Genomic DNA, 57,671 nt, shown 5'->3' on the forward strand with positions numbered 1-57,671 from the left:
AAGATGGCACATGAGTTGGCGTCAAAACCCATATCTGAATGGATGTAACCAATTTCGCGTACCGTTTCACGAGTCAGCTCTTCGATATCCACCCACGCTGATGTTGTGATCTCACCACCGACCATTACCATGCCGGTTTTAACGTAAGTTTCACAAGCAACACGTGCTTTTGGATCTTGTTCCAAAATGGCATCTAGAACCGCATCAGAGATTTGGTCTGCGATTTTATCTGGATGACCTTCTGATACCGATTCAGAAGTAAACAAGTGCTTAGCCATGATAGCTCCAATTCTATAATCAAAAGAGTAGCGGGGGAGGCCGCTACTCTGCAAAATCGTTCAATATGTAGGCGTTTCTACATCTAGACGTCTATTCTAGTTTTGAATGCTCAAATTACAAGCTCTTTTTTATTCTATCTCATAGCCAAACGTTTGCCTGGTGAATGGTTTATTTCAGCCGTTATCCCCCAATCTGTTGCAAAACATTGCAAAAATGGGACAAATCGCCAGCAAAAGGTTTGCAGTGCCGAAAGGGCTTTGCGACAATATTGGCCATTCAATTTTCGGATACCTTTACTTCGCTTATCGCTTTAGGAGCTGACATGTCTTCTCGCAAACAACTGGCTAACGCAATCCGTGCACTGAGCATGGACGGTGTACAAAAAGCTAACTCTGGCCACCCGGGTGCCCCAATGGGTATGGCTGACATCGCTGAAGTACTTTGGCGCAGTCACTTGAACCACAACCCACAAAACCCAAAATGGTCAGACCGCGACCGTTTCGTGCTGTCGAACGGCCACGGCTCTATGCTGATTTACTCATTGCTGCACCTGAGCGGTTACGATCTGTCGATTGACGATCTGAAAAACTTCCGTCAACTGCACTCAAAAACCCCAGGCCACCCAGAATACGGTTACGCGCCGGGCATCGAAACCACCACAGGTCCACTGGGCCAAGGCATCACCAATGCTGTGGGTATGGCGATTGCTGAAAAAGCACTGGCAGCACAATTCAACAAACCGGGCCACGACATCGTTGACCACTTCACGTATGTGTTCATGGGTGACGGCTGTCTGATGGAAGGTATCTCACACGAAGCGTGTTCTCTGGCTGGCACACTGGGCCTTGGCAAACTGATCGCATTCTGGGATGACAACGGCATCTCGATCGACGGTCACGTAGAAGGCTGGTTCTCAGACGACACACCAAAACGCTTTGAAGCCTACGGTTGGCATGTGATTCCTGCAGTTGACGGTCACGATTCAGACGCCATCAACGCAGCGATTGAAGCAGCAAAAGCAGACCCGCGCCCAACGCTGATCTGTACCAAAACCATCATCGGTTTCGGCTCACCAAACAAAGCCGGTTCACACGATTGTCACGGTGCTCCTCTGGGTGCTGACGAAATCAAAGCCGCGCGTGAATTCCTGGGTTGGGAATACGCACCCTTTGAAATCCCAGCCGACATCTACGCAGAGTGGGATGCCAAAGAAGCTGGCGCAGCCAAAGAATCAGCATGGGATGAGAAATTTGCTGCTTACGCAGCTGCTTACCCAGCAGAAGCTGCAGAATACCAACGCCGCGTAGCCGGTGAACTGCCAGCCAACTGGGAAGAAGCCAGCAGCGCGATCATTGCTGAACTGCAAGCGAACCCAGCAAACATTGCGTCACGTAAAGCATCGCAAAATGCACTAGAAGCATTTGGTAAACTGCTGCCAGAATTCATGGGCGGCTCTGCCGACCTTGCACCGTCAAACCTGACCATGTGGTCTGGCTCGAAATCGCTGGAAGCAAGCGACTTCTCAGGCAACTACATCCACTACGGCGTACGTGAATTTGGTATGACCGCCATCATGAACGGTATCGCACTGCACGGCGGTTTCGTGCCTTACGGCGCGACCTTCCTGATGTTCATGGAATACGCGCGTAACGCGATGCGTATGGCTGCGCTGATGAAGATTCAAAACATCCAAGTCTACACGCACGACTCGATTGGTCTGGGTGAAGATGGCCCAACGCACCAACCGGTTGAACAAATCGCTTCTCTGCGCCTGACGCCAAACATGAACACATGGCGTCCATGTGACCAAGTTGAATCAGCCGTGGCTTGGAAACTGGCAATTGAACGTAAAGACGCGCCAACTGCGCTGATCTTCTCGCGTCAAAACCTTGCGCAGCAACCCCGTGATGCCGAGCAACTGGCGAACATCACCAAAGGTGGCTACATCCTGAAAGATTGCGCAGGCAAACCTGAGCTGATCCTGATTGCCACTGGCTCTGAAGTCGAGCTGGCGGTGGAAGCTGCTGCGCAACTGACTGCCGAAGGCAAGCAAGTGCGCGTGGTATCGATGCCATCGACCGATGCATTCGACAAACAAGACGCTGCGTACCGTGAATCCGTACTGCCAGCAGATGTGACTGCTCGTATCGCGATCGAAGCTGGCATTGCCGACTTCTGGTACAAGTACGTTGGCTTTGGTGGCCGCATCATCGGTATGACTACCTTTGGCGAATCTGCGCCGGCTGGCGAGCTGTTCAAACTGTTCGGTTTCACCACTGAAAACGTCGTGAACACTGCCAAAGAACTGCTGGCATAAGCTCAAGCATTTCGCACACCAAAAGCCCCGCTCATTGAGCGGGGCTTTTTTGATCTTGTGACCCTTTGATTTGGCGATGAAGGGTGGTTTTCGCGCGGTGACAGTGGTTATTCGGTGACATGAGCCGCGCGTGGTTATTGCCACTCGTCCGGGCGCGCAGCGCGCAGCGCATCAATAAACAGCCGTAACCGCAATGGATGGCGGCCAATCGGATAGAAGCAGTGAATGCTGGTGGGGTCGGAAGACCACTCTTCCAGACACGGCGCTAGGCTACCGGGATGGCTTCTTTCAAACCCTTTCGCCACCCAGGTGGGCAACAAGCCTATCCCGCGGCCCTTGGCGATTGCATCGATTTGCATCACCAGATTGTCACTTTGTAAGCGGCTTTCTAACGCGGGCAGCACGTAATGCCCATGCTCGGCATGATGCAGCGTTAAGGCGTCTTGACGAAAAGCAATCAAGTCGATCCAAGGATGATCGCTCAGCTCACTGGGATGCGTCGGATGCGAATGGTCACTCAAATATTGGGGCGACGCGTAGGCCGCATAGCGCCACAAACCAAGCTGTTCTCGGCGATAACCCGCTGGCGCAATATCGCCAATCCAGATAATCAGATCCGGATCGAGCGATCCATCCCCGTGTTGAAATTGGCTGTGCAGGCGCACTTTCAACTGCGGATGGGCTTGCATGAAGCTGTCTAACACGCGGCTTAACCAGCCTCGAGTCAGGTTGGGATGCACCACCAACGTCATCTCGCCGTTGACCTGAGTATTGAGCTCGTGGAGCGCTTCTTGGCTGCGATTGGCCAGTTCGATCAGTTGTTCGGAATAGGCGGCAAACACCTCACCCGCTTTGGTGAGCGTGAGGCGATTCCCTTGTCGGGCGACCAGCGCCTGACCGAGATCCTCTTCGAGTTGCGCCAAGCGGCGACTGAGGGTGGATTTGGGTTGCTCCAGCGATTTTGCTGCCGCAGTCAGGCTTTTATGTTGGCAGAGTGCATAAAACGCACGCACCGCACTGAGATCCTGCATGGATGACTTACCTTTGGATAAAAATTCGACGCCTTGTTCCAAAAACGGTCCCAACTATTCCATTTGTGAACCTTTTCTACGCCGACAATTTATGAATAATGCCTTCCTGAAATTAATAATTATTATCATTTAAAGGAGTGGTTCATGTCCAGAGTGAATCCATCTAAAGTTGCGTTGGCCGTGGCTTTTGGCTTGATGGTTTCTGCCCAGGTGAATGCAGAAGAACGTGTGAAAGCGGACGAAACAATCGTCGTCACGGCGGCGGGGTATGAGCAGGTCGTGACGAATGCGACGGCGAGTGTCACGGTGCTGACGCAAGAAGAGTTGTCGTCGCGCTACTATCGCGATGTGACGGATGCGTTGAGCACCGTTCCCGGTGTGGTGGTGACTGGCGGTGGCGACACCAAAGACATCAGCATTCGCGGTATGGGATCCAAATACACCTTGATTCTGGTCGACGGTAAGCGCCTGTCGTCTCGCCAAACTCGACCAAACAGCGATGGTGCAGGCATTGAATCGGCTTGGTTACCACCTCTGGAAGCGATTGAACGGATTGAAATTATTCGCGGCCCATGTCGACACTGTACGGTTCAGAAGCGATGGGCGGCGTGATCAACGTCATCACCAAGAAAGCGGGTCAACACTGGTCGGGCAAAGTGCAATTAAGCACGGTGATTCAGGAAGATCGCGCGTCTGGCGACGAGCAGAATGTGAACTTCTTTGCGTCAGGTCCACTGACCGACTCTCTTTCTCTGCAAGTGTATGGCCAGAATCAACATCGTGATGAAGACAACATCGAATACGGCTTTGAAGACAAAACCCTGCGCAGTATCGGTTCAAAGCTGATTTATCAATTGAGTGACAATCAAGAGATTGCGTTCAGTGCAGACATTACCCAGCAAAAACGCGAAGGCACGCCGGGCAAATCAGTGACCACCGGTGATGATGAAAGCTTGGGTGAATACAATCGCACGTCATTTGCACTGAGCCACAAAGGGAACTGGGGCAGCATTGGACGCTCTGATAGCTACATTCAGTATGAGCAAAGCGACAACGAATCGCGCGAAATGACGCTGACCAATACGCTGGCGAAATCGGTGTTGGTCACCCCGTTTGCCAACAACACGTTGAGCATCGGTATTCAAGGTGAAAAATCGGAACTGGAAGATTTGACGGGCAACACCGGCGGCAGCGTGACTGAGTTGGATAACTCGCAATTTGCGCTGTTTATGGAAGATGAATGGCGCGTGTTGGAGACGGTCGCGCTGACCTTTGGCGGTCGTTACGATTATAACCAAGATTACGGGTCGCACTTTAGTCCGCGGGTATATTCCGTATGGAGTATCAACGACGCATGGACCCTGAAAGGCGGTGTCTCCACTGGTTTTAAAGCGCCGGATCTGCGTCAAGCCAGTGATGACTGGGTTTCTGTCAGCCGTGGCGGTAACATTCACGGGAACTCGAATCTGGATCCAGAAACGTCCGTGAGTGAAGAGATCAACCTGATCTACAACGGTCAGCAAGGCCTGCAAGCATCGCTTGGTCTGTTCAACAACGATTTCAAAAACAAGATCTCGGCGGTGACATGTCCTGACAGCATCTGTAGTGAAGGCAATAACCAATGGGGCAGTGCGCCGCGTTACTACACCAACGTTGACAAAGCGGTAACGCGCGGCGTGGAAGCGTCGTTGGATCTGCCTCTGGGCGATGATTGGGATTGGAAGAGTAGCTACACCTACACCTATTCCAAACAAAAAACTGGCGATTACGCGGGCATGCCACTGGAACAGTTGCCAAAACACCTGTTCACGACCCAGTTAAACTGGCAAACCACCGAGCTGATGAGCAGCTGGGCGAAAGTGACGTACCATGGCAAAGAATCAGAGCCTGCGAGCACGCGTGATACGCTGACGGCACCGTCTTACACCTTTGTGGATGCGGGGATCACCTACGCGCTGACCAGCAACACCAGCGTCAAAGCGGCGATCTACAACCTGTTTGATGAAGACGTGACGTACGAAGACTACGGCTACGTGGAAGATGGCCGTCGTTACTGGGTCGGTCTGGACGTGGCGTTCTAATCTGCACTGACGACACTGTTGCTGGCCTTATCGGCTGATTCGAAGCCCTGACCGTTTGGTGAGGGCTTTTTTATTGGCCTCAGGTTACGTATCGTAGGGTGTAACCGAGGGGAGACACGAGAGAAATAGTTAGGAATTTTACGTGAATCAGGGGGCGTTTCTCGTTACCATCGTCAGGATAAACCATAAGGAAAAATGAACCCATGTTAAAAGTGGCGATCAACGGATTCGGACGCATTGGCCGGAATGTTCTTCGGGCCGTTTACGAGAGTGGCAAAAATCAGCACATCAAAGTGGTGGCCGTGAATGAGCTGGCCAAGCCAGAGGCGATGGCGCACCTGCTGCAATACGACAGCACCCACGGCCGATTTGGCAAGAAAATCAGTCATGATCAGGAGCACATTTACGTGCATCATGAGCATGGAGATTTAGACCGCATTCGTATTCTGCATCTGTCGGAGATCCCACTGCTGCCATGGCGTGACCTGGACGTCGACATCGTGCTCGATTGCACCGGCGTATTTGGCTCTCAAGCCGATGGCCTGCAGCATCTGGACGCCGGCGCGCGCAAAGTGCTGTTTTCGCATCCGGGGGCGGCTGATTTGGATAACACCATTATTTATGGCGTGAACCATGACACGCTCACGGCCGATCAGCACATCGTGTCGAATGGGTCGTGTACCACCAACTGCATCGTGCCGATCATCAAAGTGCTCGATGAGGCATTTGGTATCGACTCAGGCACCATCACCACCATTCATTCGTCGATGAATGACCAACAAGTGATCGACGCCTACCACACCGATTTACGTCGCACACGTGCAGCCAGCCAATCGATCATCCCTGTAGACACTAAGTTGCATAAAGGGATTGAAAGAATCTTTCCGAAATTTTCAAACAAATTTGAAGCCATTTCCGTGCGAGTTCCAACAGTAAACGTCACTGCGATGGATTTAAGTGTTACGATCAATACAAATGTGAAAGTTAATGACGTAAATCAAACCATAGTGAATGCATCTCAGTGTACATTGAGTGGCATTGTTGACTATACTGAAGCGCCGCTCGTTTCCATCGATTTTAATCACGATCCGCACAGCGCGATTGTGGATGGAAGCCAGACTCGAGTGAGTAACGGGCAGTTGGTAAAAATGCTCGTCTGGTGCGATAACGAGTGGGGATTTGCGAACCGTATGCTTGATACCGCGTTGGCAATGCAGGCAGCAAAGTAGTCGCCACCCGCTTGGGGAAAATATTTATTTTTTGCATTGAAATAAATATTCCAGTCCCCATATCTTAAGCAGTTTAAGAATTGACAGGCTCGGCCGGAGTGCCGAGTTGACGAAAACTTTTATTTTCTTTGAATATTTGAGAGGACAAACCATGTCTGTAATCAAGATGACTGACCTGGACCTGGCTGGTAAACGCGTATTTATCCGTGCAGACCTTAACGTGCCAGTAAAAGACGGCAAAGTGACTTCTGATGCTCGTATCATCGCATCACTGCCTACAATCAAGTACTGTCTGGAAGCGGGCGCGAAAGTTATGGTGACTTCACACCTAGGCCGCCCAACTGAAGGTGAATACGCAGAAGAGTTCTCTCTACAGCCTGTCGTGAACTACTTGAACGACGCGCTTGATTGCGAAGTGAAACTGGCGAAAGACTACCTAAACGGTCTGGAACTGAACGCTGGTGAACTGGTTGTTCTTGAAAACGTTCGCTTCAACAAAGGCGAAAAGAAAAACGAAGAAGAGCTATCTAAAAAATACGCTGCACTGTGTGACGTATTCGTTATGGATGCATTCGGTACTGCGCACCGCGCGCAAGCATCGACTCACGGTGTCGGCATGCACGCGCCAATCGCTTGTGCAGGTCCTCTACTGGCAAACGAACTTGAAGCACTGGGCAAAGCGATGGACAACCCAGCGCGTCCAATGGTTGCTATCGTTGGCGGTTCTAAAGTGTCAACCAAACTGACTGTGCTTGAGTCACTGTCTAAAATCGCTGACCAACTGGTTGTTGGCGGTGGTATTGCAAACACCTTTATCGCGGCTGCTGGCCACAACGTGGGCAAGTCTCTGTACGAAGCAGACCTTGTTGACACAGCGAAAAAACTGATGGAAGAGTGTGCGATTCCAGTTGCAACTGACGTTGCGTGTGCAAAAGCATTCGACGAAAACGCAGAAGCAGTGATCAAAGATGTGTCTGAAGTTCAAGACGACGACATGATCTTCGACTTGGGTCCAAACTCAACTGCAGCACTGGCTGAAATCCTGAAAGGCGCGAAAACCATTCTGTGGAACGGCCCAGTCGGTGTCTTCGAATTCAAGAACTTCGAAGCAGGTACCAAAGGTATCTCTGAAGCTATCGCAGCATCTGAAGGCTTCTCTGTTGCGGGTGGTGGTGACACATTGGCAGCGATCGACAAGTTCGGCATCAAAGCGGACGTGTCTTACATCTCTACTGGTGGCGGTGCGTTCCTTGAGTTTGTTGAAGGTAAAGTACTTCCAGCGGTTGAAATGCTAGAAGCACGCGCTAAAGCGTAATAAATCATCGAAGGCGGGGGATATCTCCCGCTTTCTTGTTTGCTGCATGGCCGATTTTATTCTGCTAGAATGTCGCCAGTTGTGAGCAAACGTTTGCAAGAATTAAAACTTACCGTTTTTATTTTTAAAACGACAGAAAATAGGATTACATCCATGTCTAAGATCTTCGACTTCGTAAAACCTGGTGTTATCTCTGGCGATGACGTACAAAAAGTATTTCAAGTAGCTAAAGAAAACAACTTCGCACTTCCTGCAGTGAACTGTGTAAACACAGATTCTGTTAACGCTGTACTTGAAGCAGCTGCGAAAGTTAAAGCTCCAGTTATCGTTCAGTTCTCTAACGGTGGCGCTGCTTTCTTCGCAGGTAAAGGCGTTAAACTTGAAGGTCAAGGTGCGCAAATCCTTGGTGCTGTAGCGGGTGCAAAATACGTACACGCAGTTGCTGAAACTTACGGTGTGCCAGTGATTCTGCACACTGACCACGCAGCGAAAAAACTACTGCCTTGGATCGACGGCCTACTAGACGCTGGTGAAAAACACTTCGCAGAAACTGGTAAACCGCTGTTCTCTTCTCACATGATCGACCTGTCAGAAGAGTCTCTAGAAGACAACATCGCAATCTCTTCTAAATACCTAGAGCGCATGGCTAAAATGAACATGACTCTGGAAATCGAACTGGGTTGTACTGGTGGTGAAGAAGACGGCGTAGACAACTCTGATATGGATACATCTGAGCTGTACACTTCACCAGAAGACGTTGCATACGCATACGAGAAACTGAACGCAATCAGCCCTCGTTTCACTATCGCAGCATCTTTCGGTAACGTACACGGTGTATACAAACCAGGTAACGTTGTGCTGACTCCAACTATCCTGCGTGATTCTCAAAAATACGTATCTGAGAAATTCGGCCTACCAGCGAACTCTCTGAACTTCGTATTCCACGGTGGTTCAGGTTCAACTGAAGCTGAAATCAAAGAATCTATCTCTTACGGTGTGATCAAAATGAACATCGACACTGATACACAGTGGGCAACTTGGGATGGTATCCGTCAATACGAAGCAGACAACCACGATTACCTACAAGGTCAAATCGGTAACCCAACTGGTACAGACGCACCGAACAAGAAATACTACGATCCACGCGTATGGCTACGTGCTGGTCAAGCGTCTATGGTTGCTCGTCTTGAGAAAGCCTTTGCTGACCTGAACGCGGTAGACGTACTGTAAGTCGTCTCTCACGATTAAGAAAGCCCGCTCATTGAGCGGGCTTTTTGTTTTGTGGCTGGATTAAATTTTAGCGAACCACTGGCAGAGAAGGTGATTATTGCTTAATCTGATACAGGCTTGTCCAAAATCGAGATAACCTTTTGTTTTGTCGGTCTTTGCTAAAACCTGACTTTGCAAATTACCAAGATTACGATAAATTGCCAAAATTCTGATGTCAGGGACGTTATCTATAAATGTGTTTGATTGTCAGTGGGTTACAAAAAAACATCGAAGAAAGATTATTCTAGAGGATACATACTATGGCTAGTGAATCGAGCGGCGTGGAAATGCCGATTGTTGACGGTCTGAGCCACGTAAACACTTGGCTATCAGATAACTCGGATCTATTGATTCAATACGGTGTCAATATTATCTCCGCACTACTGATTCTGTTTATCGGTAATCTCGTGGTGAAAGCAGTCGCGGGCAGTGTTTCGAAAGTCCTGAAGAAAAAAGACATGGATCCGGCAGTCGTCGAATTCGTTCATGGTCTGGTGCGTTACCTGCTATTTGTGATTGTTCTGATCGCGGCGTTGGGTCGTATCGGTGTCCAAACTGCGTCTGTGGTTGCTGTAATTGGTGCCGCGGGTTTAGCAGTTGGTTTGGCACTGCAAGGCTCACTGTCGAACTTTGCGGCGGGTGTTCTGATTGTTGCGTTCCGTCCATTTAAATCGGGTGACTACGTTGAAGTGGCCGGTGTGGCGGGTTCGGTGGATTCGATTCAAATCTTCCAAACTATTTTGAAAACACCAGACAACAAGATGATCGTTCTGCCCAACTCGGCTGTGATTGGTGGTGCGATTACCAACTACTCTCGCTACGACACGCGTCGTGTGGATTTCCTGATTGGTGTCTCTTACAAAGCGGATCTGAAAAAGACCAAACAAGTGCTGCGCGAAGTTGTTGAACGCGATCCTCGCGTGCTGAAAGAGCCAGCCGTGAACGTATCGGTACATGCTTTGGCTGACTCATCCGTGAACCTGATCGTGCGTCCTTGGGTGAACAGTGCCGATTACTGGGCTGTTTACTGGGATCTGACTCAAGCGATGAAAGAAGCGCTGGATGAAAACGGTATCGAGATTCCATTCCCACAAATGGATGTGCATCTCAACAAGCTCGACTAAGCTTGCAGCGAATCACGATAACGGAGGCGAAAGCCTCCGTTTTTTTATGCCAGCATGATGATTGGATTCGCGATGTTGGCGAGCAATTTATCCAGATCAGCGCCCGAAAAGCCGAGCGTGAGATGAGGATGGCCGGGGGTAAACAGCAGCTCTTGTTTGTGCAGCAGCGCTGGATCAACAATCACTGGAATGGCTTGGGGCAACACAAATGGGCCGACTGCGCCGGGAAGACAGCGGGTCACTTCGGTCATCTCCTCATCACTGCAAATCGACGGCCGTTTGCCGATTAACGCTTTGATGGCTTTGGCATCCAAACGTGCATCTTTTTCGGTAAACAGCAGGGCGTAGCCGCCGCCTTTAAGTTTCAGAAACAGGCTTTTGGTGTGCGTGCCGGTCCAGCCCAGCTCTCGAGCCACCTTTTCATCGGTGGCGAAGTCCAAAATCGGTTCATGTTGCCATTGTTGAAATGGCACTCCAGCTTGATGAAGCAACGCCACATTGGCTTGATACAAGGTTTCTAATGCCGACATCGGGACTCCTTAGTGCCATAACTGATACAGGTTGTTGGTCAGGGCGAGGGCAATCCCAAACATCATCAGCGCCACACCGATATCAATCGCTTGTTTCACTTTGGGTTTGGAGAGGGTTGGCGCTAATTTTGCCGCGCCAATCGACAACGAATAAAACCACACAAACGATGCCATGATGGTGCCGATGGCAAATGACAGGCGATCGTTGCCCTCAAACTGGCCACCAATCGAACCTAAAATCACCACCGTATCCAAATACAAATGCGGGTTTAACACTGTGACGGCCAGCGTGCCGAGAATCACCGCTCGGCGACCGCGTGCGGTTGTGGTGGTGGTGTTTTCGTCGCTCGGTTTGGCAAAAGCACTTTTCCACGATTGCAGGCCATAAAAGGTCAGAAACGCAATGCCGCCAAGGGTGACGAACGTCAGCAGCCATTCGCTTTGCGACAGAATGGCTCCTCCACCAAAAATACCCAGCGAAATAAAAAAGATGTCGAGGAAACTGCAAATGGTCGCGGTGGTCAGGTGATGATTCCGTTTGATGCCTTGATTGAGTACATACGCATTTTGCGCGCCAATCGGAATGATCATGGTGGCACCGAATCCAAAGCCCTGAAGCAAGATCCACAAGTTCATAGTTATATTCCAAAAGTGATTAAATAGTTATCTGAGAGCAAAAATAAGGGATAGTTAAAAATAAATAAAACTAATAATATTAATAAGTCATTAGGATTACTTATGGTGAAAGCATGCGTGGATTAGATTACCGTTGGATAGAAGCGTTGGACGAAATTATCGCCCAAGGCAGCTTTGAAAAAGCGGCGGAAACGCTGTGCATCTCGCAGTCCGCGGTGTCTCAGCGAATTAAGCAATTGGAGAAATGGTTGGCACAACCGGTGTTGGTGCGTCAGTCTCCGCCCAAAGTCACTCCGGCAGGGCAAAAGCTCTTGGGCCTGTATCGCCAAGTGTGCGTGCTGGAGCAAGACATTCTGCCGCAATTAAATAATGATGGCGCAGACAAGGCGGTGTCGGTGTCGATTGCGACCAACGCCGACAGCCTCGCTACTTGGCTGTTGCCGGCGTTGTCCCCCTTGATCACGCCCGGCAAAGTGGAAATCAATCTGCTGGTGGATGATGAGCACCGCACGATTGAGAAACTCAAAAACGGTGAAGTGGTGGGGGCGATTAGTCAGTCCGCAAAAACCATTCCGGGGTGTCAGGCGGTGTTGCTGGGTAACATGCCGTACTTGGCGGTGTGCTCGCCGCAATTTTATCAGCGTTATTTTGCACATGGCGTGACTGGCGCGGCGCTGGATGTGGCGCCTTCGGTGGCGTTTGATCAACAGGATTTTATCAATGAACGTTTTGTCCATGCCTGTTTGGGGCACGACATGCAAAGTGAGATCAAACATTCGGTCGGCAGTTCGGAAGCGTGTGTCAAAGCGGCGCTGCATGGCTTTGGGTTTGCGTTGATCCCCAAAGTGCAGATTCGAGAGGAGTTACAGCAAGGGCTGTTGGTGGACATGTTGCCGGAGTATTTCGTCGATCAAAAGCTCTATTGGCACCATTGGCAACTGGAAAGCGGCCTACTGAAAACCATCTCGGAGTCGATTGTCAGTTATGCCCGACACGCGTTACCGCAATAGATGACACCCCTGTGGGGAGCGCTTGCGAGCAAAGTCAAAGTTGTGTGATTTTCACCGCCATACGCTTCGAACGCGCATTATTTCACCTATGATAGAGCCAATGATTTTGACCGGATCGTCATGCAGACGACCGGATTTTGGCTAGGTCACCTAGCGTAAACCGATAAGGTAAACGGCATGAAATTGATCCCTCAGCTTGCGATTGTGGCGTGCTTATTTGGCGCAGCCAGCGTTCAGGCGCAAGACCCTAACTTTCCGCATTTGGTGACCACTGGGTACGGTGAAGTCGTCGCAAAACCAGACATGGCGCAGTTCTCTGTGAAAGTGACGGAAACCACCATGAATGCCGAGCAAGCTAAGGCTGCGGTCGACAAAGTGGTTACGGCATTTACCGCGCAGCTGAAAGCGACGGGCGTCAATGCGCAGCACATCTCCAGCTCCAACCTCTATTTGGCACCGCAATACCATTACCCGAAATCCGGCCAACCGGAACTGGTCGGCTACCGCGCGTCACGCAGTGTAACGGTGGAAGTGGATGATGTGGCCAACCTGAACCAGTATTTGGATGTGGCACTGGCCAACGGCATCAATCAGGTTGATAACGTGCAGCTGAAAGTGCGTGATGAAGCGAAATACCAACAGCAAGCCCGCATGGCGGCGATTGAAGACGCGAAACTGAAAGCGCGCTCGATTGCCAAAGGGTTCAAACGCAACTTGGGCGGCGTGTGGCGAATTGATTACAACACCATGAATCCGCAGCCCGTGATGATGCGTGCGATGAGCATGAATGAAAAAGTCAGCGCGAGCGATACTTATCAGGATGCCACGTTGGTGATTCGCGATCGCGTAGATGTGATTTATAAACTGGCAGAATAAACACCCCATCATGCGGTAAATAGCCAGGATCATGCTCGATTCTGGCTGTTTTATTTCGACACAATCAAAACCGAGTCTGCGGTCGCTTTTTTATTCAGTGCGCATGAAATGGTGATATAGTACCCACCTTCTTTTTCGCAGGGATGATAGTGCAGGGTCATGAGGTTTTCGAGAGTCGTCATATTTCTTCTCATCGCCTGTACGTTGATCACCACCGCGATTACCGCGTATTACGTGCAACGCTATCAGCAGCTCAAGCAGAGCAACATCACCGAAACCGCGCGCGAAGCGCTCAATCAGCTCACCTACAGTGAGCGTGAGTTCTCCCGGATTCAAGAACAGCTATTTTCGGTCGTTGACCTGTTAGGTCATAGCCAAAGTACGTACGACTTCGCTCAGGCGCCAACCCCACAGCATCAATCTCGTTTGGCGGGCGTGTTTATGTCGGTCGCCAAGAGCCAGAAATGGTACGACCATATTCGCTTCATGGATGTGCAAGGGCAGGTGTTGATTCGCGTCGATTACTCGGCGGCTGCGCATCAGGCCAAAGCGGTTGAGACTGAGGAGCACTACCAACAGAGCGCATTACTGCGCTACGCGCAATCATTGGGGGATGACCAAGTGGGCGCTTGGAGTGGGACACGCCGTGTGAAGCGGGGCGAGACGATGGAGACGATTCCTTCCGTCTGTGTGGTGACGCCCATCAATATGGCTGGCCAGCGGGTCGGGTATGTGATGATTGATGTGGACATTCTCAATCTGTCGAATCGTCTCAGCTACGCGCTGGATGCTACCCTGCGGCCAAAACTGATTTCGAATACAGGTGTCTACCTGACGCCGGAAACGCCGTTCATGCACAACCAAGACAGCGCCTATTCACCGCATCACTTTGCGCGTGAATACCCGTTCTCGTGGGCGCAGATGCTGCAGCAGGCACGCGGCTACCGCCAAGAGGCCGACCATCTGTTGGTGTTCACCACCATGGCGTTTGCTGACAAGCAACAACTGCATTTGGTGATCAAACTGACCCAAGCCCAACTCACGCATCGCGTCGCGCGCGATCTGAACGATCTGGTGAAAGAGGGCGTGTTTGTCTTTTTGATCGTGCTGATTTTTGCACTGCCGACCATTTCCATGGCGCTGCATTACCATCGACGGACGATTGAAAGCAAACTCGCGCGTGCGGCGCTCAGTGGCATGTCGGCGGTGATGATCTCTGATAAGTCGCACCAAGTGATCATGGTCAACGAAGAGTTTGAAACGATGACCGGGCTGAGCAGTCATTGGGTGCTGGGACGGAACGCGCTCAAAGTGCTGCTGAGTCACCACGGCATGGATCAGGTGCTCAACGTGCTTGAAAAAGTGTCGGAACAGCATAGCTGGGAAGGGGAAGTGGAGTTGGTCACCGAGGATCAGCAGATGCTCACGACCATTGTGCGCATTCAGGCCATTTTCGAAGCGGGTCGCGTGAGCTACTACATCACCTCGATTATTGATATCAGCGAGCGCAAAGCGTTGGAAAACCAACTGCGCGAGCTGAGTGAAAAAGATTCCCTGACACACCTTTGGAACCGCCGCAAGTTCGAACAAGAGCTGCAAACGCAGACGCAACTGGTCGAACGCTATGCCCACAATCATGACGCCTGCTTGGTGTTGATCGATATTGATTTTTTTAAACGCATCAATGATGAACAAGGGCACGATCAGGGCGATCGTGTGATCATTCAGGTCGCGCAGATCCTCACGCACCAGCTACGCAGCACCGATTTTATTGCGCGTATTGGTGGCGAAGAGTTTGCGGTGATCATGCCCCACACTGCCATTGACGAAGCGCACCGCGTGGTGGATCGTTTGCGTGCTGCCGTGGCTATCGACCAAAGTCTAACCGTGACCATTAGTGCGGGTGTAACCGACCTGACGTTCGACAGCAATCGCTCGTATAAATGTGCTGACATTGCACTGTATGAGTCGAAAACATTGGGCCGAAACCGCGTATCGGTCTGCCATAGCAGTGATGATGTCGCCTAGTGTCACACTTTTCTGACAATGCGACTAAAGTCTAATTTTTATTCCCGCTTGAGCTAAACTGATTAATAAGTAAACTGTCGATCTTTTCATCGATGGTCGCCCAAATTTGAATGGAGCAGTCACTTTTTCCGCAGTGGGGCGGGGAAAGGGAACGGAAATCGCACACTCTGGGCAAGACGAGGCAGAGTATGGTTAATCATTTTCTAGTGAGGCTCACGATTGGCTTTTTGTTGGTGTTAGGATTTAAGCTCAGTGCGCTTTATTTCCTGCCGATGGTGTTATTGCTTAACACCCACCACAAAGAGTTTTTTGGTTGGTAAGAGACAGAAACAAAAAATCGGGGCCATGCCCCGATTTTTTTATGTGCTGAACCGACTGAATTACAGTACGTGTACAGACGTTGTGTTGGTTGTGCCAGATGCCACAAGTGCACCAGAAACCATCACCACGATGTCGCCTTTTTTACCTAGGCCAGATTCTAGTGCGATTTCTTTACCCAGACGGTAGAAATCATCAGTGCTGTCGATAGAATCCACAACCACTGGAGAAACACCTTTGCTCAGAACCAACTGTGCAGCAGTTTTCTTGTTGGTGGTAACCGCGATGATGTTTGCAGTTGGGAAGTACTTACGTACTGAACGTGCAGATTTACCCGCTTCAGTTGCAACGACGATCAGTGGCGCTGCTAGTTTCTCAGCAGTGTCCACTGCACCTTTACATACGGCTTCAGTGATGCGTAGGCGTGGGCTGTCCAGACGAGAACCCAGTTCCGCTTTCAGCGCTGAATCTGTACGGTTTGCGATTTGCGCCATGATGGTTACTGCTTCAACAGGGTATTTACCTTTCGCAGTTTCACCAGACAGCATGACTGCATCAGTACCGTCCATGATCGCGTTCGCAACGTCGCCCGCTTCTGCGCGAGTTGGACGTGGGTTTTTGATCATTGAATCTAGCATTTGCGTTGCAGTGATAACCACTTTACGTGCGCGGTTACATTTTTCGATCATCATTTTTTGCGCGAAGATAACTTCTTCTGCTGGGATTTCTACACCCAGGTCGCCACGTGCAACCATGATGCCGTCAGACAATTCTAGGATTTCGTCGAAGTTGTCTACGCCTTCTTGGTTTTCAATTTTAGAGATGATTTGGATGTTTTCGCCGCCGTTTGCAGCCAGAACTTCACGAATCTCTTTCACGTCAGAACCTTTACGGATGAAAGAAGCCGCAACGAAGTCAACGCCTTGCTCACAACCAAATTTCAGGTCGTTTTTGTCTTTTTCAGACAGTGCTGGCAGGTTCACAGATACGCCTGGTAGGTTCACACCTTTGTTTTCGCCCAGTGCGCCGTTGTTCAGCACTTTACATTTTACTTCTGAATCAGTTTTCGCAGTCACTTCCATTTCGATCAGACCATCGTCAACCAGAATGGTGTTGCCTACGTTCAGGTCTTGTGCGAAACCAGCGTAAGTCACAGCAACGATGTTTTTGTTGCCAACAACTGAAGTGTCAGTGGTGAATGTGAATTCTTGACCAGCTACTAGATCAACGTCATCGCCGTTTTCCAGTTTGATTGTACGGATTTCTGGACCTTTGGTGTCCAGCAGGATAGCCAGTTGCTTACCTGTGTTTTCCATGACCTGACGGAAGTTCGCAATACGAGTACCGTGCTCTACGTAGTCACCGTGAGAGAAGTTCAGGCGCATCACGTTCATGCCTGCGTTAACCAGTTCAGTTAGCTTCTCTACAGATTCAGTTTTAGGGCCAATCGTACAAACGATTTTGGTCTTTTTCATGGAAGGGTCTCTCCGGTAATAGAAATTAAGAAATAGAAGTTTGGTGCATCGCCCCAAAGTGATCTCGGTGGTGGCAACATGTCGTCTTCAATTGCCAAGTGTAGTTCACGAGTTTCGCTCACTCCAAAGCTGAAAGTCTTTCAACAAGTTTAGTCATTTTATGACCATTTGTTGGGGTTAAAATTTCAGAAATCCGCGACTTAGTCAGGGTAAACGGCCAAAGTTACAAAAATATCACGCCGTATTCTGTAATTTTTTTTCTTTTAGGGTGCGAATTCTACCACTGAACGGCGTCAATATCACTGTTTAAGATTTGTCTTAGGACAAGGTTTTAGCGCGAAATATTAATTTTTTGGATCAAAATAAATGGACATAAATGTTTCGTTTTGATTATACTTCGTTTCGATTCGAAACTTGATAAAAAATAAACCATGTCGAAACGAAATACACAGCTCAGACGCCACGCCATTGCCAACCTCGTGAATGAGCAAGGTGAAGTCAGCGTTGAAGCGCTCTCCAGCCAGTTTGAAACCTCCGAAGTGACCATTAGAAAGGATCTCGCCTCGTTAGAAAGTAACGGTCTGCTGCTCAGACGTTATGGCGGCGCCATTGCGCTTCCCAAAGAGGTAGTCGCCGATGAAATGAACCCAAAAGTTTCGGTTCGAAAGTTAGCGCTTGCCAAAGCCGCGGCGAAATTAATTCGCGACCACAATCGCATTGTGATCGACAGCGGCAGCACCACCGGCGCGTTGATAGAGCAACTGAACGACAAACGTGGCTTGGTGGTGATGACCAACGCCTTGCATGTTGCCAACGCACTCAACGAGTTAGAAAGTGAACCGACGCTGCTGATGACTGGCGGAACGTGGGATACGAATTCTGAATCCTTTCAAGGCAAAGTCGCAGAATCGGTACTGCGCTCGTATGATTTTGACCAACTGTTTATTGGTGCCGATGGCATTGATTTGGAGCGCGGCACGACCACGTTCAACGAGTTGGTTGGCCTGAGCAAGGTGATGGCGGAAGTCTCGCGTGAAGTGATCGTCATGGTGGAATCCGACAAAGTGGGGCGCAGAATCCCCAATCTCGAATTGTCCTGGGACACGATTGATGTGCTGGTGACCGATAAAGAATTGCCCGACGCTGACGTGGCACAAATTGAATCTCATCAGGTGCGTGTGATTCGCGCCTGAGCACAACGAATACCCTCCTTCTCTGACGGGCCTTTTGCTTGCTGCCCCGGCTGGAATGCCACAGAGAAGCTGAAACAAAAAATAGTTACGGAGTTAATACCATGTGTGGAATTGTTGGTGCAGTAGCACAACGTGATGTCGCTGAAATCTTGGTCGAAGGCCTACGCCGTCTGGAATACCGCGGTTACGACTCAGCGGGTCTGGCGGTGGTTGACAGTGAATGTCAGCTCACGCGCGTTCGCCGTTTGGGCAAAGTGCAAGAGCTGGCGGATGCTGTCGATGCGCAGCACGTTGCGGGCGGCACGGGGATTGCGCACACGCGCTGGGCGACACACGGTGAGCCGTCTGAAGTCAACGCTCACCCACACATGTCGGGCGACATTGCCGTGGTTCACAACGGCATCATTGAGAACTACGAAGTGCTGCGCGAACAGTTGCGTGAGCGCGGTTACGTGTTTACCTCACAAACCGATACTGAAGTGATCGCGCACTTGGTGGAATGGGAACGTCGCACGGCAAGTTCACTACTCGAAGCGGTGCAAAAAACCGTGAAACAGCTCGAAGGCGCGTATGGCACCGTGGTGGTGGATTGCAAAGATCCGTCTCGTCTCGTGGTGGCGCGCTCGGGTAGCCCGATCGTGATTGGTTTTGGCGTGGGGGAAAACTTCCTGGCGTCAGATCAACTTGCCCTGCTGAGCGTAACGCGCCGTTTTATGTACCTGGAAGAAGGGGACGTGGCCGAAGTGACGCGCCGCGAAGTGAACGTATTCAACACGTTAGGTGAAGCCGTGACGCGTGACATCGTCGAATCGAATGCCGAACACGATGCGGGTGACAAAGGCCAGTTCCGCCACTTCATGCAAAAAGAGATTTTTGAGCAGCCGAAAGCGCTGATTAACACCATGGAAGGTCGCCTGACCAAAGATTCTGTGGTGACTGAGAGTATTGGCGTGCATGCAGCAGACATTCTGAACAATGTGGAACACGTCCAAATCGTCGCGTGCGGCACGTCTTACAACGCGGGGATGACGGCGCGCTACTGGTTTGAAGCGCTGGCCGGCGTGAGCTGCGATGTCGAAATTGCATCGGAATTCCGTTACCGCAAATTTGTGACGCGTCCAAACAGCTTGCTGATCACCCTGTCGCAATCTGGCGAAACGGCCGATACATTGGCGGCATTGCGTCTGGCGAAAGAAAAAGGTTACATGGCCGCGATGACCATCTGTAACGTGGCTGGCTCTTCATTGGTGCGTGAATCCGACTTCGCATTCATGACGCGCGCGGGGACTGAAATCGGCGTGGCATCGACCAAGGCGTTCACCACGCAACTGGCCGCACTGCTGATGTTGGTGACGGCGCTGGGCAAACAGAAACACGTGATCGACAAAGCGCAGGAAAAAGAGATCGTTGAAGCGCTGCATGCGTTGCCACAACAAATTGAAGCGGCGCTGGCATGTGAGAAAGAGATCGAAACCATTGCCGAAGACTTTGCCGACAAGCAACACACGCTGTTCCTCGGTCGCGGCGAATACTTCCCGATTGCGCTGGAAGCGTCGCTCAAACTAAAAGAGATTTCGTACATTCACGCAGAAGCGTATGCGGCGGGTGAGCTGAAACACGGCCCGTTGGCGCTCATTGATGCCGACATGCCAGTGGTGGTGGTGGCGCCAAGCAATGAATTGTTGGAAAAACTCAAATCCAACATTGAAGAAGTGCGCGCTCGTGGCGGCCTGCTGTATGTGTTTGCCGATCAAGCGGCTGGCTTTGAAGCCGATGCCACAATGAAGATTGTTACCATGCCGCACGTCAGCGACATCACGGCGCCAATCTACTACACCATTCCGATGCAGTTGCTGTCATACCATGTGGCTCTGATCAAAGGCACGGACGTTGACCAACCGCGCAACTTGGCTAAAGCGGTGACGGTTGAATAACGGGAAAGTGTGTTGACATGAAAAGGGCTGCCATGGGCAGCCCTTTTTGCTGATGGGGTGGCGTTGAGAGACGCTTGCGTTGACGCTGACCGACTCGCACATGTTCTTCAGATGACGACGATGGCTTCAAGTGAGCGCCGTAAGGTCCGGTGACTGGGCGTGATGATCAAGGTAGTGCTGCGCTTCGTCGCTGCCCATATATCGGGCGAGCGTACGCTGTGGCACGTGACGTAAATCGACCACAATTAACCCATCGAGCGCGTCGTTAAAATCGGGGTCGATGTTGAAGCTGACCAGTTTGCCATTGAGGCCAAGGTATTGGCGCAATAGCACCGGAATCCCTTTGCCTTCGTCAATGCGCGCAATCACGCGCGATAGCAGTTGCAGGTCGGCGAGCGACGTCAGCAAGCTGGCATTCCACAGGTTTTGGCCGACTGGGAGCGGATTGGTTGCTTCCACCAGTTCGGCCTGTGCTTGGTCGTAATAATGCAGCGTCATGGTGTCGGCCAGCAGGCGACGCGCTTGGTCGCTGTAGTCGCTGCTGATACTCACCGGGCCAAACAGGTGCGTGTAGTCCGGATGACGTTGTACATAAGTGGCGATGCCTTTCCACAGCAGCAGCAGGGGCGCCATGCTTTTTTGGTACGCCTCATCAATCACCGAGCGCCCCATCTCAATCGCTTTGCCCATGTTATGCAAAAAGCGCGGGTCGTATTGAAACAGAGTGCTGGAGTACAGGCCATCAAGGCCGCGACTTGCCAGCAGTTCATCAACCAACCCTAAGCGATACGCGCCGACCAGCACCTCTTGGTCACGATCCCAGATAAACAGGTGCAGATAGTCGCGGTCGAACTCATCAATATCCAGAGATAAACCAGTGCCTTCGCCGACTTGGCGAAAGTTGCGTTCTCGCACGCGGCCAATTTCATGCAGAATGGCGGGAATGTTCTCGGCTCGCGTGCAGTAGACATCCAATTCGTTGTGACGCAGCAGGTGATCCGAAAATGACAGGCGCGTGATGTCTTGGCGCAGATCGTCTAGCGGCAGGCGCGCCTCAATCGGCACCAACGAGCTGTCTTGCGCGGTTTTGTTACGCGTAATGGTGACAGGGTTGTGCAGCAAATAGGTGTTTAGGCGCAGGTAGTTGACCAGTTGCTGATCGCACAGATCGTTTACTTCTTTGTAGTGAATGGTTTCGCCGATCGCGATGTCGATACAGTGCTGTTTTTTATTCAGCAGTTCGCGCCCCAGCATCAGCGTGCGCAGCAGCGGGTGAATTTTCCCGGCCATGTAGAAGCGTTTGGAATTTTGACCATCAATATACACTGGCACCGATTTGGCCTTGTGTTTTTTGATCAAGCGGCTGACCGACTGGCTCCACTCTTTGTCTTCTAAACGGCGCTGTTTGCTGTCGACCCATTGCGACACTTCGCCCGCGGGGAACATCAGCAATAAACCGCCTTGTTCCAGATGTTTATGCGCCTGACGCAGCGCCAGCAAATTGGCTTTGTGCGCTTTACTTGTTTCAAATACATCGACGCCGATAAACAGTTCATCGAGCTCGGGGACGGTTTTGAGATAGTGATTGGCGAGGATTTTGATGTCGGTGCGTCGAGTCAGCAGCAGCTCAGCCAGAATCACCCCTTCCACGCAACCCAGCGGATGGTTTGCCACCACCACGGTCGCGCCTGTTTGCGGCACTTGGCCGAGTGCGCCTTTGACCACTTGGTAATCAATGCCCAACACTTCGAGCGTGAAACGCAGAAACTGCGCCGTATCGCACCCAGCTGGGCGCTGAGCGTAAAATTTATCCAGTTGGTGTAAACCGGTCGCCCATTCGGCGATGTGTTCACCCAGGCCAAACGGGGTTTTGCGCGGCAATTTAAAAGGGCTGGTGGAAAGCATAACGTCCTCACGATCCGTGTTTTATCGTCATGCTAGAGCGCGAGTGTGTCAGAACCGCTGCGATTGGATGAGGCTTTGATGGCGTTTCGATTGCAATTTGGTGACGATGGGCAAAAGCGGCAGCAGGCTTGAGACGTTTGCTTCAGGCTGATATTTCGCGGCTGAATGAATGCTGGGTGAGGTGTGTCAGCGTTTGTGACGGTTTGTCAGCGCAGGGTTAAAAATGTTCACGCATGTTGTGCAATCGTTGACAAGATTTTACGCCAGATTTAGCATCCCGCTCGCTTATTGAGCACAGCGCGTTTTGCGCTGACTATCGTTTAATTTTTCGAGGAACAACAGAAACCTATGGACTCATCGAGTAGTCGAATATCACAGTATGGTCTTTTCGGTTTAACGAAAATGCCACGCGGTTTCTAGTTCACCAGCCTTCTGCTTATGCATGTGCCTGGTGATCATCACTGCTGGCAGATGCAGATTCTCTCATCCGTTTTCGAACATTCCAGTGTCCTGACCAAACCATCTCGGGTTTGGCAACGTTGTTTGCGCGCGTGTTATCGGGCGTGACGGCTTGCGTGCCGAGAAGAACTGTTGGGATCACGCAGCAAACTCGCACGTCATCTCGCGTGGGCGCTGCGGTGCGTTAAGGTTTCTTTGTCCTGAGCAAATCTCAGGAGAGAGCTATGACTGTTACACCCATCTTTGAGCGTCAGCACCGCGTGGTGCTGCGTATGTCCGGTTTTAACCGGGTTCGCGATCATCTCACCCAAGACTGCTTTTGCGTCGGGGACGATCTGAAAGTGCATCATGTCATTCACATGCTGCGCAGTTTGCACATCGTCGGTCAATTGATCGATGCCGTGATCGTCACCTCGGACGAGGGCACTTATTTGGGGCTGGTTCCGCTGTCGGCGTTGGCGGTTGCACAGCCGACATTGCCTATTGTTGCGCTGGCCCAAGGCGCGCAGCACTGGGTTTCCCCCTTTGCGCCCGCCTATCAGGCTGCGTTGCGTTTGCGCCAAAGCCCATGGTCCATGCTGCCGGTGCTGGATGACGAGCGCCGGGTTATTGGTGTGCTGGAAAGCCGCGCGGCTATCGGTATCATTCGCCAGCGTTTGCAACTCTCGCCCTATGAACTGGCAGGCAAAGTCCGTTCTCACTGGTTTCGTTTGACTCATTTTTGGCGCTAAGGCTAGGAGAACTCAGCATGATTCATGAAATGATGGCGCTGCTGCGCCATGCCGACAAAACGCAATTGAATCAATTTATTGCGCGTAATCCCAAGGCCGACTGTGCAGAAACATTGGTTCATCTGTTAGACACGCAGCATGTTTCGCAGGCCGAACTGAAAGACATTTTGCAGTTGCTGACGCCAGATTCCCGAGCCGAATTGTTCAGCTATCTGCCGCTGACCATGCAGGTGGATATCGCACAGCGTATGACGATGGCAGAATTGGCGGCCATGGCGCATCAAATGGCCCCTGATGAGCGGGTTGATCTGTTGGCGTTGTTGCCACAAGACATTCAGCAGCAGGTGCTGCGCTTGATGAACGCGGCGGATCGCGAAAACATCGAGATTCTGTCGGCCTATCCGCAAGGCACGATTGGCGCCGTGATGACCACAGATTTTGCCACCTTAACACGCGATCTGACCGTGGAAGAGGCGTTGGCTCACCTCAAACTGTGCGCGCATGAGAGTGAAACCATCTATCAAGCGTACGTGCTAGATGAGGAGCAAGGACTGCTAGGCATCATCTCTTTGCGAGAGTTGGTGATAGCCGAACCGAGCACCAAAGTGGCGACAATCATGACCAAGGTGATGATCTTTGTGCGCGCGCATGATGAAGAAGCGCTCGCAGCGCAGGCGATCAGTAAATACGATCTGTTGGCGTTGCCGGTATTGGACAACCGCAATCGGTTGGTGGGGATCGTGACGTACGACGACGCGATGGATGTGGCAGAAGCGCAGGCGGATCGCAGCTTTCATAAAACGGCGGCGGTGAATTTTACCGGCAGCCTTAAAGATGCCAGCATCGGCTTGATGTATCGCAAACGAGTGTTTTGGTTGGTGCTGCTGGTGTTTGGGAACCTCTTTTCCGGCGCGGGGATTGCCTATTTCGAAGATACGATTCAAACCTACGTGGCGCTGGTGTTCTTTCTGCCGCTGTTGATCGACAGTGGTGGCAATGCGGGATCGCAGTCGGCCACGTTGATGGTGCGTGCACTGGCGACGGGTGAAGTGGTCGCCAAAGATTGGGCCAAGATGGTCGGTAAGGAACTGGCGATCTCGGCGCTGCTTGGTGCAACCATGGCGGCGGCGGTCTCCTTGCTGGGTTGGTGGCGCAGCGGGGGCGACATTGCTTTGGTGGTGGCGATGACGATGCAAATCGTGGTGATCATCGGGTCGGTGGTTGGAATGTTGTTGCCGTTTGTGCTCAATAAAATGAACCTTGATCCGGCATCGGCCAGTGCGCCACTGATCACCACCATTGCCGACTCCATTGGCGTCATTGTTTATTTCAGTGTCGCCACCATGGTGTTGGATTTTCCGCCGGTGGTTTAACCTTGATGCCCGCAGTGATGCGGGCATTTTTTCAAGTGATTGTCGGCAGGCATGCCAAAATCGACATTGCGAACTAAAATTGTATTTATCAATAACAATGAAGATATACATGATGAATGTCTGCTTTTGGAAGCCATTGATTGTGGGTGTCTCGCTTTGCTTTTCGGCTGCCGCTGACTGCCAATTTGGGTTCGATAGTGTAACTCTGGGCGTTGGAACGTCTTTTGATGATGAGTTGCTGGTGCGGATCGGGATTCAACGCCATCTCGATGCACAATGGTGGGAGAGTGAGGCGGGGCACCTCTCTGCCTACTTGGACTTATCGTTGAATCAGTGGTCGCTCGATGAGGATGAGAACCTGCGCATGGTCGCGCTTTCGCCCGTGTTTTCTTACCAGTTTTCATCGCAGTTTGCTGGCGGCAAACCGCTGCTAGAAGCTGGCATCGGGCTGAGTTATATCAGCAAGTCTGTGTTCAGCGATCGCGATATGGGAGGCAACATCCAGTTCGAAGATCGGCTAACCCTCGGCCTGCGCTACGATGTCGGCGCACTGATGCTCACCTATCTTCACTATTCTAACGGTGGTATTTACTCAAAAAACGCAGGCATGAATTCGCTGCTGCTCAACTTCCGTTATTTTTGGTAGTTAAGGTTTGCTCATTAATTCACAAGTGTAAAAAGCCTGATGAGTTTCGCATCAGCTTTGCCGAACATGGCGTATCAATCAAGGATTGACGTGATGATTCGCCGGCGATTGCAATGCACGACGGCTCGCCGTTGTGTATTCACTTAGGTCGATTCACGAACGATGAGCTTTGGAGACAGCACCAATCGATAGGGTTCAGGATCCACCTCTTTGAGTTGCCTGATCAAGCGTTTTGCGGCTTGTCTTCCCATCTCTCGAGCATTGAAATTGATAAATGTTAGTGGGGGATCTACAAGTTCAGCTTCTTCAACATCGTCAAAACCAATGATGGCGACTTGCTTCCCAATGAACTGATCGTTACCAATGGATCGTCCTACTCGTTTTACGCCATAAACTGCGCCCAAGGCTGTCGATGAGTGATGGCAAAGCATCGCGGTAATCTGTGGATGCTCCAGTAACAATTGTTGCACGGTTTGTGCCGCTGCTGCTTGATTCTTTTCGGACTCCACCACCCATTCCGGTTTGAAGGGTAAACCAAACTGCATCAAGGTGGTGCAATACCCACCAATTCGCTCGGCTCGACACAATGAGCTGCTCGCTCCCCCCACATATGCGATTCTGCGGTGACCTTGTTTCACCAGATGTTCTGTCGCCAGTTTCGCTGCATGCATGTTATCTGGGCCGACATAATCGATGTGTTTGTCTACGGACGAGCGTGAGATGCACACCATGGGAAGGTTGTGTTGCTTGAGGTTGTCGACATTCAGTTGTTGGTTTTCGCCGATGGAACAAAATGCAATGCCCCCCACGCCCTGGCGTGCCATGGTTAATACACAGTGTTCAAATTTTTCTTGGCTATCACCACATTGAGCCAGAAACAACATGTAGCCCTGCTGTTCAATCTCTTCACTTAACCCGGCTGTGACTTCCGCATCATAAGGGTCGCTAATGTCTTTCAGGATCAGCCCAATAATCTCACTGGAATTTGAGCGTAAATTGGCGGCGGCGCGGTTACGAATGTAACCTAACGCCTCTACCGAGGCGTTGACTTTCTCTATGGTGTCGGGAGAAATTCGGCCTTTATTTCCCAATACCATTGAGACCGTCGTTACCGAAACGCCAGCATGTTTAGCGACTTCTGTAATGGTCACTTTGTTTGAAGACATAGATTCACTTTGTGGATTAGAAAAACGTTTTATCAGCAAACTTTAACCGTATTAATCTGATTTTTAAAGCCTGACCGGCTTTAGATAAAAGTTGTTTAACTTGATCACATAACTTTTGGTAAAACGTTTTACCAAAAATTTTAGCGGCGTATATTGAGCACATATCAATAAGACGTCATGACTTCATCGAATGAAGTGCATGAGCCCTACAAGTCCTTAAATTCCGGAGACAGATTATGTCTAAAAGCAACAAATCGACTATTTGGGAGTTTTTGCAAAGCCTCGGTAAGACGTTCATGCTGCCCGTCGCACTGCTGGCATTCTCAGGTATTCTTCTTGGGGTCGGTAGTTCTTTTTCCAGTTCAGCGATTAAAGAAGCGATTCCCTTTTTAGATAATGCGCCATTGCAATATCTGTTTATGTGGATGACCAAAATTGGCCTCGTTGCTTTCATTTATTTGCCTGTGATGTTTGCGGTCGCGATTCCACTCGGATTGGCGCGTGAAGAAAAAGGTGTCGCAGGGTTCGCGGGATTTGTCGGTTATGCTGCGTTCAATCTAGCGATTAACTTTTTCCTCACTGTCGCAGGTGTATTGGATAGTCAATCTGAACGTGTTGCTTATGGCGTCAAAAACATTATCGGTATTGAATCGATTGATACCGGTATCTTGGGTGCGGTGGTGGTGGGGGTGATAGTCGCCAAGCTTCACCAACGTTTCTACACCTTTAAAATGCCAGATGCGCTGGCCTTCTTTGGTGGTGCCCGTTTTGTTCCGATCATTTCTGCGCTGGTGCTGGGTGTCGTGGGGGTCTTTATTCCATTTGTATGGCCTTACTTCGCGGCAGGCATCAATGGCATCGGTCATGTGATTGAAAGCGCAGGCGACTTTGGTCCTATGCTATTTGGTACTGGGGAACGCTTATTGCTGCCCATTGGGCTTCACCATATTTTGGTTGCCTTAATTCGATTCACCGAGGCTGGTGGCACCATGGATGTGTGTGGTCAAACGGTGTCTGGTGCGTTGAATATCTTCTACTCGGAACTCTCTTGTGCGGATACCACGACGTTTACACCAGAGGTCACAGCCTTCTTATCTCAAGGGAAAATGCCGACTTTCCTTGGTGGTTTACCTGGTGCTGCTTTGGCGATGTACCACTGTGCCCGCCCGGAGAACCGCTCAAAAATTAAAGCGTTGCTCATCTCTGGTGTAGTTGCATGCATTGTTGGTGGTATCACTGAGCCGCTAGAATTCCTGTTCCTGTTTGTTGCTCCTGTGCTTTATGTTGTGCATGCCATCCTCACCGGTTTGGGATTCATGGTGATGGGATTGCTTGATGTGACCATTGGTAACACTGACGGTAACCTCATTGACTTTTTGGTATTTGGCGTCCTGCAAGGTACCGCAACGAAATGGTACTTGGTACCGCTTGTCGCTGCTATTTGGTTCGTGGTGTATTACTCAGTGTTTAAGTTTGCCATCACCAAGTTCAATTTAAAAACACCGGGCCGTGAAGTGGATACGGCGGAAGTGGATAAAGAACTTGAAGCGGCGTTCATCAACGAATCGGGTAAAGGTGCTGCGGTGCTTGCGGCACTGGGTGGAAAAGAGAACATCACTTCGTTGGATAACTGCATCACACGTCTTCGCCTTTCTGTGAACGACATGAGCTTGGTGAATGATGCCAAATTAAAAGCGCATGGCGCTCTTGGCGTGGTGAAGCTGGATCAGCACAACCTGCAAGTCGTGATTGGAACGCAAGTCCATCTGGTTAAAAACGAAATGCAAGCCATCATGTCGGCAAGTTAATCATTGTTTTTGAATATAAATACCTCAGCACTATGGTTCTTTGAACGGTGCTGAGGATGTTCAATTGGAAGGTTGGTATGACTCAGAAATTCGACTTCGATACGCCTATTGATCGCACTGGTACTTACTGTACGCAATGGGACTATGTTCAAGATAGATTTGGCAAGTCTGGTCTGTTGCCTTTTACGATTTCAGACATGGATTTTGCCGCGCCAGAGGTGGTCATCCGTGCGCTAAAACAGCGGCTTGAGCATCCGGTGCTGGGCTACAGTCGCTGGAATCATGATGATTTTAAAACCGCAATCAGTCATTGGTATTGCTCTCGTTTTGATTGTGACATCGACACCAATCAATTGGTTTACGGCCCCTCTGTCATCTATATTGTGTCGAAATTAATAGAACTGTGGAGCAAGCCGAATCAAGGGGTTGTTTTTCATACACCTGCTTATGACGCATTCGATAAAATGATCGAAGGGCAAGATAGAAAATGTGTTCGTAGCGAGCTGATTAAGCTGCAAGGTCGATTCGAAATTAATTGGCCTGACCTAGAGAGCAAACTAGCTGATGACAACAATACAGTGTTGTTATTATGCAGCCCTCATAACCCAACAGGACGGGTATGGAGCCGCTGTGAACTCGAAAAAATTGCAGCGTTGTGTGACAAATACCAAGTCAACGTAATTTCAGATGAAATTCATATGGATGTGTGTTTTAAACAGCACATACCCTATGTGGGCATGAGTCGTTCAGGGCAGTGGGCGGTGGTGACTTCTGCATCTAAGTCATTCAATATTCCAGCACTCAACGGTGCATATGCATTGATTGCAGATGCCAGCATACGCGAGCGCTATCTACATAAACTGAAAGCAGTGGACGGGCTCTCGTCGCCGTCTATTCTTGGCGTTCTTGGCACGATGGCCGCTTATAACCAAGGGGAGCCTTGGTTAAATGCACTCAATGCGTATGTCTTTGCGAACCATCAGTATGTACAAGAAACACTGCACAATGCATATCAGGACATTCACTATGTCATACCTGATGCGACATACTTAGCATGGATTGACTTATCGTCGTTAGATCTGGATATGTCATTGCTTCATCAGACGTTAATTGAACGATTCAATGTCGCGATCATGTCTGGTGATGTTTATGGCGATTCAGGAAAGGGATACCTACGGCTCAATCTTGGCTGCCCTCGTTCTAAAATTGAACAGGGGTTGTCGGCATTGATTCAAGCCATTCAATTACAACGTTAAAACTCAATTCCCCCCTTCTCATCATCCAAATCATTAGTAAAACGTCGCTTTCAATCCCGTTTGGAAACGACGTTTGTACGTATAAATTTCAGTATTATCAACGCGCTTATCCACATCTAAATCATCTCATTCTTTGCTGTGGGCGAGTGTTCTTGTATAGGAATCGTAACGAAATTGATTGATGAGGGTATCGGTGCTCTGAATGAGAGATAACATAGTTATTATTTTTATATCAATAGCTTATGCATTTTAAACTTGTGTTCTAAGGGCGTGTGTTGCTTAGAACTAATAAGGAATGGATAGCGAGGATAGTGGATCTCACTTTGACAGGGAAAGTGTGACTCTGTGGTGACTGCGTGGAGAGTTTCGGCTGACCTAATGGACCAGAGCTTACCGGAAGTAATTGCGGACCGGATATAGACCGGACTAGAAAAGATAAAGGCGCATGAATTTCTTCATACGCCTTATCGGGATTTGGTGGCCCCTATTGGGTTTGAACCAATGACCAATCGATTATGAGTCGACTGCTCTAACCACTGAGCTAAGGGGCCGAATAGGGGAACGATTATAGGGGATGGGCTGTGGAGTGTCTAGCCGCAAAGTAGGGTAATAGCGCTTAGTTTTTATTCACTTAGCACCATCAATAATAAAAAAGGTGAGCCATAGCTCACCTTTTCTTTTGTAACAAATGCTTACTCGTCGAGGAAGCTGCGCAGTGTTTCTGAGCGGCTTGGGTGACGCAGTTTACGCAGAGCTTTTGCTTCGATCTGACGGATACGTTCGCGAGTTACGTCGAACTGTTTGCCCACTTCTTCGAGCGTGTGGTCCGTGTTCATGTCGATACCGAAACGCATACGCAGTACTTTGGCTTCACGAGGTGTTAGGCCAGCCAGAACGTCACGAGTGGCTGCTTTCAGGCTTGTCGCCGTTGCAGAATCCAGTGGCAGTTCCAGTGTGGTGTCCTCGATGAAATCACCCAGATGCGAATCTTCGTCGTCACCGATTGGTGTCTCCATTGAGATTGGCTCTTTGGCAATTTTCAGTACTTTGCGGATTTTGTCTTCCGGCATTTGCATGCGTTCAGCCAGCTCTTCCGGCAGTGGCTCACGACCCATTTCCTGTAGCATCTGACGAGAGATGCGGTTCAGTTTGTTGATCGTTTCGATCATGTGAACCGGAATACGGATCGTACGCGCTTGGTCTGCGATGGAGCGAGTGATCGCCTGACGGATCCACCATGTTGCGTACGTCGAGAATTTGTAACCACGACGGTATTCAAACTTATCAACCGCTTTCATCAGGCCGATGTTACCTTCCTGAATCAGATCCAAGAATTGTAGGCCACGGTTGGTGTATTTCTTCGCGATAGAAATAACCAGACGTAAGTTCGCCTCAACCATCTCTTTCTTCGCACGGCGGGCTTTCGCTTCACCGATAGACATGCGACGGCTGATGTCTTTGATGCGTTCGACGGTCAAAGAGGTTTCTTGTTCGATGATCTGCAGTTTTTGGATAGAACGGCGAATGTCATCTTCGTACAGACGAATTTTGTCGACGTACGGTTTGTCAGATGCCAGCACTTGATCCAGCCATGCTTCGCTCGATTCGTTGCCTGTAAAGACGGCGATGAACGATTTCTTCGGCATTTTTGCCACTTCAACCACAGACTTCATGATCAGACGTTCTTGGGTGCGAACGCGATCCATCGAGGTACGAAGGGTATCAACGAGGTGATCGAACTGTTTTGGTGTCAGACGGAATTCACGGAAGACGTCTAGTACCAGATCGGTTGCTTGTTGCGCTTTTGAGCTTTCGTTGCCGTGCTCGTTGATCGCCAATTGCAGGTTCTGGAACTTGTTACGTAGTTCAGTGAATTTTTGCAGCGCTAGCTCAGGGTCGATACCGACTTCTTCTTCGCTATCGTCATCGCTGTTGTCATCACCATCTTCGTCTTCATCTTCGTCGTCATCGCTGTCGACGTCTTTCTCTTCTTCTTCGTCTTCCAGATCCGCACCGCTCAGTTCAGAACCGATGTGGGTTGCTGTTGGCGCAGAAGTTTCTTCTTCGTTTGGATCAACAAAGCCAGAGATCAGATCGGTCAGGCGTAGTTCTTCTGCCTGAACTTTATCAAACTGTTCAAGAATGTATGGGATGGTGCCCGGGTATTCTGCTACGGCGCTTTGAACTTGGTTAATCCCATCTTCAATGCGTTTAGCAATATCGATTTCACCTTCACGAGTCAGTAGTTCAACTGTACCCATTTCACGCATGTACATGCGGACTGGATCGGTCGTTCGACCAATCTCGCTTTCTACGCTTGACAGCGCAGCGGCAGCGGCTTCTGCTGCATCTTCATCAGTGATCGCGTTGTCGTCGTTTAACGCGAGATCATCGGCATCAGGAGCAGTTTCGACTACTTTGATACCCATGTCATTGATCATCTGAATAATATCTTCTACCTGTTCAGAATCGACGATCTCAGCAGGTAGGTGGTCATTTACTTCGGCGTAGGTCAGATAGCCTTGTTCCTTGCCTTTAATGACAAGTAGTTTAAGCTGTGACTGCGGATTTTGATCCATAGACGGTATCCAACTTCGTATCTGGTGAAGGAATAGTATGCGAAATGCAAACCACGTATATTAACAAATTTATTCGTTGCTGACTATTTAAACTGGGTTACGCTTTTAATTCTAGCATTAACGCTACTAGCTCCCTTTTTTCCTCGGCTGATAAACCGACGCTTCTTTCTTTAGCCTGCAAGTTTTCAATTTGTTTCTCTACGCACTGGGCAAGAATTTTGTCCAATGAGTCTAAAAATAGTTCTTCTTGGTTGTCTTCGACAAGGGGGATTTCCCAGCTTGCCAGACGAGACAGAAGTGCCTCATTTTTACTGTTGCGCCAATGTTCAAGTAATTGGCCTGTTGAGATATGGGGATATTGTCGGCAATTTTCAAGGACCTCGACCAACAAACTCAGCCCCGGAATCGCCAACCCCTTAACGCTGGTAAGGTCAGGTACCATATCAGCATAGCTCGGATTCTGCAGAAGCAAAGCGATAACTTCTCGCATTGGTGTGCGTTTAATTTCTTTGTGCGGCTGTGGCCGACTCTTGGCATCGCTCGGCAAACTCGGTTTTTTGTAAATACCGGTTTTCTGTTCGAGGATTTTCAACAACTGATCTTGTAAGGATTCGTCTGGAATCTTGTTGATCAGGGGCAGTGCCATTGCTTCTAGTGCCGCTTTCCCTTCGTTATTGCCGACGTTAACTTGTGACAGCAGGTTGGAGAAGAGGTATTTCGATAACGGCTCTGCCTCGTGCATTTGCTGTTCAAACGCTTCTTTCCCGTACTTACGCACGTAGCTGTCTGGGTCTTCGCCATCGGGCAAAAACAGGAATTTCAGGATGTTGCCACTTTTTAAGTAGCTCAACGCGTTTTCTAAGGCGCGCCAAGCCGCTTCTCGACCTGCGCGGTCACCATCGTAACAACACACCACGGTGTTGGTTTGACGAAACAGTAACTGCAGGTGATCGCCTGTGGTTGATGTTCCCAGTGATGCCACGGAGTAGTCAATGCCGTATTGCGCCAGCGCCACCACATCCATATAGCCTTCGACCACCAAAATCTGGGGTGGTTCACGGTAGGCTTGCAACACTTCGTAAAGGCCGTACAGCTCTTTACCTTTGTGGAAGATGGGGGTTTCTGGCGAGTTCAGGTACTTCGGTGTACCGTCACCCAGCACGCGGCCGCCAAAGCCAATCACGCGGCCACGACGATCGCGAATTGGGAACATCACTCGGCCACGAAAACGATCGTAGCGATTGCCGTTGTCGTTTTCGATCAGCATGCCACCCGACACCAACATGTCTTGGTTGTGGCGGCTCTGACCAAAGTTTTTACGCACCAAATCCCATTCGTCAGCCACGTAACCAATGCCGAACTTCTGAACGATTTCACCCGATAAGCCACGGTTTTTGAGGTACTCAATCGCATCGCGGTTCGAGGAGACTTTCAACTGTTGGCGATAGAACTGGGCGATGCTGCCCATTAAATCGTACAGGTTACGTTTTTCTTCGCTGTTGGCGCGCGGTGTATTCTTGTTGAAACCGCCGTTGCTGCGTTCTTCACGAGGCACATCAAGGCCAAGGAATGACGCAAGCTCTTCAATGGCTTCAGGGAACTCCAGACGCTCATATTCCATCATGAAATCGATGGCGTTACCGTGCACTCCACACCCAAAACAGTGATAAAACTGTTTCTCTTGGCTGACGCTGAAAGAGGGGGTTTTTTCGTTGTGGAACGGGCAACAGGCGCTGTAGTTTTTACCCTTTTTTTTAAGTTTTACACGTGCGTCAATGATGTCGACGATATCAAGCCGAGCCAGGAGGTCATCAATAAAACTACGAGGGATTTGTCCTGCCATAAAACCTAAAAGAAAGAACTGAAATTCAAAGAAACGTACTCGCGTTCGGGCAGAGTACAGATACAAACAAGCCGTGCGTTCCAGAGGATAGCACGGCTTGATGCAATTGGGTGTGGGGTTAAGCGAGTTTAGCGCGAACTAAACCGCTAACTTTACCCATATCTGCACGCCCTTGAATTTGCGGTTTCAATAGCGCCATCACTTTACCCATGTCTTGCATGCCCGCTGGTTCAGCTTCCGCAATCGCACTGTCAATCAGCGCTGCTACTTCGTCTTCACTCAGTGGTTGAGGCATAAATTCCTCAAGAACCGTGATTTCTGCTTTTTCCGCATCAGCAAGATCCTGACGGTTTGCTGCTTCGTACTGCGTAACAGAATCGCGACGTTGTTTAACCATTTTGGTCAGCACAGCAAGAATGTCGTCATCGCTCAGAGTAATCTGTTCGTCAACTTCACGTTGCTTAATGGCTGAAAGGGCTAAACGAATTGTGCCAAGGCGCGGTTTGTCCTTGGCTTTCATCGCTAATTTTTGCTCTTCTTTGAGAGTGTCAATTAGAGCCATAACGTATTCCTTAGTTAGGAATTAGTTATTAGTACAGGCGAACGCGACGAGCGTTTTCGCGAGCAAGCTTCTTAGCGTGACGCTTTTGAGCTGCTGCTTTAGCGCGTTTGCGAACTGTAGTTGGTTTTTCGTAGTGCTCACGACGACGCACTTCAGAAAGGATACCTGCTTTTTCGCAAGAGCGCTTAAAACGACGTAGTGCAACGTCGAACGGTTCGTTTTCACGTACTTTAACTACTGGCATATGCCTTTCACCTCAGGGGTTAATTCGTTAACGCTGGTATTGTGTGACCAAAACAATGATTTGTTTAGTCGTAACCAGCTTGATCAAAAATGGTGCCGAATTTTAATCCGATAGCTACGGCTTTGTAAAGTACTTTGTCGCTTACAGTCTGTACAAAATTTGTTTGTAAAGCCAAGCCGAGGTAACATGACGCCAATTTCGAATTCTAGATGACAGCGTGCTGAGAAAACTATGCGCATTATTGGTATTGAAACCTCTTGTGACGAGACAGGTGTAGCGATTTACGACGATGAGAAAGGATTGCTGTCGCATCAACTCTACAGTCAGATCAAACTTCATGCAGATTACGGTGGTGTGGTGCCAGAACTGGCTTCGCGCGATCATGTCAAAAAAACAATTCCTCTGATTAAAGCGGCAATGGCCGACGCGAATTTAACCCCTGCGGACATTGATGGTGTGGCTTACACCGCAGGCCCGGGGCTTGTGGGCGCGTTGCTGGTTGGCGCAACCATTGGCCGCAGCTTGGCTTATGCGTGGAATGTGCCGGCAGTGCCTGTACACCACATGGAAGGCCACTTGCTGGCACCGATGCTGGAAGACAATCCGCCGCCATTTCCGTTTGTGGCTGTGCTGGTGTCTGGCGGCCACTCCATGATGGTGGAAGTGAACGGCATTGGCCAATACCACATTCTGGGTGAATCGATTGACGATGCGGCGGGTGAAGCATTCGACAAAACGGCGAAACTGATGGGGTTGGATTACCCAGGTGGTCCACTGTTGGCGCGTTTGGCGGAAAAAGGCACGCCGGGTCGCTTTAAGTTCCCGCGTCCGATGACGGATCGCCCGGGTTTGGACATGAGCTTCTCTGGCCTGAAAACGTTCACGGCGAACACCATTGCCGCCAACGGTGATGATGAGCAGACGCGCGCCGATATCGCTTATGCGTTCCAAGAAGCGGTGTGTGACACCTTGGTGATCAAGTGTCGTCGTGCGCTGGAACAGACGGGCATGAAGCGCATTGTGATTGCCGGTGGCGTGAGTGCCAATAAACAGTTGCGTGCAGATTTGGGCAAATTGGCTCAGAAAGTGGGTGGTGACGTTTACTACCCGCGCACCGAATTTTGTACCGACAACGGTGCAATGATCGCCTATGCTGGTATGCAACGTCTGAAAAACGGCGATGTGACGGATTTGAGCTTGGAAGCACGTCCGCGCTGGCCGATTGATCAGCTCACGCCGATCAACAATTAATTGGGAACGACGGTCGCTTAGGCGGCCGTTTTTATATCAGTGAATCAAGCGATTAGGCGCCAGTGGTCCATCTGCTCAGAGCTGATGATGCCGAAGGCAGTGGTATAGTCGCGCCAAATTTGATGACAGGAAAAGAAGCATGCACACGTTTAACGTCGACGGGCAGCAAATGCGCTATCAGGATGTGGGTCAGGGGGACGTCATCGTCTTGGGTCACAGCTATTTATGGGACAGCACCATGTGGGCGCCACAAGTGGCCGCGCTCAGTCAGCAGTACCGCTGCATTGTGCCCGATATGTGGGCACACGGTGAATCGGATGCCGCGCCAGCGGCGATGCGCAATCTGACTGATTACGCGCAGCACGTGTTGGCGTTGATGGATCATTTGGATATCGAAACGTTCTCGGTTGTGGGGCTGTCGGTTGGCGGCATGTGGGGCGCAGAGTTAGTCGATTTGGCGCCGCAACGCGTGAAAGCGTTGGTGATGATGGATACCTTCATTGGCTTGGAGCCGGAAGTGACGCACGCCAAGTACTTCCAGATCCTCGATACCATCAGCCAATTGCAAGCCGTGCCGGAACCTTTGGTCGAGGTGGTCACGCCGATGTTTTTTGCGCGCGAAGCCGCTCAGAAAACGCCAGCGTTGGTGCAGTCATTCCGAAGCCGTTTGGCAGCGCTTCGCGGCACCCAAGCGGTCGAAGTGGCACGCATTGGGCGCATGGTGTTTGATCGCCGCGATCTGATGGAAGATGTGGTGGAAAAGTTTGCTTTGCCGGTTTTGGTGGCGGTCGGAGCTGAAGATGCGCCGCGTCCGGTTCTGGAATCGTACTTAATGCACGACAGCATTACGGGCAGTGAGTTGGTGGTGGTGCCAGAGGCTGGCCACATCAGTAACTTGGAACAACCGCAATTTGTGACAGACATGCTGACGCGTTTCTTGGCCAAGGTGCAGGCGTAACGCTAAACGTAAAAAAGGCCGTTAGGCCTTTTTTATTGTGCAGAATCTCTACTCAAGCGAAAGCGAGAGTTAATCGAGGCCGCTCGGCTTCTTCTCGCCCACCTTGGGTTCGGTGCCGGCAAATAGGCGCTTAATATTTTGATGATGGCGCAGCACAATCAGGCAGCACAGCATTGCGACGGGCAACGTGTATTGCGGTTTGACCATCCAGGTATAAAACGGCGCCAATAACACAGTGACCAAGGCGGCCAGTGAGGAATAACGAAAGATCACAGCGACCACCAACCAAGTGAGCATGATCATCAGTGTGAGGTCGAGCCCGATTGGTGCGATGGCACCCAAGGCCGTGGCGACGCCTTTGCCGCCTTTAAAATGGAAAAATAGTGGGTACATGTGACCCAAGCAGGCCGCAATGGCGATGATGCCGAGTAGCAGTGAATCAATGCCGAGGAAATAAGCGCTCCAGACCGGAATGGTGCCTTTGAGCATGTCGCACAACAGCACGGCTATCGCGGTTTTCTTTCCGCCGATGCGCAGCACGTTGGTGGCACCGGGGTTGTGTGAACCGACAGCGCGTGGATCCGGCAATCCCATGACACGGCAGATCAACACCGCGCTGGAGATGGACCCCAACAGGTAAGCGGAAATGATCATAATGAGTGCCAATGGCGTCATAATTGCCTCAACGTGGTGTTTTACCTAAGCGACGGCTCACAAGTCTTTGTAAACCAAGCTCAAAAGTAAAAATTCTGTTCGGATTTCGCATCTTGAGGTGGTTTGGGTATATGATATCGCGATTCGCTAAGATAGTACGTTTTTTTACTCAATTTGGGTATCCGACCTGTAAAAAGGATGCAATAGAACTATGGATAAAGTTTTTATCGAACAACTGGAAGTGATCACGACGATTGGTGTTTACGACTGGGAGCAGGAAATTAAGCAGAAGCTGGTGCTGGATCTGGAAATGGCACACGACAATCAGCCTGCCGGTAAAAGTGATGATGTGGCGGATGCGCTGGACTACGCCCAAGTGAGTCAGGCGGTGATTGAACACATCGAAACAGGTCGTTTTCTGTTGGTTGAGCGTGTGGCCGAAGAAGTGGCACAGCTCATCATGACACGCTTTTCTGTGCCTTGGATTCGTATTCGTCTCACCAAACCCGGTGCCGTCGCGCAAGCGAAAGGGGTGGGTGTGATCATTGAGCGAGGAAACGCATGATCACCACGTATGTGGGTATCGGTTCAAATCTACAACGTCATCAACACATTGAAGCCGCCGTGGGCGAATTGCGCCGCATCGGTCGTGATTTGCGTTTGTCGACTATTTACGAATGTGAGTCGGTGGGCTTTGACAGCCATGCGTTTTATAACCTCGTGGTTGAAATGAAGACGGAACTTAGCTTGGCGGAATTGGCTCTAACTCTGCGCGACATTGAATTGCGTTGGGGGCGGGACAGCCAGGCGAAGAAGTTTCAGGATCGCACGCTGGATCTGGACATCATCCTGTTTGGGGACACGATTTCAGCCACCGCGCCGGTGCTGCCACGGCCGGATATCTACCATTATCCTTTTGTGATTCAACCGTTGTATGAACTGTGCCCAGAACGTTGTATTCCCGGCACACAGGACACCATTCAACATGTATGGCAACAAGCCCAGGGATTAGAGGCATTAAAGCCCGTCGAACTGTGGTTTGCTCTTAACTAATCAACGAGAAAACAATGAGTTATTTCGAATCGTTCATTTTGGCTTTAATTCAGGGCTTTACCGAATTCCTTCCTATTTCCAGTTCTGCACACCTGATTTTACCCTCGGCTATTTTCGGCTGGGCGGATCAGGGGCTTGCGTTTGATGTCGCGGTACACGTCGGCACATTGGCGGCGGTTGTGATTTACTTCCGCCGTGAAGTGGTGTCATTGCTGCGGGCATTTTTCGGCTCAATCTTTCAAGGGGATCGCAGCAAAGAAGCGAAGCTGGCTTGGCTGATTGTGCTGGCCACCATTCCGGCTTGTGTATTTGGCTTCCTCATGAAAGACATTGTCGAAGTCTATTTGCGCAGCGCTTGGGTGATTGCAACCACCACCATCGTGTTTGGTCTATTGCTGTGGTACGTCGATAAGCACGCATCATTGGTTGACGATGAATATCAGGCCGGTTGGAAAAAAGCCCTGTTCATCGGGGTGGCGCAAGCCATGGCGATCATTCCCGGTACGTCACGTTCTGGCGCAACCATGACCGCAGCGCTGTACTTAGGGTTTACCCGGGAAGCGGCGGCGCGTTTTTCATTTCTGATGTCGATTCCGATCATTATGCTGGCGGGTGGCTACTTAGGTTTGAAACTGGTGACCAGTGGCGAGCCGGTGCATACCGGATTCCTACTGACAGGTGTCGTGACGTCGTTCGTCAGTGCTTATATCTGTATTTTCTTCTTCCTGAAGCTGATTTCCCGCATGGGAATGACCCCGTTTGTGATTTATCGTCTGCTGCTGGGCGCGGGTCTGTTTGCGTTTCTGCTCAGTCAGTAAGCGCTTCTCCCTTGTGCTGACTCGCCTGAGATTCGGGGGTGTGGTATAAGTGGTGAACGTTTGTTAACAATGAATCTCATCTTATGCCGCCCTTGTGCGGCATAGTTTCACTTCACGAGAGAGACGGTTATGCGAGTATTTGCGGTGGCACTGACGCTGCTGTTTGCCTTACTACAATATGATCTGTGGATGGGGAAAAACGGCATTGCTGATTATCGCGCGGTGTCGAGCGAAATTCAGGTTCAAGAGCAGGTGAATAGCAACCTGCATCTGCGTAATCAGGAAATGTTCGCAGAGATTGACGACCTACGTCAGGGGCTGGATGCCATTGAAGAGCGTGCCCGACACGAACTGGGTATGGTGAAAGAGGGGGAAACCTTCTATCGCATCATTGGTGAGGAAAACCGTCCATGACCGCAAAGATTACCGCGATTGTGCCAGCCGCTGGCGTCGGCAGCCGTATGCAGGCCGACCGCCCCAAGCAATATTTAATCCTGCATGGTCACACCGTGCTGGAGCACACCGTCGAAGCGTTGCTGCGCCATCCTGACGTGGGCCAAGTGGTCGTGGCTGTCAGCGACAGTGACCCTTACTTTGAGTCGCTGACACTGGCGAATCACCCCCGTGTGATTCGAGTTTCCGGTGGCAAAGAGCGCGCTGATTCGGTGCTGTCTGCGCTGGACTATGTGTGTCAGCATCAGCTCAGCGAGTGGGTGATGGTACACGATGCCGCCCGTCCTTGCGTGAAACATGCCGACATTAACCAACTGATGGCCACGGCGCAAGCGCATGCTGTGGGCGCGATTTTGGCGGCACCAGTGCGTGACACCATGAAGCGTGCCGATGGGCAGCAAAACATTGAACACACGGTGGATCGCGTGGCCTTGTGGCATGCGTTAACGCCGCAAATGTTTCGCGCGCAGCCGCTACAACAGGCGCTGACGCAAGCACTCGATGCCCAAGCGGTGATCACAGACGAAGCGTCGGCTTTTGAGTGGTTGGGGCTCAATCCGGCTTTAGTCGCTGGGCGCGCGGACAATATTAAAATTACCCAACCAGAAGATCTCGCATTGGCCGAGTTCTATTTAAGTCGCAGTGATTTCAGTGACAATATGATTAAGTAATAAGATGATCTAAGCAACAAGATGATCTAAGTAACCACAAGGACTGAACATGATTCGAATTGGCCACGGTTTTGACGTACACAAATTTGGCGGAGAAGGTCCGGTGATCATTGGGGGCGTCGCCGTTCCTTACGAACAGGGGCTGATTGCCCATTCTGATGGGGATGTGGCGCTGCATGCATTGAGCGATGCACTGCTGGGCGCGATTGCCGCCGGCGATATTGGCCGTCACTTCCCGGACACTGATGACAAGTGGAAAGGTGCTGACAGCCGCGAGTTGCTCAAAGATGTTTATCGCCGCGTGAAAGCGCAGGGCTACCGTCTTGGCAATGCCGATGTGACCATCATGGCGCAGGCCCCAAAAATGGCCCCGCACATTGAAGCGATGTGCGCTGCGATTGCTGACGATCTTGAAACGGATCTGGGCAACGTCAACGTCAAAGCAACCACCACCGAACGTCTTGGTTTCACCGGCCGCAAAGAAGGCATCGCGTGTGAAGCTGTCGTATTACTCGTGAAGGCTTGATTGTCACTGCTTTCACTTATCGGAATAAAAAATGACAGATCTTTTATCTTCGTTGGCTTATTTATGTGGTAAACCAACAGCAAAGGCCAAAATTAAGGCCAAACCAGAACATTTTAAAGTCGTTGAAGATTTGGGGTACCGTTTTAGCGGTGACGGCGAACACGTGATGGTGCGGATTCGTAAAACCGGCGAAAACACCAGTTTTGTGGCCAACGAATTGGCCAAAGCGTGCGGCGTGAAATCAAAAGATGTCAGTTGGGCTGGCCTGAAAGATCGCCACGCGGTGACCGAACAGTGGCTGAGCGTGCACATGCCGCAGGGGAAATTTCCCAATCTGAGCATGTTTTTGGCGCAATACCCAAGCATTGAAGTGCTGGAAATGCAGCGTCACAACAAAAAGCTGCGTCCGGGCGATCTGCGTGGTAATCGCTTTGAAGTGGTTTTATCGGAAGTCACCGACATGGACGATGTGCTGCGTCGATTAGCGGTGGTCGCCGAGCAAGGTGTGCCCAATTATTTTGGTAATCAACGCTTTGGCCGTGAAGGCAACAACGTGACGGAAGCGCGCCGCTGGGGACGCGACAATGTTCGCAGTCGTAATCAAAACCAACGCAGTTTGTATCTGTCGAGCGCCCGTTCGTGGATCTTCAATCATATCGTGTCTGCACGTATTGAAGCGGCGTGTTTCTACCGTTTTATTGACGGTGATGTGGCGCTGGTGGGCAAAGAACAGGTGTTGGTGGCAGCAGATCAACTGGCAGAGTGGAACGCCAAACTGCAACAGGGTGAAGCGGTGATTTCAGCGGCTCTGGCGGGTGACAATGCGCTGCCGACGCAAAACGAGGCGCTGGCACTGGAGCAACCTCAGTTAGATGCAGAACCCGATCTGATGGCGCTGATTCGCGGGAATCGCATGCGTCATGACCGCCGCGCGGTGTCGTTAATGCCGCAGGATCTGAGTTGGGACGTCGATGGCGATCAGATCACGCTGCGCTTTGCGTTGGACGCGGGCAGCTTTGCGACCTCGATTGTGCGTGAATTGATCGAAGAAATTCCAGTAGAGCGTGTGTATGAGTGAGAACAAGCTAAGAATCTTGCTGAGTAACGATGATGGCGTGTATGCCGAAGGCATTCGCGCGCTGGCGTACGCCTTGTCCGACTTGGCCGAAATCATTATTGTAGCGCCGGACCGCAACCGTTCAGGGGCGTCAAACTCTTTAACGTTAGAGCAGCCGCTGCGCGTCACGCGTATTGAGCCGAATACCTATTCTGTGCAAGGCACGCCGACCGATTGCGTTCATTTTGCCCTCAATGAGCTGCTCAAAGATGACTTACCGGATCTGGTGCTTAGTGGCATCAATCACGGCGCCAATTTGGGCGATGACGTGCTGTATTCGGGCACTGTCGCGGCGGCGATGGAAGGCCATTTCTTGGGCGTTCAGTCAATTGCGTTTTCCTTGGTTGGAAAACATCATTTTGCCACTGCGGGAAAAATTGCCCGTCAGCTGGTGCTGCAACATCTTTCTGCTCCGATTCCAACCAACCGTCTGATTAACGTAAACATTCCGGATCTGCCTTTTGATCAACTCAAAGGCCATCAAGTGACACGCCTTGGTGCACGTCATCATGCTGAGAGCATGATCAAACAGAAAGATCCGCGGGGTCATGACATCTATTGGCTTGGCCCTCCGGGGAAAGAACAGGATGCGGGTGAAGGCACCGATTTTCATGCGGTCGAGCACGGTTATGTCTCGATCACGCCGATGCAGGTGGATTTAACGGCACACGAGTCATTGGGCGCGATGAATCTCTGGTTAAAGGAAGGTGCCGATGGCTAACCCGAAGGCGGACAGACTGATTCAATTACTCACTGAGCACGGGATCCGTGATCAGAGCGTACTGGCCGCAATTCATGCTCTTCCGAGAGAAGCATTTGTCGCTCAGGCGATGATGCATCAAGCCTACGACAACAATGCGTTGCCGATCGGACAAGGGCAGACCATCTCACAGCCTTACATTGTGGCTAAAATGACGCAAATGCTGGCGCTCAAACGCGACAGCCGAGTGCTGGAAGTGGGCACCGGCTCAGGTTACCAGACGGCAGTCTTGGCGCAATTGGTGGATCATGTGTTCTCCATCGAACGCATTAAGTCGTTGCAATGGGAGGCCAAACGCCGTCTCAAGCAACTGGATATCTACAATGTGTCAACCAAGCATGGTGATGGCTGGCAAGGGTGGCCGGCCAAAGGGCCGTTCGATGCCATCATTGTGACGGCTGCTGCGCCCGTGGTTCCGCAAGCGTTGTTGGCACAACTGGCTGAAGGGGGCCGTTTGGTGATCCCGGTTGGTGAAGAAGAACAGCAACTCCTGCACATCGTGCGTCAAGGCGATCAATTTGTCACCCAAGTGGTGGAGATGGTGCGTTTCGTCCCTTTAGTGGCAGGTGATCTCGCATAATGAATGGTTTTCAATTCCGCAATTGGATGGTGATGGGACTCTGCTACCTCGTCATGGGGTGCGTTGCGAACACGCCTGCGCCGGTGTCGGGATTGAGAAAAGATTACACTGCGATTGAGCGCGGCAGTTATCGAGGCAGCTACTACGAAGTAAAGCGCGGTGACACGCTTTATTTTATCGCTTACATCACAGATAAAGATGTAAAAGAGTTGATTCGTTACAACAATTTGACCGCGCCATACACGATTCATCCGGGACAAAAACTGAAACTTTGGACGCCGGTATACACGCCGCCAGCCTACGGTGGTACCGGTGCAGGCCCAGTCGTAACTGCGGCCAGCAAAAGTTCAACAGCAGTAAAAACTGTCAATCCTCCCGTTGTTGCGCCAAATGTGAGCAAAAGCTCTAAAACAACCGCCTCATCCCAAAGTACTAAAACTGCACCAAAAGTGGTCAAAAAACAGGCAGAAAAGAGTATTGATCAATCGAAAGCAAAAGAGTATGTTGGAGCCTCAAGTAAACAAAATGTTAATAAAACTGTAAATAAACCTAAACCATCCAACGATAAAGTCGCGAAGTGGTTATGGCCGACTCAAGGCAGAGTTGTTAAGAACTTCTCTGCGGGGGATCAAGGCAACAAAGGGATCGACATTGCAGGACAGCGAGGTCAATCCATTGTCTCCACCGCAGCAGGAACGGTAGTGTATTCGGGCAATGCACTACGGGGTTATGGCAACCTTGTCATTATAAAGCACAACGATCACTATCTCAGTGCTTACGCCCACAACGATCGGTTGCTGGTTAAAGAAGGACAAAGTGTGAAAGCTGGCCAGAAGATAGCAACAATGGGCAGTTCAGGAACCAACAGTGTTCGCTTGCACTTTGAAATTCGATATCAAGGTAAGTCAGTGAATCCAAAACGCTACTTGCCATAAACATACTTGTTTAAGAGTCATGTAGTGACATTCAGAGTAGTAATGTCTTGCTAGCTCGCCAGGGGAGGCGCTATGAGTATCAGCAATACAGCCACTAAAGTCGAAGAGTTTGAGTTCGATTCAGAAGCCGTGAATAACGCGGCGACCGACCAAGAACTGACTACCAACGATAATGACCAGTCTGAAGAGGTTCGTGAAGAGTTTGATGCTTCCACGAAAAGCCTTGATGCCACTCAGATGTATCTGAGTGAGATTGGTTTCTCACCCTTATTAACCGCCGAAGAAGAAGTGCTCTATGCTCGCCGCGCCTTGCGTGGTGATGAGGCTGCGCGCAAACGCATGATCGAGAGCAACTTACGTCTGGTGGTCAAAATCTCTCGCCGTTATAGCAATCGGGGCTTGGCACTGCTTGACCTGATTGAAGAGGGCAACCTTGGCCTCATTCGTGCAGTAGAGAAATTCGACCCAGAACGCGGTTTCCGTTTTTCGACTTATGCTACCTGGTGGATTCGTCAGACCATTGAACGTGCCCTGATGAACCAGACTCGTACGATTCGTTTACCAATTCATGTGGTGAAAGAGCTGAACATCTACTTGCGTACTGCGCGTGAGCTGTCTCAGAAACTCGACCACGAACCGACCGCAGAAGAAATTGCCGTGGAACTGGATAAGCCAGTGGATGATGTCAGCAAAATGCTCCGTCTGAACGAGCGCATTAGCTCCGTCGATACGCCAATTGGCGGCGATGGTGACAAAGCATTGCTCGATATCATCCCTGATATCAACAATTCCGACCCTGAAGTCTCCACACAGGATGACGATATTCGTGATTCGCTGGTGGCTTGGCTCGATGAGCTCAATCCGAAACAGAAAGAAGTGCTGGCTCGCCGTTTTGGCTTGTTAGGGTATGAACCATCAACACTGGAAGAAGTGGGCCGCGAGATCAATTTGACCCGTGAACGTGTGCGTCAAATTCAGGTGGAAGGCTTGCGCCGTCTGAGAGAAATCCTGATGAAACAGGGTTTGAACATGGAATCGCTGTTTAATGTGGAAAACGACTAATTACAGCCGATAGATTGAAATAAAAAGGCACTCATCGAGTGCCTTTTTTGATCGATGCGGGAAGCGGACTAGAGCATCTTTTTCAGACGGTAGAGCGCTTCAAGCGCTTGGCGAGGCGTGAGATCGTCAGGATCAATCTCGGCCAAGGTTTGTTCTACTTCACTTGGTTCAGGGATCAAGCTGAGCTGATTGGCAATGTCCACGGTGTTGGGTTTGCTGCTGGGTTGTTGCAGGCTCAGTTGCTCTAACTGTGTTAACTTGGTGCGAGCATTTTTGATCACCGCTTTTGGCACGCCGGCTAACCCCGCAACGGCTAAGCCGTACGATTTGCTGGCTGCGCCTTCTTGCACAGCATGCATGAAGGCAATGCTATCGCCGTGCTCGACGGCATCGAGGTGAACATTCGCCAGATGCGGTAAGGCATTTGGCAATTCAGTCAGCTCGAAATAGTGCGTGGCAAACAGTGTCATGGCTCCAATTTCTTTGGCCAGCCATTCCGCGCTGGCCCAAGCCAATGACAGGCCATCATACGTGCTGGTGCCGCGACCGATTTCATCCATTAAGACCAAACTGCGTTCGGTGGCGTTGTGAAGAATGTTGGCTGTTTCTGTCATCTCGACCATGAAGGTAGAACGACCCGAGGCCAAATCATCAGACGCGCCGATACGCGTAAAGATACGATCCAACGAACCAATCTGCGCCGCCTCGGCTGGCACATAAGAACCAATGTGCGCAAGCAGCGCAATCAACGCCGTTTGACGCATGTAGGTTGATTTACCGCCCATGTTTGGACCGGTGATGATCAGCATCTTGCGTTGCGGATTCAGTTCAATCGGGTTGGCAATGAAGGGTTCGCTCATCACTTGCTCGACCACTGGATGACGACCAGCTTGAATGCGAATCCCCGGTTCATCACTGAGCGTTGGACGGCAGTAATCTAGGCTTTCCGCGCGTTCGGCCAGATTTTGCAGCACGTCAATCTGCGACAGGGCAGATGCCAGATTTTGCATCTGTTCTAAATGCGGCAGTAACTGATCAAACAGGGCTTCCCATAGCTGTTTTTCCAATGCCAGCGCTTTGGATTTTGAATTGAGCACTTTGTCTTCGTGCTCTTTCAATTCCGGAATGATGTAGCGCTCGGCATTTTTCAGGGTTTGGCGACGCACGTAATGCGGCGGCACCAAATGGCTTTGCCCACGGCTGACTTGAATATAGAAGCCGTGCACGGCGTTGTAGCCGACTTTGAGGGTGTCGATGCCATGACGCTCGCGTTCGTCAGCTTCGAGTTTGTCGAGGTACTCTGTCGCGCCATTGGCCAGATCTCGCCATTCGTCTAGTTCTGCGTTATAGCCATCAGCAATCACGCCACCATCACGGATAACGACCGGCGGATTTTCTTTGATTGCCTGTTCCAGTAGTTCACACAGGTTGTCCATCGGTTGCGCGTCATCGCGCAATTGACCCAGATAGGGCAGTGTTAGACTGCTGAGCACATCCGCCAGCTCGGGCAGTTGCTGCAGCGCATGACGCAGGCGCGCTAAGTCGCGCGGCCGCGCAGAGCGCAGAGCGAGGCGCGCCAGAATGCGTTCAATGTCGCCAATCTGTTTGAGCACCGGATGTAACTCGGCAAACAAGGCATGCTGTTTTAATTCCCCAATCGCATCGAGGCGCTGATTCAAGGTGTCTAAACCGCGCATCGGTTGATGCAGCCAGCGTTTGAGCATACGACTGCCCATCGGGGTCGCGCAGTGATCCAACACTTCGGCCAGCGTGTTATCGGTGCCGCCGGCTAAGTTCTGCGTCAACTCGAGGTTACGACGGGTTGCGGCATCCAGAATCACCGATTGATCTTGGCGATCAAAGGTCAGTGAACGAATGTGTGGCAGGGCAGTACGCTGAGTATCTTTCACGTACTGAATCAAACAACCCGCGGCGCATAAGCCGAGTTTGGCTTGCTCGACACCAAAACCGACTAAGTCACGGGTGCCGAACTGCTGATTGAGCTGCTGTTTGGCGGTATCCAGTTCAAATTCCCACACCGGGCGGCGGCGGTTGCCTTTTCGGCTGGCCATCAGTTGCACCGGTTCGAAATCTTCAGGAAACAGCAATTCGCGCGGTGAGGTGCGTTGCAATTCTGCCGCCATCGCTTCTTCCGATTCCGGTTCACACAACTGGAAACGGCCAGAGGTAATATCCAATGTCGCGTAACCAAAGCGACCATCATGGTGATAAATCGCGGCAATCAGGTTGTCCACCCGTTCTGACAACAACGCTTCATCGGTGACAGTTCCCGGCGTGACGATGCGTACGACTTTGCGTTCAACCGGACCTTTACTGGTGGCTGGATCGCCAATCTGTTCGCAAATCGCGACCGACTCACCTAACTGAACCAGTTTCGCCAAATAGCCTTCGACCGCATGAAACGGTACGCCCGCCATCGGAATCGGCTCACCAGCGGACGCGCCGCGCTTGGTGAGGGAAATATCCAGCAATTGCGATGCGCGTTTGGCATCGTCATAGAACAGTTCGTAAAAATCGCCCATGCGATAAAACAGCAAAATCTCCGGGTTCTCAGCTTTAAGCTTGAGGTATTGCTGCATCATTGGCGTATGTTTTTGTTCAGCAGTCACGGGTTACATCTTTTGTTTGTGGACATAGCGGCTTAGGATACGTGAATCCCTATCGAGCGAAAAGACGCAAAGAGGTTTTTGGTTATGGAATTGCACCAAACATTAAGTCAGCAGGTTGGCGAACAATTACAGGCCGCCAATGAAGTGCTGGTGACGGCCGAATCATGCACCGGTGGCGGTGTGGCCACCGCGATTACGGATATTGCAGGCAGCTCCGCGTGGTTTGATCGCGCGTTTGTGACCTACAGTAATGAAGCAAAGCAAGAGATGATTGGGGTGAGCGCAGCCACGTTAACGCAATATGGCGCGGTGTCCGAACCGGTGGTGATTGAAATGGTGCAGGGCGCACTTGAGCACTCTTTGGGCACGGTCGGCGTCGCGATCAGCGGCATCGCTGGGCCCGGTGGTGGCAGCGAAGAAAAACCGGTCGGGACGGTTTGTTTTGCTTGGGCCGATACCCGTGGATGGTTGCTGGTAGAGACGCAGCGTTTCGCTGGCGATCGCGCGCAAGTTCGTCAACACGCGGTGGAATATGCACTGCGGACGTTGAGCAAACATTTATCAATGGCTGAAGCGTGACGTTTATCGGCTTGCGGCAACTTTTTTCCATACAGGGGTGGACACTGTATGAATCAACAGTATAATGAGCAGCAATCTGACAACAAATGTCGAACCGATTTCTACGCATTCACGTATCACTGTCGGTGCTCAAACATAAATAGATAGTGACAGTCTGGAGAAAGTAATGGACGAGAACAAACAGAAGGCTCTGGCCGCGGCCCTGGGTCAAATTGAAAAGCAATTCGGTAAAGGTTCTATCATGCGCTTGGGTGACAACCGCACGATGGACGTAGAAACGATTTCTACTGGTTCACTTTCTCTGGATATCGCATTGGGTGCTGGTGGCCTGCCAATGGGCCGTATCGTGGAAATCTACGGTCCAGAATCGTCGGGTAAAACCACGCTGACTCTGGAGCTGATTTCAGCGGCGCAACGCGAAGGTAAAACTTGTGCTTTCATCGATGCAGAGCACGCTCTGGATCCGGTTTACGCTCGTCGTCTGGGCGTGAAAATTGATGAGCTGCTGGTGTCTCAGCCAGATACCGGTGAGCAAGCGCTGGAAATCTGTGACGCGTTGGCGCGTTCAGGTGCTGTTGACGTGATCGTGGTTGACTCGGTTGCCGCATTGACGCCAAAAGCGGAGATTGAAGGTGAAATGGGCGACAGCCACATGGGTCTGCAAGCGCGTATGCTGTCTCAAGCGATGCGTAAACTGACAGGTAACCTGAAACAGTCAAACTGTATGTGTATCTTCATCAACCAAATCCGTATGAAGATTGGTGTGATGTTTGGTAACCCAGAAACCACAACTGGTGGTAACGCACTGAAATTCTATGCTTCTGTTCGTTTGGACATTCGTCGTACGGGTTCGATTAAAGAAGGCGATGAAGTGGTGGGCAACGAAACACGCATCAAAGTCGTGAAGAACAAAATTGCAGCACCGTTTAAAGAAGCCAACACGCAAATCATGTACGGCCAAGGCTTTAACCGTGAAGGTGAGCTGATTGAACTGGGCGTGAAGCACAAGCTGGTCGAAAAAGCAGGTGCTTGGTACAGCTACAACGGCGACAAAATTGGTCAAGGTAAAGCGAACGCATGCAAATACCTGCGCGAAAATCCTGAAGTGGCAAAGTTCATTGACGGCAAACTGCGTGAGATGCTGCTAAGCCCTGAACAAGTGGAAGTTGCGGAAGAGCCAGAGTTTGGTACTGTTCCAGAACAACAAGAAGAGTTTTAATTCAACGCTGATTGATAAAGCCCTGCACATGCGGGGCTTTTTGCTATCCGACTCTCTGCTATGAGATTGTGATTCGATTATCAATGGAAACACCATGTATTCACGTGCCCCCAAAATGACCTGTAAAGAAAATGCCCTGTTTCTGCTCTCGCGACGCGACCATGGGGAGTATGAGCTGCACCAAAAGCTGCTGATTAAAGGGTTTGAAGTGGCGGATGTCGAACAAGCCGTGTTGTATTGCCAAGAGCAGGGCTACCTCGATGATTTGCGCTACGCACAAAGTCAGGTTCGTCAGCACGTTGCCAAAGGGCATGGTGAACGACGCATTCGTCAGGAATTACAACAGAAGCGAGTGGCGGCGGATGTGGTGTCTGAGGCGCTCGACGAGGAAGGTGCCGATTGGTTTGAACTGGCCAAACAGACTGCGCAAAAAAAGTTTTCTTCACTCGCGACCCGTGACAACAAAGAATATGCCAAACGAGTACGTTTTTTGCAGTACCGCGGCTTTAGTTTCGATCAAATTCAGTACGCCCTCAGTGACGACGATGATCCCTCAATGGGATAATTTTTCACACTTACAACGGATATTTCTCGCTGCCTGAAATCGAATGCGCTGCGTCACATGAGGTTTCAATTTAGGTTTCAATTCATTTTCGTCTTTTCTTTAAGAAAACTAGGCGAACTCTTATCCATGCTTTACAATATCGCAAAATTCTAACTTGAGTATTTCAGGAAGAGCTGCATGTACATGAGCACGGATGAGGTTCGCCGCGCGTTCCTCTCATTCTTTGAAAGCAAAGGTCACCAAATCGTCGACAGTTCGTCGTTGGTGCCTGCTAATGACCCGACCCTGCTGTTCACCAACGCAGGTATGAACCAGTTTAAAGATTGTTTCCTAGGTTTGGAAAAGCGCGCCTATACGCGCGCGACCACGGCGCAACGTTGTGTGCGTGCCGGTGGTAAGCACAATGACCTGGAAAACGTCGGTTTCACCGCACGTCACCACACATTCTTCGAAATGTTGGGTAACTTCAGCTTTGGTGATTATTTCAAAGAAGATGCCATCAAGTTTGCATGGGAATTTCTGACTGAAGTACTGCAGCTACCAAAAGAGCGCCTGCTGGTCACGGTTTACCAAACTGACGACGAAGCGTTTGATATCTGGAACAAGCAGGTTGGTATTCCGGCGGATCGTATTGTTCGCATTGGTGACAAGCCAGGCGGTAAAGCGTACGAGTCCGATAACTTCTGGCAGATGGGTGACACGGGGCCTTGTGGTCCATGTACCGAGATCTTCTACGATCACGGCGAACACATCTGGGGTGGTCGTCCTGGCTCACCAGAAGAAGACGGTGACCGTTTCATCGAAATCTGGAACAACGTCTTTATGCAGTTCAACCGTCATGCCGATGGCAAGATGGAACCACTGCCGAAGCCGTCTGTAGATACCGGTATGGGCATCGAGCGTATCTCTGCCATCATGCAGGGTGTGCACTCCAACTATGAAATCGACGTTTTCCAAACACTGATCAAAGCTGCGGCTGATGTGATTGGCTACGACGATCTGTCGAACCAATCGCTACGCGTGGTTGCAGACCACATTCGTTCTTGTGCTTTCTTGATTGTTGATGGTGTGATGCCGTCAAACGAAGGCCGTGGTTACGTGCTGCGTCGTATCATTCGTCGCGCCGTTCGTCACGGGAACAAACTGGGCGCGAAAGGCGCATTCTTCTACAAACTGGTTGGCCCACTGGCAGACGTGATGGGTTCTGCGGGTGAAGAGCTGAAGAAACAGCACGCGATTGTGGAAAAAGTTCTGCGTATCGAAGAAGAAAACTTCGGCCGTACGCTGGATCGCGGCATGGCAATTCTGAACGAAGCGCTTGATGCACTGTCAGGCACTGAGCTGGATGGCGAAACCGTTTTCAAACTGTACGACACGTACGGCTTCCCAGCAGACTTGACCAATGATGTGGCACGTGAACGTGGCTTTACCATTGATGAAGCTGGTTTTGAAGCGGCGATGGAAGAGCAGCGTCAACGTGCACGTGAAGCGGGTCATTTCGGTACCGACTACAACCAGTTGATTAAAGTGGAAGGTGTAACGGAGTTCTGCGGTTACAGCGCGACTCAAGGTGAAAGCACCATCACAGAAATGTTTGTGGAAGGCCAAGCTGCGGCGTCTTTGTCTGCGGGCGATAAAGCCATCATCGTGCTGAATGAAACGCCATTCTACGCGGAATCGGGTGGCCAATGTGGCGATGCGGGCGTGCTGAAAACTGACGCCGGTGTGTTCCATGTGGTCGACACTCAGAAACTGGGTAACGCGATTGCGCATCACGGCGTGATGGCCGAAGGCGTATTTGCTCAAGGCGATACCGTTCATGCGATCGTTGACGCGAAACGTCGCGCTGCGATTTCTCTGAACCACTCTGCGACGCACTTGCTGCACGCTGCGCTGCGCCGCGTTCTGGGCGAGCACGTCATGCAAAAAGGTTCGCTGGTTCGCGCCGAAGGCCTGCGTTTTGACTTTTCTCATTTGGAAGCTGTTTCTGCGGCTGAGCTGAAAGAAGTTGAGCGTCTGGTGAACGAACAAGTGCGTACCAACCACCGTATTGAAACCAACATCATGGATATCGACGCTGCGAAAGCAAAAGGCGCGATGGCTCTATTTGGTGAGAAATACGACGAACAGGTGCGAGTGCTGTCGATGGGCGATTTCTCGACTGAACTGTGTGGCGGTATTCACGCCAGCAGCACCGGTGATATCGGTCTATTCAAGATCACCTCGGAAAGCGGCATCGCGGCGGGCATTCGCCGTATTGAAGCGGTTACGGGTGAAGCTGCGCTGGATTATCTTGACGCTCAGCACGCTCAGTTTGAAAGCAAAGTGGCTGACATGGCCTCGAAAGCCAAAGGTCTGGAAAAAGAAATTCAGCACCTGAAAGACAAACTGGCAGCGAAAGAAAGTGCCAGCCTGACGAGCAAAGTGAAAGACATTGCTGGCGTCAAAGTGCTGGTGGCACAGCTTGACGGTGCGGATAACAAAGCACTGCGCGGTATGGTTGATGAACTGAAAAACCAACTGGGTAGTGGCATCATCATGCTGGGTAACGTGGCAGACGATAAAGTTGGCCTGATTGCTGGTGTAACCAAAGACCTGACGTCGAAAGTGAAAGCCGGAGAACTGGTGAACATGGTTGCGCAGCAAGTGGGTGGTAAAGGCGGTGGTCGCCCAGATATGGCTCAAGCCGGTGGTAGCGATGCAGCGGCATTGCCATCCGCCTTGGGGTCTGTAGACGCTTGGATTGCTGAGCGTCTATAACAAACTGAAATAATTAGCGCTCAATCAAGACAAATTTTGATTGAGCGTAACTTTATCTGGTCAACCAAGTGGTTTAATTGGCGTGAGTTTCATACAGTCGATTAACCGCTTGGTTTTGTTTTTGTAACTACTAAACTGATAGACAACTCGTTGGTGAGCAACAGTTTAGTCCGAATGAGACTTTGGTCTTGGGAAGGTGAATACTGGTGAAAAAGCCCCTTATCGTGCAAAAGTTCGGTGGAACTTCCGTTGGCTCAATTGAGCGCATGCATACTGTCGCCGAACACATCATTAAAGCGAAAAATGATGGTAATCAAGTTGTTGTTGTTGTTTCTGCCATGTCAGGAGAAACCAACCGACTGCTGGGTTTAGCCCAACAAGTGGATAGCGTACCAACCGCTAGGGAACTTGATGTTTTGCTCTCTGCTGGTGAGCAGGTGTCTATGGCACTGGTAGCGATGACTCTGAATAAACTGGGTTATGCTGCTCGCTCTCTAACCGGAGCTCAAGCGAACATTGTGACGGATAATCAACACAATGACGCGACGATTAAAACGATTGATACACGAACGATTACGGAACTGCTGGCACAAGACCAGATTGTTGTTGTAGCCGGTTTTCAGGGTATCAATGAAAATGGGGATATCACCACTTTAGGTCGTGGTGGCTCGGATACCAGTGCAGTGACATTGGCCGGAGCGCTCAACGCAGATGAATGTCAAATCTTCACTGATGTTGATGGGGTTTATACATGTGACCCTCGTGTTGTACCCAAAGCAAAGAAACTGGACATCATTGATTTTCCATCGATGGAAGAAATGGCTCGTAAAGGCGCGAAAGTGCTGCACCTGCCGTGTGTTCAGTATGCTTGGGAAAATCAGGTTCCACTGCGCGTGCTGTCGACGTTTGATGTAAACGACGGCAGCTTGATTAAAGGCGAACAAGGTTCGCAAGCTGTATGTGGCCTGGCAATCCAACGTGACATGTCTTTGGTGACCGTTGAACAGGATTCATTAGCCAGCCTGATGAAACAGTGTCAGATGTTAGGTGTAGAAGTCTGGAATGTGATCGAAAAGACAGAATGGGCAGGTGTTGTGATAAAACGCGATGCCTGTGCCAAGTTGGATCTGGTGTTCAGCGACAAAATCCGTAATAGTGAACATGTGAGTTTACTGACTACGGTCGGTCTGCAAGCGCCTGACTTAGCGGAGCATTCTTGTGCATTGTTGTCAGAACAGGGCATCGATGTACATTATGTCTCCACGACTTCACAATCATTGATGTTAATGCTTGCGCCGCACTGCGTTGAGGAAGCGGCAAATATTTTGCACGAAGCTTATATCGATTCTGAAACACTCGTGGACTTTCAGCCTAAACATGCATTTTTAGGCTGATTTGACTGCAATAGAGAGTTTACGAAAATATAACTTTTAGTGGATAATAACGTAGTTGCAAGATAATACAGAGATTACTCAAGGAGCAAAGAATGCTAATTTTGACTCGCCGCGTTGGCGAAACACTCATGATCGGTGACGAAGTAACAGTAACTGTACTGGGCGTAAAAGGTAACCAAGTACGTATCGGTGTGAACGCACCGAAAGAAGTTTCTGTGCACCGTGAAGAAATCTACATGCGCATTCAAGCTGAAAAAGGTAATGGTAACGTTGCGTCAGGCAACTACTAATTATCAACGAAAAGGCTGGCAATTTTGTCAGCCTTTTTTGTGCTTCATGTGTCCGTTTTTAATAAAAGTGTAATTTCACACCGCTTTGATTAAATAGCCAACGGTTAAGCAGTTTTTTCCAATTTTTGCCAAGAAAGTGTTTGACATATTTTTGGTAAATCGTAATATGTGCCTCCGCAAGACGGTGAGGTGGCCGAGAGGCCGAAGGCGCTCCCCTGCTAAGGGAGTATGCGGTTTGTAGCCGCATCGAGGGTTCGAATCCCTCCCTCACCGCCATTTCTTGCGACGCTTAATTTAGCACATTAAGTGAAATGCGCGTCCGTAGCTCAGCTGGATAGAGTACCTGGCTACGAACCAGGCGGTCAGAGGTTCGAATCCTCTCGGACGCGCCATATTCTCTCGGGAATATGAAGATTCTGAAACGTAAGTTTTGGAAAAGAAACGTGGTGAGGTGGCCGAGAGGCCGAAGGCGCTCCCCTGCTAAGGGAGTATGCGGTTTGTAGCCGCATCGAGGGTTCGAATCCCTCCCTCACCGCCATTTCTTCGCCTTCGGGCAAATTTTTGTTTTCAAACAACAAAAACGTGATATACTTCACAACCTGCGCGCTCGTAGCTCAGCTGGATAGAGTACCTGGCTACGAACCAGGCGGTCAGAGGTTCGAATCCTCTCGAGCGCGCCATTATTAATAAGCTCTTGATTTATCAGGAGTCGATTGTGAAAACAATCAAGCCTGCGCGTCCGTAGCTCAGCTGGATAGAGTACCTGGCTACGAACCAGGCGGTCAGAGGTTCGAATCCTCTCGGACGCGCCATTCTTTCTTCTTGAAAGAATACAGTGAATAAGGGTAACGCCCTGATCCTGAACAGTTTTGTTTAGCATCGAAAACAGCGCGCTCGTAGCTCAGCTGGATAGAGTACCTGGCTACGAACCAGGCGGTCAGAGGTTCGAATCCTCTCGAGCGCGCCATTATTAATAAGTTCTTGATTTTTCAAGAGTCGATTGTGAAAACAATCAAGCCTGCGCGTCCGTAGCTCAGCTGGATAGAGTACCTGGCTACGAACCAGGCGGTCAGAGGTTCGAATCCTCTCGGACGCGCCATTCTTTCTTCTTGAAAGAATACTGTGAATAAGGGTAATGCCCTGATCCTGAACAACCTTGTTTGGTATCGAAAATAGCGCGCTCGTAGCTCAGCTGGATAGAGTACCTGGCTACGAACCAGGCGGTCAGAGGTTCGAATCCTCTCGAGCGCGCCATCCTTACAAAGCCTCGCATTCGCGAGGCTTTTTTATTTACATTTCATTATCATCTTGTTTATCTATATTTTACAACTCATTGTTTTAAAGGGATTTTTTCCACTTTATTAACTGCATCTCAATTTTCGTTTTGAATCTTCTTTAATCTGGGCATATTCGCCACAAAAGTTAGAACGTTTGTCGGTCATTTCACGACGTTTTGTGATTTGTGTGACGAATTTTCAACCGATTGTGTGTGCCGAGCACAACTGTGTAGTGAACAAAATTGACAATTTTTCACCAAAATTGATAATTTCGTTTCACATGTTGGCGTGAGATGGTCGCTCATGCTCAACATATGTTGTCAGGATGACAAAGAAAGGAAGCAACATGACTAATATTGGAAGCCTGCTAGTGGATGCGGCCACCCTCATGATCACGGGGATGTCGGTCGTATTTCTATTCCTCACCATTCTGGTTTATCTCGTTCGATGCATGTCTAAATGGGTACCACAAGAAGTGCCACCATCGTTCGCCGCACCAACCCCAGCGAAAAAAGTGCAACCCACCTCTGCGGCTGTGAGTCCTCAGGTTGTCGCCGCTATTTCCGCTGCCGTACATCAGTATCGTACTTCAGCGTCGAAGTAGTCCGGATTAAAAGGAGTTATACACATGTCTAAACCTCTCGCTATTACCGATGTCGTCCTTCGTGACGCGCATCAATCACTGTTTGCGACGCGTCTGCGTCTGGACGATATGCTGCCGATTGCGGCTGAACTGGATAAAGTGGGTTACTGGTCGCTGGAAACTTGGGGTGGCGCGACCTTTGACGCTTGCATTCGTTATCTCGGGGAAGACCCATGGGAACGTCTACGCGCGCTCAAACAGGCCATGCCGAACACACCGATGCAAATGCTGTTGCGTGGGCAAAACTTGCTGGGTTATC

At 50.4% G+C, this 57,671-nt stretch carries 49 protein-coding genes, 9 tRNA genes and 1 pseudogene (2 of these 59 cut by a window edge); 45 read left to right on the top strand and 14 right to left on the bottom strand.

Annotated features, from left to right (window positions below):
- Positions 1–278, bottom strand: the 5' end (the start) of a protein-coding gene (gene metK, locus ACS18Q_RS01945; protein ID WP_004724250.1) for a methionine adenosyltransferase. 877 nt of this gene lie to the left of the window's left edge; 278 of the gene's 1,155 nt are visible here — the first part of the coding sequence; it begins with the start codon at positions 276–278; the stop codon falls past the left edge of the window.
- A gap of 323 nt (positions 279–601) precedes the next feature.
- Here metK and tkt point away from each other — a divergent pair, with 323 nt between their 5' ends.
- Entirely contained in the window at positions 602–2,596 is a 1,995-nt protein-coding gene (tkt, locus tag ACS18Q_RS01950) for a transketolase (protein ID WP_004724249.1), read from the top strand.
- 134 nt (positions 2,597–2,730) lie between these two features.
- Here the strand turns inward: tkt and ACS18Q_RS01955 are convergent, their stop codons facing one another.
- On the bottom strand, positions 2,731–3,627 hold the full coding sequence (locus ACS18Q_RS01955) for a LysR family transcriptional regulator (protein ID WP_004724248.1): 897 nt from the start codon (positions 3,625–3,627) through the stop codon (positions 2,731–2,733).
- 144 nt (positions 3,628–3,771) lie between these two features.
- On the opposite strand from ACS18Q_RS01955, the pseudogene ACS18Q_RS01960 reads away from it, so the two are divergent.
- From ACS18Q_RS01960 to mscS, 5 genes and pseudogenes are all read left to right on the top strand, one after another.
- Positions 3,772–5,708, top strand: a pseudogene (locus tag ACS18Q_RS01960) (TonB-dependent receptor domain-containing protein).
- A 203-nt stretch (positions 5,709–5,911) separates the two neighbouring features.
- The gene (epd, locus tag ACS18Q_RS01965) at positions 5,912–6,937 is read left to right on the top strand and encodes an erythrose-4-phosphate dehydrogenase (protein ID WP_004724246.1); all 1,026 of its coding nucleotides are present in this window, start codon (positions 5,912–5,914) and stop codon (positions 6,935–6,937) included.
- 151 nt (positions 6,938–7,088) lie between these two features.
- On the top strand, positions 7,089–8,252 hold the full coding sequence (locus ACS18Q_RS01970) for a phosphoglycerate kinase (RefSeq protein WP_004724245.1): 1,164 nt from the start codon (positions 7,089–7,091) through the stop codon (positions 8,250–8,252).
- A gap of 153 nt (positions 8,253–8,405) precedes the next feature.
- Entirely contained in the window at positions 8,406–9,482 is a 1,077-nt protein-coding gene (gene fbaA, locus ACS18Q_RS01975; protein WP_014205816.1) for a class II fructose-bisphosphate aldolase, read from the top strand.
- A gap of 299 nt (positions 9,483–9,781) precedes the next feature.
- Complete coding sequence (gene mscS / locus ACS18Q_RS01980) at positions 9,782–10,645, top strand: small-conductance mechanosensitive channel MscS (RefSeq protein WP_004724243.1); 864 nt, start codon at positions 9,782–9,784, stop codon at positions 10,643–10,645.
- A 44-nt stretch (positions 10,646–10,689) separates the two neighbouring features.
- On the opposite strand, the gene ACS18Q_RS01985 is transcribed toward mscS, so the two are convergent.
- On the bottom strand, positions 10,690–11,175 hold the full coding sequence (locus tag ACS18Q_RS01985; RefSeq protein ID WP_014205815.1) for a YbaK/EbsC family protein: 486 nt from the start codon (positions 11,173–11,175) through the stop codon (positions 10,690–10,692).
- Between the two features lie 9 nt (positions 11,176–11,184).
- Positions 11,185–11,811, bottom strand: coding sequence for a LysE/ArgO family amino acid transporter (locus ACS18Q_RS01990; protein ID WP_004724241.1), 627 nt, complete (start codon positions 11,809–11,811; stop codon positions 11,185–11,187).
- 113 nt (positions 11,812–11,924) lie between these two features.
- Between ACS18Q_RS01990 and ACS18Q_RS01995 the strand changes: the two genes are divergently transcribed.
- From ACS18Q_RS01995 to ACS18Q_RS02005, 3 genes are all read left to right on the top strand, one after another.
- A complete protein-coding gene (locus ACS18Q_RS01995; protein WP_143680511.1) occupies positions 11,925–12,821 on the top strand; it encodes a LysR family transcriptional regulator ArgP in 897 nt (298 codons plus the stop codon).
- Positions 12,822–12,998: 177 nt separating this feature from the next.
- Complete coding sequence (locus ACS18Q_RS02000) at positions 12,999–13,697, top strand: oxidative stress defense protein (protein ID WP_004724239.1); 699 nt, start codon at positions 12,999–13,001, stop codon at positions 13,695–13,697.
- A gap of 159 nt (positions 13,698–13,856) precedes the next feature.
- Positions 13,857–15,725, top strand: coding sequence for a diguanylate cyclase (locus tag ACS18Q_RS02005; protein WP_441257314.1), 1,869 nt, complete (start codon positions 13,857–13,859; stop codon positions 15,723–15,725).
- 380 nt (positions 15,726–16,105) lie between these two features.
- Here the strand turns inward: ACS18Q_RS02005 and pykF are convergent, their stop codons facing one another.
- On the bottom strand, positions 16,106–17,518 hold the full coding sequence (pykF, locus tag ACS18Q_RS02010; protein ID WP_004724236.1) for a pyruvate kinase PykF: 1,413 nt from the start codon (positions 17,516–17,518) through the stop codon (positions 16,106–16,108).
- A 431-nt stretch (positions 17,519–17,949) separates the two neighbouring features.
- Between pykF and ACS18Q_RS02015 the strand changes: the two genes are divergently transcribed.
- Both ACS18Q_RS02015 and glmS read left to right on the top strand, forming a co-directional pair.
- Positions 17,950–18,711, top strand: a complete 762-nt coding sequence (locus tag ACS18Q_RS02015) for a DeoR/GlpR family DNA-binding transcription regulator (RefSeq protein ID WP_041942634.1) — start codon at positions 17,950–17,952, stop codon at positions 18,709–18,711.
- A 101-nt stretch (positions 18,712–18,812) separates the two neighbouring features.
- Entirely contained in the window at positions 18,813–20,645 is a 1,833-nt protein-coding gene (glmS, locus tag ACS18Q_RS02020) for a glutamine--fructose-6-phosphate transaminase (isomerizing) (RefSeq protein ID WP_441257315.1), read from the top strand.
- Positions 20,646–20,771: 126 nt separating this feature from the next.
- On the opposite strand, the gene ACS18Q_RS02025 is transcribed toward glmS, so the two are convergent.
- Positions 20,772–22,550, bottom strand: coding sequence for a lysophospholipid acyltransferase family protein (locus ACS18Q_RS02025; RefSeq protein ID WP_441257316.1), 1,779 nt, complete (start codon positions 22,548–22,550; stop codon positions 20,772–20,774).
- 683 nt (positions 22,551–23,233) lie between these two features.
- On the opposite strand from ACS18Q_RS02025, the gene ACS18Q_RS02030 reads away from it, so the two are divergent.
- The 3 genes from ACS18Q_RS02030 to ACS18Q_RS02040 all read left to right on the top strand — a co-directional run bounded on the left by ACS18Q_RS02030 (position 23,234) and on the right by ACS18Q_RS02040 (position 25,759).
- The gene (locus ACS18Q_RS02030) at positions 23,234–23,740 is read left to right on the top strand and encodes a CBS domain-containing protein (RefSeq protein ID WP_441257317.1); all 507 of its coding nucleotides are present in this window, start codon (positions 23,234–23,236) and stop codon (positions 23,738–23,740) included.
- 17 nt (positions 23,741–23,757) lie between these two features.
- Positions 23,758–25,113 carry a magnesium transporter gene (gene mgtE, locus ACS18Q_RS02035; RefSeq protein WP_441257318.1) on the top strand — a complete coding sequence of 452 codons (1,356 nt, stop codon included), beginning with the start codon at positions 23,758–23,760 and terminating at the stop codon, positions 25,111–25,113.
- 109 nt (positions 25,114–25,222) lie between these two features.
- Positions 25,223–25,759 carry an acyloxyacyl hydrolase gene (locus tag ACS18Q_RS02040; RefSeq protein ID WP_441257319.1) on the top strand — a complete coding sequence of 179 codons (537 nt, stop codon included), beginning with the start codon at positions 25,223–25,225 and terminating at the stop codon, positions 25,757–25,759.
- A 143-nt stretch (positions 25,760–25,902) separates the two neighbouring features.
- Here ACS18Q_RS02040 and malI read toward each other — a convergent pair whose 3' ends face one another.
- Positions 25,903–26,925, bottom strand: coding sequence for a Mal regulon transcriptional regulator MalI (malI, locus tag ACS18Q_RS02045; RefSeq protein ID WP_441257320.1), 1,023 nt, complete (start codon positions 26,923–26,925; stop codon positions 25,903–25,905).
- A 236-nt stretch (positions 26,926–27,161) separates the two neighbouring features.
- Here malI and malX point away from each other — a divergent pair, with 236 nt between their 5' ends.
- Positions 27,162–28,733: a maltose/glucose-specific PTS transporter subunit IIBC gene (gene malX, locus ACS18Q_RS02050; protein WP_014205802.1), complete on the top strand. Its 1,572-nt coding sequence runs from the start codon at positions 27,162–27,164 to the stop codon at positions 28,731–28,733.
- 77 nt (positions 28,734–28,810) lie between these two features.
- On the top strand, positions 28,811–29,989 hold the full coding sequence (locus ACS18Q_RS02055; protein WP_441257321.1) for a MalY/PatB family protein: 1,179 nt from the start codon (positions 28,811–28,813) through the stop codon (positions 29,987–29,989).
- Positions 29,990–30,464: 475 nt separating this feature from the next.
- Here ACS18Q_RS02055 and ACS18Q_RS02060 read toward each other — a convergent pair.
- The 5 genes from ACS18Q_RS02060 to rpsU form a co-directional block, all read right to left on the bottom strand.
- Positions 30,465–30,540 (bottom strand) — tRNA-Ile (locus ACS18Q_RS02060).
- A gap of 141 nt (positions 30,541–30,681) precedes the next feature.
- Positions 30,682–32,568, bottom strand: a complete 1,887-nt coding sequence (gene rpoD, locus ACS18Q_RS02065; RefSeq protein ID WP_392442816.1) for an RNA polymerase sigma factor RpoD — start codon at positions 32,566–32,568, stop codon at positions 30,682–30,684.
- Positions 32,569–32,665: 97 nt separating this feature from the next.
- Positions 32,666–34,411, bottom strand: a complete 1,746-nt coding sequence (dnaG, locus tag ACS18Q_RS02070) for a DNA primase (protein WP_004724206.1) — start codon at positions 34,409–34,411, stop codon at positions 32,666–32,668.
- Positions 34,412–34,529: 118 nt separating this feature from the next.
- A complete protein-coding gene (locus tag ACS18Q_RS02075) occupies positions 34,530–34,973 on the bottom strand; it encodes a GatB/YqeY domain-containing protein (protein WP_014205786.1) in 444 nt (147 codons plus the stop codon).
- A 28-nt stretch (positions 34,974–35,001) separates the two neighbouring features.
- Positions 35,002–35,217, bottom strand: coding sequence for a 30S ribosomal protein S21 (gene rpsU / locus ACS18Q_RS02080; RefSeq protein WP_001145625.1), 216 nt, complete (start codon positions 35,215–35,217; stop codon positions 35,002–35,004).
- Between the two features lie 231 nt (positions 35,218–35,448).
- Between rpsU and tsaD the strand changes: the two genes are divergently transcribed.
- Entirely contained in the window at positions 35,449–36,468 is a 1,020-nt protein-coding gene (tsaD, locus tag ACS18Q_RS02085) for a tRNA (adenosine(37)-N6)-threonylcarbamoyltransferase complex transferase subunit TsaD (RefSeq protein WP_014205785.1), read from the top strand.
- A gap of 139 nt (positions 36,469–36,607) precedes the next feature.
- Positions 36,608–37,426 carry an alpha/beta fold hydrolase gene (locus ACS18Q_RS02090; protein WP_154180754.1) on the top strand — a complete coding sequence of 273 codons (819 nt, stop codon included), beginning with the start codon at positions 36,608–36,610 and terminating at the stop codon, positions 37,424–37,426.
- Between the two features lie 69 nt (positions 37,427–37,495).
- Here ACS18Q_RS02090 and plsY read toward each other — a convergent pair whose 3' ends face one another.
- Positions 37,496–38,101 (bottom strand): glycerol-3-phosphate 1-O-acyltransferase PlsY, encoded by a 606-nt coding sequence (gene plsY / locus ACS18Q_RS02095; protein WP_014205783.1) that lies wholly within the window; start codon positions 38,099–38,101, stop codon positions 37,496–37,498.
- Positions 38,102–38,291: 190 nt separating this feature from the next.
- On the opposite strand from plsY, the gene folB reads away from it, so the two are divergent.
- The 11 genes from folB (at position 38,292) to rpoS (ending at position 46,055) form a co-directional block, all read left to right on the top strand.
- On the top strand, positions 38,292–38,645 hold the full coding sequence (gene folB, locus ACS18Q_RS02100; protein ID WP_004723818.1) for a bifunctional dihydroneopterin aldolase/7,8-dihydroneopterin epimerase: 354 nt from the start codon (positions 38,292–38,294) through the stop codon (positions 38,643–38,645).
- Positions 38,642–39,133, top strand: a complete 492-nt coding sequence (gene folK, locus ACS18Q_RS02105; RefSeq protein WP_014205782.1) for a 2-amino-4-hydroxy-6-hydroxymethyldihydropteridine diphosphokinase — start codon at positions 38,642–38,644, stop codon at positions 39,131–39,133. Before folB ends, folK begins: the two co-directional genes overlap by 4 nt.
- A gap of 14 nt (positions 39,134–39,147) precedes the next feature.
- Positions 39,148–39,951, top strand: coding sequence for an undecaprenyl-diphosphate phosphatase (locus tag ACS18Q_RS02110; protein WP_014205781.1), 804 nt, complete (start codon positions 39,148–39,150; stop codon positions 39,949–39,951).
- 129 nt (positions 39,952–40,080) lie between these two features.
- The gene (ftsB, locus tag ACS18Q_RS02115; protein WP_004723824.1) at positions 40,081–40,365 is read left to right on the top strand and encodes a cell division protein FtsB; all 285 of its coding nucleotides are present in this window, start codon (positions 40,081–40,083) and stop codon (positions 40,363–40,365) included.
- Positions 40,362–41,075 carry a 2-C-methyl-D-erythritol 4-phosphate cytidylyltransferase gene (ispD, locus tag ACS18Q_RS02120; RefSeq protein WP_441257322.1) on the top strand — a complete coding sequence of 238 codons (714 nt, stop codon included), beginning with the start codon at positions 40,362–40,364 and terminating at the stop codon, positions 41,073–41,075. Before ftsB ends, ispD begins: the two co-directional genes overlap by 4 nt.
- A gap of 49 nt (positions 41,076–41,124) precedes the next feature.
- Entirely contained in the window at positions 41,125–41,601 is a 477-nt protein-coding gene (gene ispF, locus ACS18Q_RS02125) for a 2-C-methyl-D-erythritol 2,4-cyclodiphosphate synthase (protein ID WP_004723827.1), read from the top strand.
- Positions 41,602–41,632: 31 nt separating this feature from the next.
- On the top strand, positions 41,633–42,679 hold the full coding sequence (gene truD, locus ACS18Q_RS02130; protein WP_004723830.1) for a tRNA pseudouridine(13) synthase TruD: 1,047 nt from the start codon (positions 41,633–41,635) through the stop codon (positions 42,677–42,679).
- A complete protein-coding gene (gene surE / locus ACS18Q_RS02135) occupies positions 42,672–43,439 on the top strand; it encodes a 5'/3'-nucleotidase SurE (RefSeq protein WP_004723832.1) in 768 nt (255 codons plus the stop codon). Before truD ends, surE begins: the two co-directional genes overlap by 8 nt.
- On the top strand, positions 43,432–44,058 hold the full coding sequence (locus tag ACS18Q_RS02140) for a protein-L-isoaspartate(D-aspartate) O-methyltransferase (protein ID WP_014205779.1): 627 nt from the start codon (positions 43,432–43,434) through the stop codon (positions 44,056–44,058). The genes surE and ACS18Q_RS02140 overlap by 8 nt, the downstream gene beginning before the upstream one ends.
- Entirely contained in the window at positions 44,058–44,993 is a 936-nt protein-coding gene (nlpD, locus tag ACS18Q_RS02145; RefSeq protein ID WP_441257323.1) for a murein hydrolase activator NlpD, read from the top strand. The genes ACS18Q_RS02140 and nlpD overlap by 1 nt, the downstream gene beginning before the upstream one ends.
- Before the next feature lie 72 nt (positions 44,994–45,065).
- Positions 45,066–46,055, top strand: a complete 990-nt coding sequence (gene rpoS, locus ACS18Q_RS02150) for an RNA polymerase sigma factor RpoS (protein WP_004723838.1) — start codon at positions 45,066–45,068, stop codon at positions 46,053–46,055.
- A 68-nt stretch (positions 46,056–46,123) separates the two neighbouring features.
- On the opposite strand, the gene mutS is transcribed toward rpoS, so the two are convergent.
- A complete protein-coding gene (gene mutS / locus ACS18Q_RS02155) occupies positions 46,124–48,685 on the bottom strand; it encodes a DNA mismatch repair protein MutS (RefSeq protein WP_004723840.1) in 2,562 nt (853 codons plus the stop codon).
- A gap of 84 nt (positions 48,686–48,769) precedes the next feature.
- Here mutS and pncC point away from each other — a divergent pair, with 84 nt between their 5' ends.
- From pncC to oadA, 16 genes are all read left to right on the top strand, one after another.
- Positions 48,770–49,264, top strand: coding sequence for a nicotinamide-nucleotide amidase (pncC, locus tag ACS18Q_RS02160; protein ID WP_004723843.1), 495 nt, complete (start codon positions 48,770–48,772; stop codon positions 49,262–49,264).
- Between the two features lie 166 nt (positions 49,265–49,430).
- Positions 49,431–50,483 carry a recombinase RecA gene (gene recA, locus ACS18Q_RS02165; protein WP_004723845.1) on the top strand — a complete coding sequence of 351 codons (1,053 nt, stop codon included), beginning with the start codon at positions 49,431–49,433 and terminating at the stop codon, positions 50,481–50,483.
- Between the two features lie 94 nt (positions 50,484–50,577).
- Positions 50,578–51,048: a recombination regulator RecX gene (gene recX, locus ACS18Q_RS02170; RefSeq protein ID WP_208549375.1), complete on the top strand. Its 471-nt coding sequence runs from the start codon at positions 50,578–50,580 to the stop codon at positions 51,046–51,048.
- Between the two features lie 177 nt (positions 51,049–51,225).
- Positions 51,226–53,808 carry an alanine--tRNA ligase gene (alaS, locus tag ACS18Q_RS02175; RefSeq protein WP_441257324.1) on the top strand — a complete coding sequence of 861 codons (2,583 nt, stop codon included), beginning with the start codon at positions 51,226–51,228 and terminating at the stop codon, positions 53,806–53,808.
- Between the two features lie 206 nt (positions 53,809–54,014).
- Positions 54,015–55,202 carry an aspartate kinase gene (locus ACS18Q_RS02180; protein WP_038150576.1) on the top strand — a complete coding sequence of 396 codons (1,188 nt, stop codon included), beginning with the start codon at positions 54,015–54,017 and terminating at the stop codon, positions 55,200–55,202.
- 92 nt (positions 55,203–55,294) lie between these two features.
- On the top strand, positions 55,295–55,492 hold the full coding sequence (csrA, locus tag ACS18Q_RS02185) for a carbon storage regulator CsrA (RefSeq protein ID WP_004415691.1): 198 nt from the start codon (positions 55,295–55,297) through the stop codon (positions 55,490–55,492).
- Between the two features lie 183 nt (positions 55,493–55,675).
- Positions 55,676–55,768: transfer RNA gene (locus ACS18Q_RS02190), tRNA-Ser, on the top strand.
- Between the two features lie 39 nt (positions 55,769–55,807).
- Positions 55,808–55,884, top strand: a tRNA-Arg gene (locus tag ACS18Q_RS02195).
- Between the two features lie 53 nt (positions 55,885–55,937).
- Positions 55,938–56,030, top strand: a tRNA-Ser gene (locus ACS18Q_RS02200).
- Between the two features lie 65 nt (positions 56,031–56,095).
- Positions 56,096–56,172 (top strand) — tRNA-Arg (locus ACS18Q_RS02205).
- Positions 56,173–56,227: 55 nt separating this feature from the next.
- Positions 56,228–56,304 (top strand) — tRNA-Arg (locus ACS18Q_RS02210).
- Positions 56,305–56,382: 78 nt separating this feature from the next.
- Positions 56,383–56,459: transfer RNA gene (locus ACS18Q_RS02215), tRNA-Arg, on the top strand.
- 55 nt (positions 56,460–56,514) lie between these two features.
- Positions 56,515–56,591 (top strand) — tRNA-Arg (locus ACS18Q_RS02220).
- 78 nt (positions 56,592–56,669) lie between these two features.
- Positions 56,670–56,746 (top strand) — tRNA-Arg (locus ACS18Q_RS02225).
- Between the two features lie 369 nt (positions 56,747–57,115).
- Positions 57,116–57,373, top strand: a complete 258-nt coding sequence (locus tag ACS18Q_RS02230; RefSeq protein ID WP_041942628.1) for an oxaloacetate decarboxylase subunit gamma — start codon at positions 57,116–57,118, stop codon at positions 57,371–57,373.
- Between the two features lie 24 nt (positions 57,374–57,397).
- A protein-coding gene (oadA, locus tag ACS18Q_RS02235; protein ID WP_441257325.1) for a sodium-extruding oxaloacetate decarboxylase subunit alpha crosses the window boundary here: on the top strand, positions 57,398–57,671 show its start. 1,511 nt of this gene lie beyond the right edge of the window; only the first 274 of its 1,785 coding nucleotides appear in the window; it begins with the start codon at positions 57,398–57,400; its stop codon lies beyond the right edge, outside the window.

Source organism: Vibrio sp. Vf1514, from assembly GCF_052076135.1.
Lineage (GTDB): Bacteria > Pseudomonadota > Gammaproteobacteria > Enterobacterales > Vibrionaceae > Vibrio > Vibrio furnissii.

Excerpts from the sequence above, each read along its gene's own strand:
- tkt (WP_004724249.1), top strand. The coding sequence starts at position 602 with ATGTCTTCTCGCAAACAACTGGCTAACGCAATCCGTGCACTGAGCATG.
- ACS18Q_RS01955 (WP_004724248.1), bottom strand. The coding sequence starts at position 3,627 with ATGCAGGATCTCAGTGCGGTGCGTGCGTTTTATGCACTCTGCCAACAT.
- epd (WP_004724246.1), top strand. The coding sequence starts at position 5,912 with ATGTTAAAAGTGGCGATCAACGGATTCGGACGCATTGGCCGGAATGTT.
- ACS18Q_RS01970 (WP_004724245.1), top strand. The coding sequence starts at position 7,089 with ATGTCTGTAATCAAGATGACTGACCTGGACCTGGCTGGTAAACGCGTA.
- fbaA (WP_014205816.1), top strand. The coding sequence starts at position 8,406 with ATGTCTAAGATCTTCGACTTCGTAAAACCTGGTGTTATCTCTGGCGAT.
- mscS (WP_004724243.1), top strand. The coding sequence starts at position 9,782 with ATGGCTAGTGAATCGAGCGGCGTGGAAATGCCGATTGTTGACGGTCTG.
- ACS18Q_RS01985 (WP_014205815.1), bottom strand. The coding sequence starts at position 11,175 with ATGTCGGCATTAGAAACCTTGTATCAAGCCAATGTGGCGTTGCTTCAT.
- ACS18Q_RS01990 (WP_004724241.1), bottom strand. The coding sequence starts at position 11,811 with ATGAACTTGTGGATCTTGCTTCAGGGCTTTGGATTCGGTGCCACCATG.
- ACS18Q_RS01995 (WP_143680511.1), top strand. The coding sequence starts at position 11,925 with ATGCGTGGATTAGATTACCGTTGGATAGAAGCGTTGGACGAAATTATC.
- ACS18Q_RS02000 (WP_004724239.1), top strand. The coding sequence starts at position 12,999 with ATGAAATTGATCCCTCAGCTTGCGATTGTGGCGTGCTTATTTGGCGCA.
- ACS18Q_RS02005 (WP_441257314.1), top strand. The coding sequence starts at position 13,857 with ATGAGGTTTTCGAGAGTCGTCATATTTCTTCTCATCGCCTGTACGTTG.
- pykF (WP_004724236.1), bottom strand. The coding sequence starts at position 17,518 with ATGAAAAAGACCAAAATCGTTTGTACGATTGGCCCTAAAACTGAATCT.
- ACS18Q_RS02015 (WP_041942634.1), top strand. The coding sequence starts at position 17,950 with ATGTCGAAACGAAATACACAGCTCAGACGCCACGCCATTGCCAACCTC.
- glmS (WP_441257315.1), top strand. The coding sequence starts at position 18,813 with ATGTGTGGAATTGTTGGTGCAGTAGCACAACGTGATGTCGCTGAAATC.
- ACS18Q_RS02025 (WP_441257316.1), bottom strand. The coding sequence starts at position 22,550 with ATGCTTTCCACCAGCCCTTTTAAATTGCCGCGCAAAACCCCGTTTGGC.
- ACS18Q_RS02030 (WP_441257317.1), top strand. The coding sequence starts at position 23,234 with ATGACTGTTACACCCATCTTTGAGCGTCAGCACCGCGTGGTGCTGCGT.
- mgtE (WP_441257318.1), top strand. The coding sequence starts at position 23,758 with ATGATTCATGAAATGATGGCGCTGCTGCGCCATGCCGACAAAACGCAA.
- ACS18Q_RS02040 (WP_441257319.1), top strand. The coding sequence starts at position 25,223 with ATGATGAATGTCTGCTTTTGGAAGCCATTGATTGTGGGTGTCTCGCTT.
- malI (WP_441257320.1), bottom strand. The coding sequence starts at position 26,925 with ATGTCTTCAAACAAAGTGACCATTACAGAAGTCGCTAAACATGCTGGC.
- malX (WP_014205802.1), top strand. The coding sequence starts at position 27,162 with ATGTCTAAAAGCAACAAATCGACTATTTGGGAGTTTTTGCAAAGCCTC.
- ACS18Q_RS02055 (WP_441257321.1), top strand. The coding sequence starts at position 28,811 with ATGACTCAGAAATTCGACTTCGATACGCCTATTGATCGCACTGGTACT.
- rpoD (WP_392442816.1), bottom strand. The coding sequence starts at position 32,568 with ATGGATCAAAATCCGCAGTCACAGCTTAAACTACTTGTCATTAAAGGC.
- dnaG (WP_004724206.1), bottom strand. The coding sequence starts at position 34,411 with ATGGCAGGACAAATCCCTCGTAGTTTTATTGATGACCTCCTGGCTCGG.
- ACS18Q_RS02075 (WP_014205786.1), bottom strand. The coding sequence starts at position 34,973 with ATGGCTCTAATTGACACTCTCAAAGAAGAGCAAAAATTAGCGATGAAA.
- rpsU (WP_001145625.1), bottom strand. The coding sequence starts at position 35,217 with ATGCCAGTAGTTAAAGTACGTGAAAACGAACCGTTCGACGTTGCACTA.
- tsaD (WP_014205785.1), top strand. The coding sequence starts at position 35,449 with ATGCGCATTATTGGTATTGAAACCTCTTGTGACGAGACAGGTGTAGCG.
- ACS18Q_RS02090 (WP_154180754.1), top strand. The coding sequence starts at position 36,608 with ATGCACACGTTTAACGTCGACGGGCAGCAAATGCGCTATCAGGATGTG.
- plsY (WP_014205783.1), bottom strand. The coding sequence starts at position 38,101 with ATGACGCCATTGGCACTCATTATGATCATTTCCGCTTACCTGTTGGGG.
- folB (WP_004723818.1), top strand. The coding sequence starts at position 38,292 with ATGGATAAAGTTTTTATCGAACAACTGGAAGTGATCACGACGATTGGT.
- folK (WP_014205782.1), top strand. The coding sequence starts at position 38,642 with ATGATCACCACGTATGTGGGTATCGGTTCAAATCTACAACGTCATCAA.
- ACS18Q_RS02110 (WP_014205781.1), top strand. The coding sequence starts at position 39,148 with ATGAGTTATTTCGAATCGTTCATTTTGGCTTTAATTCAGGGCTTTACC.
- ftsB (WP_004723824.1), top strand. The coding sequence starts at position 40,081 with ATGCGAGTATTTGCGGTGGCACTGACGCTGCTGTTTGCCTTACTACAA.
- ispD (WP_441257322.1), top strand. The coding sequence starts at position 40,362 with ATGACCGCAAAGATTACCGCGATTGTGCCAGCCGCTGGCGTCGGCAGC.
- ispF (WP_004723827.1), top strand. The coding sequence starts at position 41,125 with ATGATTCGAATTGGCCACGGTTTTGACGTACACAAATTTGGCGGAGAA.
- truD (WP_004723830.1), top strand. The coding sequence starts at position 41,633 with ATGACAGATCTTTTATCTTCGTTGGCTTATTTATGTGGTAAACCAACA.
- surE (WP_004723832.1), top strand. The coding sequence starts at position 42,672 with ATGAGTGAGAACAAGCTAAGAATCTTGCTGAGTAACGATGATGGCGTG.
- ACS18Q_RS02140 (WP_014205779.1), top strand. The coding sequence starts at position 43,432 with ATGGCTAACCCGAAGGCGGACAGACTGATTCAATTACTCACTGAGCAC.
- nlpD (WP_441257323.1), top strand. The coding sequence starts at position 44,058 with ATGAATGGTTTTCAATTCCGCAATTGGATGGTGATGGGACTCTGCTAC.
- rpoS (WP_004723838.1), top strand. The coding sequence starts at position 45,066 with ATGAGTATCAGCAATACAGCCACTAAAGTCGAAGAGTTTGAGTTCGAT.
- pncC (WP_004723843.1), top strand. The coding sequence starts at position 48,770 with ATGGAATTGCACCAAACATTAAGTCAGCAGGTTGGCGAACAATTACAG.
- recA (WP_004723845.1), top strand. The coding sequence starts at position 49,431 with ATGGACGAGAACAAACAGAAGGCTCTGGCCGCGGCCCTGGGTCAAATT.
- recX (WP_208549375.1), top strand. The coding sequence starts at position 50,578 with ATGTATTCACGTGCCCCCAAAATGACCTGTAAAGAAAATGCCCTGTTT.
- alaS (WP_441257324.1), top strand. The coding sequence starts at position 51,226 with ATGTACATGAGCACGGATGAGGTTCGCCGCGCGTTCCTCTCATTCTTT.
- csrA (WP_004415691.1), top strand. The coding sequence starts at position 55,295 with ATGCTAATTTTGACTCGCCGCGTTGGCGAAACACTCATGATCGGTGAC.
- ACS18Q_RS02230 (WP_041942628.1), top strand. The coding sequence starts at position 57,116 with ATGACTAATATTGGAAGCCTGCTAGTGGATGCGGCCACCCTCATGATC.